59 protein-coding genes and 1 pseudogene (2 of these 60 cut by a window edge) are annotated in these 55,120 nt (G+C 70.1%); 30 read left to right on the top strand and 30 right to left on the bottom strand.

Features of this window, described 5'->3' with window-relative positions:
• Together OG266_RS43880 and OG266_RS43875 are read right to left on the bottom strand one after the other, a co-directional pair.
• A protein-coding gene (locus OG266_RS43880; protein ID WP_371552446.1) for an FHA domain-containing protein crosses the window boundary here: on the bottom strand, window positions 1-134 show its beginning. It extends 2,200 nt beyond the left edge of the window; only the first 134 of its 2,334 coding nucleotides appear in the window; it begins with the start codon at window positions 132-134; its stop codon lies beyond the left edge, outside the window.
• Window positions 135-232: 98 nt separating this feature from the next.
• A complete protein-coding gene (locus tag OG266_RS43875) occupies window positions 233-643 on the bottom strand; it encodes a hypothetical protein (protein ID WP_266470538.1) in 411 nt (136 codons plus the stop codon).
• Window positions 644-1,002: 359 nt separating this feature from the next.
• Here OG266_RS43875 and OG266_RS43870 point away from each other — a divergent pair, with 359 nt between their 5' ends.
• Complete coding sequence (locus tag OG266_RS43870; protein ID WP_266470536.1) at window positions 1,003-1,380, top strand: nuclear transport factor 2 family protein; 378 nt, start codon at window positions 1,003-1,005, stop codon at window positions 1,378-1,380.
• Window positions 1,381-1,463: 83 nt separating this feature from the next.
• The gene (locus OG266_RS43865) at window positions 1,464-1,751 is read left to right on the top strand and encodes a DUF1905 domain-containing protein (RefSeq protein ID WP_266470533.1); all 288 of its coding nucleotides are present in this window, start codon (window positions 1,464-1,466) and stop codon (window positions 1,749-1,751) included.
• Between the two features lie 81 nt (window positions 1,752-1,832).
• Here OG266_RS43865 and mgrA read toward each other — a convergent pair whose 3' ends face one another.
• Window positions 1,833-2,822 (bottom strand): L-glyceraldehyde 3-phosphate reductase, encoded by a 990-nt coding sequence (gene mgrA, locus OG266_RS43860; RefSeq protein WP_266470529.1) that lies wholly within the window; start codon window positions 2,820-2,822, stop codon window positions 1,833-1,835.
• A 148-nt stretch (window positions 2,823-2,970) separates the two neighbouring features.
• Here mgrA and OG266_RS43855 point away from each other — a divergent pair, with 148 nt between their 5' ends.
• Together OG266_RS43855 and OG266_RS43850 are read left to right on the top strand one after the other, a co-directional pair.
• A complete protein-coding gene (locus tag OG266_RS43855; protein ID WP_266470527.1) occupies window positions 2,971-3,864 on the top strand; it encodes a LysR family transcriptional regulator in 894 nt (297 codons plus the stop codon).
• A 52-nt stretch (window positions 3,865-3,916) separates the two neighbouring features.
• Window positions 3,917-4,417, top strand: a complete 501-nt coding sequence (locus OG266_RS43850; RefSeq protein WP_329549568.1) for a DinB family protein — start codon at window positions 3,917-3,919, stop codon at window positions 4,415-4,417.
• On the opposite strand, the gene OG266_RS43845 is transcribed toward OG266_RS43850, so the two are convergent.
• Window positions 4,414-5,484 carry an adenosine deaminase gene (locus tag OG266_RS43845; RefSeq protein ID WP_371552444.1) on the bottom strand — a complete coding sequence of 357 codons (1,071 nt, stop codon included), beginning with the start codon at window positions 5,482-5,484 and terminating at the stop codon, window positions 4,414-4,416. The two genes, OG266_RS43850 and OG266_RS43845, sit on opposite strands and share 4 nt — an antisense overlap.
• A gap of 33 nt (window positions 5,485-5,517) precedes the next feature.
• The gene (locus OG266_RS43840) at window positions 5,518-5,931 is read right to left on the bottom strand and encodes a VOC family protein (RefSeq protein WP_371552442.1); all 414 of its coding nucleotides are present in this window, start codon (window positions 5,929-5,931) and stop codon (window positions 5,518-5,520) included.
• Between the two features lie 197 nt (window positions 5,932-6,128).
• On the opposite strand from OG266_RS43840, the gene OG266_RS43835 reads away from it, so the two are divergent.
• The gene (locus tag OG266_RS43835) at window positions 6,129-6,839 is read left to right on the top strand and encodes a dienelactone hydrolase family protein (RefSeq protein WP_371552440.1); all 711 of its coding nucleotides are present in this window, start codon (window positions 6,129-6,131) and stop codon (window positions 6,837-6,839) included.
• A gap of 13 nt (window positions 6,840-6,852) precedes the next feature.
• On the opposite strand, the gene OG266_RS43830 is transcribed toward OG266_RS43835, so the two are convergent.
• Window positions 6,853-6,984 carry a hypothetical protein gene (locus OG266_RS43830; protein WP_371552438.1) on the bottom strand — a complete coding sequence of 44 codons (132 nt, stop codon included), beginning with the start codon at window positions 6,982-6,984 and terminating at the stop codon, window positions 6,853-6,855.
• Window positions 6,985-7,148: 164 nt separating this feature from the next.
• Here OG266_RS43830 and OG266_RS43825 point away from each other — a divergent pair, with 164 nt between their 5' ends.
• The gene (locus OG266_RS43825) at window positions 7,149-7,436 is read left to right on the top strand and encodes a hypothetical protein (RefSeq protein WP_371552437.1); all 288 of its coding nucleotides are present in this window, start codon (window positions 7,149-7,151) and stop codon (window positions 7,434-7,436) included.
• A gap of 12 nt (window positions 7,437-7,448) precedes the next feature.
• Here the strand turns inward: OG266_RS43825 and OG266_RS43820 are convergent, their stop codons facing one another.
• The 4 genes from OG266_RS43820 to OG266_RS43805 form a co-directional block, all read right to left on the bottom strand.
• Window positions 7,449-8,354, bottom strand: a complete 906-nt coding sequence (locus OG266_RS43820) for an aldo/keto reductase (RefSeq protein ID WP_371552435.1) — start codon at window positions 8,352-8,354, stop codon at window positions 7,449-7,451.
• An 85-nt stretch (window positions 8,355-8,439) separates the two neighbouring features.
• The gene (locus tag OG266_RS43815; protein ID WP_329549562.1) at window positions 8,440-9,327 is read right to left on the bottom strand and encodes a glycoside hydrolase family 19 protein; all 888 of its coding nucleotides are present in this window, start codon (window positions 9,325-9,327) and stop codon (window positions 8,440-8,442) included.
• A 345-nt stretch (window positions 9,328-9,672) separates the two neighbouring features.
• Window positions 9,673-11,124 carry an aldehyde dehydrogenase family protein gene (locus tag OG266_RS43810; RefSeq protein ID WP_371552432.1) on the bottom strand — a complete coding sequence of 484 codons (1,452 nt, stop codon included), beginning with the start codon at window positions 11,122-11,124 and terminating at the stop codon, window positions 9,673-9,675.
• A 60-nt stretch (window positions 11,125-11,184) separates the two neighbouring features.
• Entirely contained in the window at window positions 11,185-11,631 is a 447-nt protein-coding gene (locus tag OG266_RS43805; protein ID WP_371552430.1) for a MarR family winged helix-turn-helix transcriptional regulator, read from the bottom strand.
• A 78-nt stretch (window positions 11,632-11,709) separates the two neighbouring features.
• On the opposite strand from OG266_RS43805, the gene OG266_RS43800 reads away from it, so the two are divergent.
• The 6 genes from OG266_RS43800 to urtE all read left to right on the top strand — a co-directional run bounded on the left by OG266_RS43800 (window position 11,710) and on the right by urtE (window position 17,957).
• Window positions 11,710-12,822, top strand: a complete 1,113-nt coding sequence (locus tag OG266_RS43800; protein ID WP_266470492.1) for a substrate-binding domain-containing protein — start codon at window positions 11,710-11,712, stop codon at window positions 12,820-12,822.
• A 307-nt stretch (window positions 12,823-13,129) separates the two neighbouring features.
• Entirely contained in the window at window positions 13,130-14,353 is a 1,224-nt protein-coding gene (gene urtA, locus OG266_RS43795; RefSeq protein WP_266470490.1) for an urea ABC transporter substrate-binding protein, read from the top strand.
• A 63-nt stretch (window positions 14,354-14,416) separates the two neighbouring features.
• Window positions 14,417-15,313 (top strand): urea ABC transporter permease subunit UrtB, encoded by an 897-nt coding sequence (urtB, locus tag OG266_RS43790; protein ID WP_326725335.1) that lies wholly within the window; start codon window positions 14,417-14,419, stop codon window positions 15,311-15,313.
• A complete protein-coding gene (gene urtC / locus OG266_RS43785) occupies window positions 15,310-16,443 on the top strand; it encodes an urea ABC transporter permease subunit UrtC (protein ID WP_371552427.1) in 1,134 nt (377 codons plus the stop codon). Before urtB ends, urtC begins: the two co-directional genes overlap by 4 nt.
• The gene (gene urtD / locus OG266_RS43780; protein ID WP_371552425.1) at window positions 16,440-17,255 is read left to right on the top strand and encodes an urea ABC transporter ATP-binding protein UrtD; all 816 of its coding nucleotides are present in this window, start codon (window positions 16,440-16,442) and stop codon (window positions 17,253-17,255) included. Before urtC ends, urtD begins: the two co-directional genes overlap by 4 nt.
• A 9-nt stretch (window positions 17,256-17,264) precedes the next feature.
• Window positions 17,265-17,957, top strand: a complete 693-nt coding sequence (gene urtE / locus OG266_RS43775) for an urea ABC transporter ATP-binding subunit UrtE (protein ID WP_266471030.1) — start codon at window positions 17,265-17,267, stop codon at window positions 17,955-17,957.
• Between the two features lie 40 nt (window positions 17,958-17,997).
• On the opposite strand, the gene OG266_RS43770 is transcribed toward urtE, so the two are convergent.
• Both OG266_RS43770 and OG266_RS43765 read right to left on the bottom strand, forming a co-directional pair.
• Entirely contained in the window at window positions 17,998-19,194 is a 1,197-nt protein-coding gene (locus tag OG266_RS43770; protein WP_371552424.1) for an RNA polymerase sigma factor, read from the bottom strand.
• Window positions 19,194-19,547, bottom strand: a complete 354-nt coding sequence (locus OG266_RS43765; protein WP_266470476.1) for a YciI family protein — start codon at window positions 19,545-19,547, stop codon at window positions 19,194-19,196. The genes OG266_RS43770 and OG266_RS43765 overlap by 1 nt, the downstream gene beginning before the upstream one ends.
• A gap of 98 nt (window positions 19,548-19,645) precedes the next feature.
• Between OG266_RS43765 and OG266_RS43760 the strand changes: the two genes are divergently transcribed.
• Window positions 19,646-20,707, top strand: a complete 1,062-nt coding sequence (locus OG266_RS43760; RefSeq protein WP_371552421.1) for an acyl-CoA dehydrogenase family protein — start codon at window positions 19,646-19,648, stop codon at window positions 20,705-20,707.
• Here OG266_RS43760 and OG266_RS43755 read toward each other — a convergent pair.
• The 5 genes and pseudogenes from OG266_RS43755 to OG266_RS43735 all read right to left on the bottom strand — a co-directional run bounded on the left by OG266_RS43755 (window position 20,700) and on the right by OG266_RS43735 (window position 24,138).
• Complete coding sequence (locus OG266_RS43755) at window positions 20,700-21,842, bottom strand: LLM class flavin-dependent oxidoreductase (RefSeq protein ID WP_371552419.1); 1,143 nt, start codon at window positions 21,840-21,842, stop codon at window positions 20,700-20,702. The two genes, OG266_RS43760 and OG266_RS43755, sit on opposite strands and share 8 nt — an antisense overlap.
• Before the next feature lie 13 nt (window positions 21,843-21,855).
• Entirely contained in the window at window positions 21,856-23,040 is a 1,185-nt protein-coding gene (locus tag OG266_RS43750) for an SfnB family sulfur acquisition oxidoreductase (RefSeq protein WP_371552417.1), read from the bottom strand.
• A gap of 4 nt (window positions 23,041-23,044) precedes the next feature.
• Window positions 23,045-23,599 (bottom strand): NADPH-dependent FMN reductase, encoded by a 555-nt coding sequence (gene ssuE / locus OG266_RS43745; protein ID WP_266470464.1) that lies wholly within the window; start codon window positions 23,597-23,599, stop codon window positions 23,045-23,047.
• 134 nt (window positions 23,600-23,733) lie between these two features.
• Window positions 23,734-23,883 (bottom strand): annotated as a pseudogene (locus OG266_RS43740) (dimethyl sulfone monooxygenase SfnG); the annotation flags it as partial.
• 177 nt (window positions 23,884-24,060) lie between these two features.
• The gene (locus OG266_RS43735) at window positions 24,061-24,138 is read right to left on the bottom strand and encodes a putative leader peptide (RefSeq protein ID WP_356242872.1); all 78 of its coding nucleotides are present in this window, start codon (window positions 24,136-24,138) and stop codon (window positions 24,061-24,063) included.
• A gap of 143 nt (window positions 24,139-24,281) precedes the next feature.
• Between OG266_RS43735 and OG266_RS43730 the strand changes: the two genes are divergently transcribed.
• Window positions 24,282-25,217, top strand: a complete 936-nt coding sequence (locus tag OG266_RS43730; protein ID WP_371552414.1) for a LysR family transcriptional regulator — start codon at window positions 24,282-24,284, stop codon at window positions 25,215-25,217.
• On the opposite strand, the gene OG266_RS43725 is transcribed toward OG266_RS43730, so the two are convergent.
• On the bottom strand, window positions 25,192-25,653 hold the full coding sequence (locus tag OG266_RS43725; RefSeq protein ID WP_371552412.1) for a hydrolase: 462 nt from the start codon (window positions 25,651-25,653) through the stop codon (window positions 25,192-25,194). The two genes, OG266_RS43730 and OG266_RS43725, sit on opposite strands and share 26 nt — an antisense overlap.
• A 263-nt stretch (window positions 25,654-25,916) precedes the next feature.
• Here OG266_RS43725 and OG266_RS43720 point away from each other — a divergent pair, with 263 nt between their 5' ends.
• A complete protein-coding gene (locus tag OG266_RS43720; protein ID WP_371552410.1) occupies window positions 25,917-28,172 on the top strand; it encodes a carbohydrate-binding protein in 2,256 nt (751 codons plus the stop codon).
• 122 nt (window positions 28,173-28,294) lie between these two features.
• Window positions 28,295-28,735, top strand: coding sequence for an SPW repeat protein (locus tag OG266_RS43715; protein WP_266470457.1), 441 nt, complete (start codon window positions 28,295-28,297; stop codon window positions 28,733-28,735).
• Window positions 28,736-28,839: 104 nt separating this feature from the next.
• On the opposite strand, the gene OG266_RS43710 is transcribed toward OG266_RS43715, so the two are convergent.
• Window positions 28,840-29,607 (bottom strand): ArsR/SmtB family transcription factor, encoded by a 768-nt coding sequence (locus OG266_RS43710; RefSeq protein ID WP_371552408.1) that lies wholly within the window; start codon window positions 29,605-29,607, stop codon window positions 28,840-28,842.
• A gap of 137 nt (window positions 29,608-29,744) precedes the next feature.
• On the opposite strand from OG266_RS43710, the gene OG266_RS43705 reads away from it, so the two are divergent.
• Window positions 29,745-30,284: a hypothetical protein gene (locus tag OG266_RS43705; RefSeq protein ID WP_371552407.1), complete on the top strand. Its 540-nt coding sequence runs from the start codon at window positions 29,745-29,747 to the stop codon at window positions 30,282-30,284.
• 43 nt (window positions 30,285-30,327) lie between these two features.
• On the opposite strand, the gene OG266_RS43700 is transcribed toward OG266_RS43705, so the two are convergent.
• On the bottom strand, window positions 30,328-31,767 hold the full coding sequence (locus tag OG266_RS43700; RefSeq protein ID WP_371552405.1) for a hydrolase: 1,440 nt from the start codon (window positions 31,765-31,767) through the stop codon (window positions 30,328-30,330).
• Window positions 31,768-31,999: 232 nt separating this feature from the next.
• On the opposite strand from OG266_RS43700, the gene OG266_RS43695 reads away from it, so the two are divergent.
• Both OG266_RS43695 and OG266_RS43690 read left to right on the top strand, forming a co-directional pair.
• Window positions 32,000-32,287, top strand: coding sequence for a GlsB/YeaQ/YmgE family stress response membrane protein (locus OG266_RS43695; protein WP_266470449.1), 288 nt, complete (start codon window positions 32,000-32,002; stop codon window positions 32,285-32,287).
• 152 nt (window positions 32,288-32,439) lie between these two features.
• Window positions 32,440-33,321: a GNAT family N-acetyltransferase gene (locus tag OG266_RS43690; protein WP_371552403.1), complete on the top strand. Its 882-nt coding sequence runs from the start codon at window positions 32,440-32,442 to the stop codon at window positions 33,319-33,321.
• A 3-nt stretch (window positions 33,322-33,324) separates the two neighbouring features.
• Here OG266_RS43690 and OG266_RS43685 read toward each other — a convergent pair whose 3' ends face one another.
• The 7 genes from OG266_RS43685 to OG266_RS43655 form a co-directional block, all read right to left on the bottom strand.
• Window positions 33,325-34,119, bottom strand: a complete 795-nt coding sequence (locus OG266_RS43685; protein ID WP_266470442.1) for a GNAT family N-acetyltransferase — start codon at window positions 34,117-34,119, stop codon at window positions 33,325-33,327.
• Between the two features lie 214 nt (window positions 34,120-34,333).
• Window positions 34,334-35,659, bottom strand: a complete 1,326-nt coding sequence (locus tag OG266_RS43680) for an MFS transporter (RefSeq protein ID WP_371552400.1) — start codon at window positions 35,657-35,659, stop codon at window positions 34,334-34,336.
• A gap of 281 nt (window positions 35,660-35,940) precedes the next feature.
• Entirely contained in the window at window positions 35,941-36,891 is a 951-nt protein-coding gene (locus OG266_RS43675; protein WP_329549545.1) for a catechol 2,3-dioxygenase, read from the bottom strand.
• A 10-nt stretch (window positions 36,892-36,901) separates the two neighbouring features.
• On the bottom strand, window positions 36,902-37,987 hold the full coding sequence (locus OG266_RS43670) for a 4-oxalomesaconate tautomerase (RefSeq protein ID WP_371552398.1): 1,086 nt from the start codon (window positions 37,985-37,987) through the stop codon (window positions 36,902-36,904).
• A complete protein-coding gene (locus OG266_RS43665) occupies window positions 37,984-38,694 on the bottom strand; it encodes a 4-carboxy-4-hydroxy-2-oxoadipate aldolase/oxaloacetate decarboxylase (RefSeq protein ID WP_371552397.1) in 711 nt (236 codons plus the stop codon). The genes OG266_RS43670 and OG266_RS43665 overlap by 4 nt, the downstream gene beginning before the upstream one ends.
• Window positions 38,691-39,443 carry a PIG-L deacetylase family protein gene (locus OG266_RS43660; RefSeq protein ID WP_266470430.1) on the bottom strand — a complete coding sequence of 251 codons (753 nt, stop codon included), beginning with the start codon at window positions 39,441-39,443 and terminating at the stop codon, window positions 38,691-38,693. The genes OG266_RS43665 and OG266_RS43660 overlap by 4 nt, the downstream gene beginning before the upstream one ends.
• Before the next feature lie 45 nt (window positions 39,444-39,488).
• A complete protein-coding gene (locus OG266_RS43655) occupies window positions 39,489-40,139 on the bottom strand; it encodes a GntR family transcriptional regulator (RefSeq protein WP_266470427.1) in 651 nt (216 codons plus the stop codon).
• Between the two features lie 240 nt (window positions 40,140-40,379).
• On the opposite strand from OG266_RS43655, the gene OG266_RS43650 reads away from it, so the two are divergent.
• From OG266_RS43650 to OG266_RS43635, 4 genes are read left to right on the top strand one after another with little or no spacing between them, the layout of a single operon-like run.
• Window positions 40,380-40,604, top strand: a complete 225-nt coding sequence (locus OG266_RS43650) for a hypothetical protein (RefSeq protein ID WP_371552395.1) — start codon at window positions 40,380-40,382, stop codon at window positions 40,602-40,604.
• Window positions 40,604-42,091, top strand: coding sequence for a glycosyltransferase (locus OG266_RS43645; RefSeq protein ID WP_371552393.1), 1,488 nt, complete (start codon window positions 40,604-40,606; stop codon window positions 42,089-42,091). The genes OG266_RS43650 and OG266_RS43645 overlap by 1 nt, the downstream gene beginning before the upstream one ends.
• The gene (locus OG266_RS43640; protein ID WP_266470418.1) at window positions 42,060-42,803 is read left to right on the top strand and encodes a response regulator transcription factor; all 744 of its coding nucleotides are present in this window, start codon (window positions 42,060-42,062) and stop codon (window positions 42,801-42,803) included. The genes OG266_RS43645 and OG266_RS43640 overlap by 32 nt, the downstream gene beginning before the upstream one ends.
• Window positions 42,803-43,900, top strand: coding sequence for a sensor histidine kinase (locus OG266_RS43635; RefSeq protein WP_371552391.1), 1,098 nt, complete (start codon window positions 42,803-42,805; stop codon window positions 43,898-43,900). Before OG266_RS43640 ends, OG266_RS43635 begins: the two co-directional genes overlap by 1 nt.
• Here the strand turns inward: OG266_RS43635 and OG266_RS43630 are convergent.
• The 3 genes from OG266_RS43630 to OG266_RS43620 are packed head-to-tail and all read right to left on the bottom strand — an operon-like array spanning window position 43,869 to window position 46,910.
• A complete protein-coding gene (locus OG266_RS43630; protein ID WP_371552388.1) occupies window positions 43,869-44,762 on the bottom strand; it encodes an ABC transporter ATP-binding protein in 894 nt (297 codons plus the stop codon). The genes OG266_RS43635 and OG266_RS43630 overlap by 32 nt on opposite strands.
• 22 nt (window positions 44,763-44,784) lie before the next feature.
• Window positions 44,785-45,849: a FecCD family ABC transporter permease gene (locus OG266_RS43625; RefSeq protein ID WP_371552387.1), complete on the bottom strand. Its 1,065-nt coding sequence runs from the start codon at window positions 45,847-45,849 to the stop codon at window positions 44,785-44,787.
• Entirely contained in the window at window positions 45,846-46,910 is a 1,065-nt protein-coding gene (locus OG266_RS43620) for a FecCD family ABC transporter permease (protein ID WP_371552385.1), read from the bottom strand. Before OG266_RS43620 ends, OG266_RS43625 begins: the two co-directional genes overlap by 4 nt.
• A gap of 202 nt (window positions 46,911-47,112) precedes the next feature.
• On the opposite strand from OG266_RS43620, the gene OG266_RS43615 reads away from it, so the two are divergent.
• The 7 genes in view from OG266_RS43615 to OG266_RS43585 are tightly spaced (at most 58 nt apart) and all read left to right on the top strand, a layout consistent with a single transcriptional unit that may run on beyond the window.
• Window positions 47,113-48,099: an ABC transporter substrate-binding protein gene (locus OG266_RS43615; protein WP_371552383.1), complete on the top strand. Its 987-nt coding sequence runs from the start codon at window positions 47,113-47,115 to the stop codon at window positions 48,097-48,099.
• The gene (locus OG266_RS43610) at window positions 48,096-48,887 is read left to right on the top strand and encodes a 2,3-dihydro-2,3-dihydroxybenzoate dehydrogenase (protein WP_371552381.1); all 792 of its coding nucleotides are present in this window, start codon (window positions 48,096-48,098) and stop codon (window positions 48,885-48,887) included. The genes OG266_RS43615 and OG266_RS43610 overlap by 4 nt, the downstream gene beginning before the upstream one ends.
• A 58-nt stretch (window positions 48,888-48,945) precedes the next feature.
• Window positions 48,946-50,142, top strand: coding sequence for an isochorismate synthase (locus OG266_RS43605; protein ID WP_371552379.1), 1,197 nt, complete (start codon window positions 48,946-48,948; stop codon window positions 50,140-50,142).
• A complete protein-coding gene (locus OG266_RS43600; protein ID WP_371552377.1) occupies window positions 50,139-51,812 on the top strand; it encodes a (2,3-dihydroxybenzoyl)adenylate synthase in 1,674 nt (557 codons plus the stop codon). Before OG266_RS43605 ends, OG266_RS43600 begins: the two co-directional genes overlap by 4 nt.
• A gap of 16 nt (window positions 51,813-51,828) precedes the next feature.
• Entirely contained in the window at window positions 51,829-52,461 is a 633-nt protein-coding gene (locus OG266_RS43595; protein ID WP_266470399.1) for an isochorismatase family protein, read from the top strand.
• Window positions 52,462-52,466: 5 nt separating this feature from the next.
• The gene (locus OG266_RS43590) at window positions 52,467-52,697 is read left to right on the top strand and encodes a phosphopantetheine-binding protein (protein WP_329549531.1); all 231 of its coding nucleotides are present in this window, start codon (window positions 52,467-52,469) and stop codon (window positions 52,695-52,697) included.
• 8 nt (window positions 52,698-52,705) lie between these two features.
• On the top strand, window positions 52,706-55,120 hold the 5' portion of the coding sequence (locus OG266_RS43585; protein ID WP_371552376.1) for an amino acid adenylation domain-containing protein. The gene runs 1,479 nt beyond the window's last position; only the first 2,415 of its 3,894 coding nucleotides appear in the window; the start codon lies at window positions 52,706-52,708; the stop codon falls past the right edge of the window.

Raw genomic sequence — 55,120 nt, 5'->3', positions numbered from 1 at the left:
GCGTCGTCGATGACGACATCGCTCAATGGGTCGCGTCCGACGTGATAGTCGCGGCTGGGACTCATCACCGTGAAGCCCGTCTCGGTTTCGAGGACGAGTTCGGGAGCGATGGGTGCGGCCGGCCGCTCTGCCATGTCTGAATTCTAGCTATTCGTGCACTTATTCGCCCGACGGGCCTATTCGTCGGGTGCGGGCGGACGTATTCGCCCCGCACGCGATCCGGTGCGAGCGGTCAGGCCGCCGAGGTGCCGAGTGCGGAGGCGGTCCGCTGCATACGCCGCGCGTCCACGGACTCGGCCATCAACTCGTACTCGGTGGTGTCGTCGTTGGTGGCGACGCGGACGAGCTTCCCGGCGGCCAAGTCATCGGCGACCAGCTCCTGTTGCGTCGAGTCGCCGCACCAGGCACGCAGCACGCTCGGCACGTCGGGGACGGTTGCCCCCACCGGCGCGATGGAGTTCGGCGGGAAGGTCGGATCCTCGGGCTGCGGGTCGAGCCGCTCGGCCATCCACGCGGCACGGTCTCGCATCCACCACAGGGCCAGCGCCAGGGTGGGCGCGCGATAGCTGCCCAGCGGCACGCCGACTCGCTGACCGCCGCATATTCCGTAAGCGGTGACATAGCACAGGAATTCGTCGTGCACGATCGCTCCCCCATCGCGTCGCTCGCTGCCGGTACTGCCTCGCTTTCCCTGCGGCTCGTCTGCTGTGCATGATGGCGCTGCTGCTGTGCATGATGACGCTGTGCGGGCTTGGCTGAATTGCCCTTGACTTTGAGTATCGCCACTCCTGACACTCTGTCACCATGCCATTCCAGCCAGTCTCCTGGCATATTCGCGGCCGGGTTTGGCCGAAACACGCTCGAGCGCCCTTACCTGCGAGGTAATCGACGCCGCCGACGGTCTCCGGGCATGGTTGCGGTACCGGAACCCAGCAGGGCACCACCCGCCGAAATCCGGTCCCTGACCAGTGAGAACCCCGTCTCGATGGAGGCTGATCAACCATGTCCGCAAGCAACGAGCGTTACGAGAATGCCGTCGCCCGCTACTTCGAGGCCTGGAACGCGGGTGAGCCCGACGCGCTCACGAAAGCAGTCGCCGCCGCATGGGCCGCGGACGGAAGCTACACCGACCCGCTGGCCGAGGTCCGCGGCCACGGACAGATAGCCGCCGTGATCGCCGCGGCGCACGAGCAGTTCCCGGGCTTCGCCTTCCGCCTCACGGGCGCGGTCGACGGGCATCACGACATCGCCCGCTTCGGCTGGGAGCTGGTCGACGAGGCGGACGGTTCGGCGCCCGTCGCCGGATTCGACGTGATCACTCTCGACGGCGAGGACCGTATCCGGAGCGTGCACGGCTTTCTGGACCGCGTTCCCGCTTAGGGCCGTCCCTGTGTGACTCCGCGACGAGATTTTCGGCTCACGGTGGTCTCTTGAGTAGGGCGGCTACGAAAAGGGAGGATCCCATGAGCACCGTGAGCAAGGTGAATGCGCACTTCACCGCGGTTCTGAGGAAGAGCCCGGAGGCCGGCGGCTGGACCTATGTGAAATGGCCGGAGTCCGTCGCGTTCTTCGGGACCCGCGGACTGGTCAAGGTCAGCGGCACGATCGACGGCCACTCTTTCCGCAGTTCCTTCATGGCCCTCGGAGACGGCACCCACATGCTGCCGGTGAAGGCCGAGGTACGCAAAGCGATCGGGAAAGCGGAGGGCGACACGGTGACCGTGCGCCTGGAGGAACGGCTCAACGCGTAGCGGCCGGCGCGTGGAGCCTGTGGACGAACCGGTCCGGGGGCGAGGTCGGCCCCGGACCGTCCGACCGCGAGGTCGTGTGCCTCACGCCTTGATGATCGCGTCGATCCGGGCCAGCTCCTCCGGGTCGAAGTCCAGGGCGCGGGTGGCCGTGACGCTGTCCTCCAGCTGCTTGGTGCTGCTCGCGCCGATGAGCGCGGAGGTCACCCGGCCGCCACGCAGCACCCAGGCCAGCGCCAGCTGCGCCAGGGACTGGCCGCGGGACTTGGCGATCTCGTCGAGGGCGCGCAACTGGCGTACGAGATCCTCGGTGAGCGTGTCCGCGGTCAGGAACGGGCTGTCGCCGGCGGCCCGCGAGCCCTCCGGGATGCCGTCGAGGTAACGGCTCGTCAGCAGGCCCTGATCCAGCGGCGAGTAGGCGATGGAGCCGACCTTCAGCTCGTCCAGGGTGTCCAGGAGCCCTTCCTCGGCGCGGCGGTCGAGCATCGAGTAGCGGGGCTGGTGGATGAGGAGCGGGGTGCCCAGTTCACCGAGGATGCGGGCGGCCTCGCGGGTCTGCTCCGGCGAGTAGTTGGAGACGCCGACGTACAGCGCCTTGCCCTGCTGGACCGCGGAGTGCAGGGCGCCCATCGTCTCCTCGAGGGGAGTCTCCGGGTCGGGGCGGTGCGAGTAGAAGATGTCCACGTAGTCGAGACCCATGCGGCCCAGGCTCTGGTCCAGGGAGGACAGCAGGTACTTGCGCGAACCCCATTCGCCGTACGGGCCCGGCCACATCAGGTAGCCCGCCTTGGTGGAGATGACCAGCTCGTCGCGGTACGGCGTGAAGTCCGCCTTGAGTGCCTCGCCGAGGGCGGACTCCGCGGCGCCGGGCGGCGGGCCGTAGTTGTTCGCCAGGTCGAAGTGGGTGACGCCGAGGTCGAAGGCGCGGCGCAGGATCGCGCGCTGGGTCTCCGCCGGCCGGTCGGGGCCGAAGTTGTGCCACAGGCCGAGCGACAGCGCGGGGAGTTTCAGGCCGCTGCGTCCGGTGCGCCGGTAGGGCATGTCCGCGTAACGGTCGGTGTGTGCGGTGTACAACGTGTACTCCTGAGATGCCGGGAAAATCAGGTCTCCACTCTCGCGCGCGGCCGGGGCAGCGGTCCAACGGGAGAATCGGATGGGATTCAGCGTCGGGGCTTCTCAATCGGCGATGACGATTACCGGGCGGCGGCTACCCTTGCCCTTCATGGAACTGCGCCATCTCCAGCATTTCGTCGCCGTCGCCGAGGACCAGCACTTCACCCGTGCGGCCGAGCGGCTCATGGTGTCGCAGTCCGGCCTGTCGTCCTCGATCCGCGCCCTGGAACGGGAGCTGCAGGCTCCGCTGTTCGTCCGTACCACCCGCCGGGTCACACTCACGGCGGCCGGGCGGGCCCTGCTGGGCGAGGCGGAACGGATCCTGGCTCAGGTCCGCTCGGCCCACGACGCCGTGGCCGCGGTGCAGGGTCTGCTGCGCGGCACGCTCACCCTCGGTGCCGAACAGTGCATCGCCGGGGTGCACGTGGCCACGCTCCTCGCCGCGTTCCGCCGCCGCCATCCCGACGTCGAGATCTGTCTGAGGCAGGCGGGATCCGGAGCGCTGGCCGAGGAGGTCGCCGCCGGGCGGCTCGATCTGGCCTTCGCCGTGCGGACCCAGGCGGACACCGACCAGCTGCGTTCGGTCCCGCTGACCAGCGAGCCGATGACCGTGCTGTGCCATCCGGAGCACCGCTTAGCGACCGCCGCGGTGCTCACGCCCGAGGAGCTGGGCGGCGAGGCCTTCGTCGACTTCCACCCCGACTGGGGACCGCGCCGCACCACGGACGCGGCCTTCGCCGCCGCGGGCGTCCACCGGAACGTGACGCTCGAGGTCAACGACGTACACAGCCTGCTGGAACTCGTCCACGAGGGCCTCGGGATCGCTGTCGTACCGCGCCATTTCGGCCTCAAGCGGGAGGCCGGCGATCTCACCGCCCTCCCCTTCAAGGGCGTCTCCGAGGCGTCGTACGAGACGGTCGCCATGCTGCCGCCGCCGGACGCCACCAGTCCGGCGGCCCGGGCTCTGATGGTCCTGCTCGACGCCCGGGAAGAGCGGGCCTGACGGTCCCCGGAATCGGCGCGCGTCAGGGACCGCCGTGCGCGAAGGTGGACGCATGCATGCCAAGGACATCCTCATCGACGCTTTCAGCCGCATCCAGGAAGAGGTCCACGCCGCGGTCGACGGACTGCCCCCGGACGGCCTCAACACGCCTCCCGCCGACGGCGCCAACTCCATCTCCTGGCTGATCTGGCATCTCACCCGCATCCAGGACGACCATCTCGCCGACGCCGCCGAGCTGGAACAGGTCTGGCTCTCCCAGGGCTGGGCCGACCGCTTCGCGCTGGGGCTCCCGCACCGGGACACCGGGTACGGCCACACGCCCAAGCAGGTCGCCCAGGTCCGGGTGGACTCGGGCGACCTGCTGCTCGGCTACTACGACGCGGTGCACGCACAGACGCTGGCCTTCGTCCGCGGACTGGGCGCCAAGGACCTGGAGCGCGTCGTGGACGAGCGCTGGGACCCGCCGGTCACCCTCGGTGTACGCCTGGTCAGCGTCCTGTCCGACGATCTTCAGCATGTCGGCCAGGCCGCCTACGTACGCGGATTGCTCTAGAGCGCGGCCTCGTAGCCGGGCAGGACCACGTCGCGGATGAGGGCGTTGCGCTCGTCGAACGGGATGAACGCGCTCTTGAGGGCGTTCACGGTGACCGTGCGCAGGTCCTCGACGGTCCAGCCCGCCTCCTCGACCAGCAACGACATCTCGCGGGTCATCGTCGTGCCCGACACCAGACGGTTGTCGGTGTTGAGGGTGACGCGGAAGCCGAGGTCGCGCAGGGCGGTGATGGGGTGCTCGGCGATGGAAGTCGCCGCACCCGTCTGGAGGTTGGACGTCGGGCACATCTCCAGGGCGATACGGCGGTCGCGGACCCAGCCCGCGAGGCGGCCGAGCTTGCCGTCGACGATGTCCTCGGTGATACGGACGCCGTGGCCGATGCGCTCGGCGCCGCAGACCTGGAGGGCCTGGTGGATGCTGGGCAGGCCGTGGGCCTCACCGGCGTGGATGGTGAACGGGACGCTCTCGCGGCGCAGGTGCTCGAAGGCGGCCAGGTGGTCGGCGGGCGGGAAGCCGTCCTCGGCTCCGGCGATGTCGAAGCCGACGACACCGGCGTCCCGGAAGGCGACGGCCAGGTCAGCGGCCTCACGGACACGGTCGAACATCCGCATCCCGCACAGCAGCGTCCCGACCTGGACCGGGGTGCCCGCGGCAGCGGCCTTCGCCATGCCGACCGCGAGGCCCTCCTGGACGGTCTCGACGACCTCGGCGAGCGTCAGCCCGCCGTTCACGTTCAGTTCGGGGGCGTACCGCACCTCTCCGTAGACGACGCCGTCCTCGGCGAGGTCGAGGACGTACTCCTCGGCGGTGCGCAGCAGGCCCTCGCGGCTCTGCATCACGGCAAGGGTGTGCTCGAAGGTGGCTATGTAGCGCACCAGGTCACCGGAGTTGGCGGCCTCGTAGTACCAGGCGGCGAGGGCATCCGGGTCGGTGGTGGGCAGGGTGTGGCCGACCGACTCCGCGAGTTCCACGAGGGTGGCGGGACGCAGGCCGCCGTCGAGGTGGTCGTGCAGGACGGCCTTGGGGAGCCGGCGGATGATGTCGATGTCGATGCGGGGCGCGGTCATGCGTGTGTTTCCTCGGCAGGTCGGTTCGATGGCTCAGGCGGTGGTGGCGGGCTGGAGCAAGTCCCAGCGGTTTCCGTACAGGTCCTGGAAGACGACGACCGAGCCGTACGGTTCGTGGCGCGGCTCCTCCAGGAAGGTCACGCCCGCGGCGCGCATCCGCGCGTGGTCGCGGGCGAAGTCGTCGGTGTGCAGGAAGAAGCCCACGCGCCCACCGGTCTGGTCGCCGACCCGCACGCGCTGCGCCTCGTCCTTGGCGCGGCCCAGCACCAGCCCGGTGCCCTGGCCGTCCGCGGCCTGGCCCTCCGTGCCCGGTTCGACGACGACCCAGCGGGAGCCGTCGGGCCGCGGGGTGTCCTCGACGAGCCGGAAGCCGAGGGCTTCGGTGTAGAAGCGGATCGCCTCGTCGTAGTCGTCGACGACGAGGGTGACCAGGGCGATACGTCTCATCAGGGGCTCTCCGCGGACTCCGTGGGTTATACGTAACACGTAGGGTACGGCATCCTGCGGGCACCCCTGATTGAGGGCGGGCGATGCCGCAAGGGCCGGGAGTGGGCGGCACAAGCACACATGGCATGGTGGAGATCGACTCGGGGCCGGCCCCGCCGTGACCCCACCTGACGCTGCGCCCACAGGAGTTGAGTGCCATGTCCGAGCTGCCGAAGTCGACCGGAGCCCCCGCCCATCAGAACGTGACGTTCCCCAGTACGGGGACCACCGCGCATGGGTATCTGGCGCTGCCGCCCTCCGGGCAGGGGCCCGGCGTCATCGTCATCCAGGAGTGGTGGGGCCTCACCGATCACATCGCGAATGTCGCGGACCGGCTGGCGGCGGAGGGCTTCGTCGCTCTGGCACCCGACCTGTACGGCGGCAATGTCGCCCACGAAAGCGACGAAGCGCTGCGGATGATGAAGGAGCTGCCGGTGTCGCGCGGCGTCGAGCTGCTCTCCGGCGCGGTCGACCACCTCCTCGGGCTTCCGGAGGTCACCTCCGCCACGGTGGGCTCGGTCGGCTTCTGCATGGGTGGCGGCTTCGTCCTATACCAGGCCGCGGCGGACCCCCGTGTCAGTGCGGCGGTGCCGTTCTACGGCGTGATCCGGGGCGAGCTGCCCGACTTCTCCGGCCTCAAGGCCCAGATCCAGGGGCACTACGGCGAACTCGACACCAGCATCCCCAAGGAGAACCTGGACCAGCTGGGCGAGGCGATCCAGCAGCAGTCCGGCATCACCGCGGACCTGCGTCTGTACCCCGCCCAGCACGCCTTCTTCAATGACGGACGTCCGGGCGTGTACCACCCGGAGTCGGCCGCGCAGGCCTGGCAGAGCACGGTGGCGTTCCTGCACGAGCAGCTGGGCTGAGCCCGCGGAGGACCTAGACCACCTGGTGGGCGGCGAGGCTCCTCGCGCAGTCGGTGACGGCCTCGGCGGCGGGGCGCGGCTGCCACGCCGGCATCCGTCGCGCCTTGTCGGCGGGGTGCAGATGCCTGCGTCCGAGGTACGGCACGACCGCGCGAACACCGGGGCCCGTTCCGCGACGGCCTTCGACTTCCGGTGGGCGGTCAGGGTCGGGTCGTCGGTGTCGGTCCAGCAGGTTTCGTCGCTGATGCTGTCCGGGCCGGCCAGGGGTGGCGTCGCGGCGGCGCACGCGGACGTCATGACCAGCACGGCGTGTCGGAAGTACCGCACTCCCCCGCCGACGACGGCCTCGCGGGTGAGATCTACGAGGCGGTCATCGGCGCCGTCACCATGTTGCTGCGTGCCGGCGAGCAGGACGGGAGCATCCGCCCGGGCGTCGACCCCGACGACGTACTGCTGATGCTGGGATTCCTGTGGCGGACCGGCCCCGGCGAGGAGGGGGAGGCGCGCGTGGCCCGGCTCCTCGACCTGGTCATCGACGGCTTGCGCCTCGGGGCGCCGGGCACACCCGTGGTGGATCCCGAAGGGGCCGAGTCCTGAACAACGGGGCAGTTACTCGCCCGACGTGTGCCGCGCGTCGAGGCGGGCCGTTTCCTCGTCGGTGAGCCGGAGCGCGCCCGCGGCCACGTTCTCGGCGAGGTGGTCCGGGTTGCCGGTGCCGGGGATGGCGAGCACGTGCGGGCCCTGTCGCAGTGTCCACGCGAGCCGGATCTGCGCGGGGGTCGCGCCGTGCGCACTCGCGACGGCGAGCACCTCGTGGTCATCGGTGCCGCTCGCGCCGTGTGCGCCGCCCTTGCCCGCGATCGCGAAGAAGGGGACGAAGGCGATGCCCTGTTCGCCGCAGGTCCGCAGGACGGCGTCGGTCTCGGGGTCCGGGAAGTCGAGGCCGTACTTGTTCTGCACACTCACCACCGGCGCGATGGCCTGCGCTTCGGCGAGGTGCTCGGATGCGACGTCGGAGATGGCGAGGTGCCGGATCAGGCCGGCGTCACGCAGTTCGGCCAGTGCGCCGAAGTGCTCGGCGATGGAGTCCTGCCGCATCCGGCGCAGGTACACGACGTCGAGATGGTCGCGGCCGAGCTGCCGCAGGTTCTCCTCGACCTGGCCGCGCAGTTGGTCCGGCCTGGCGGCGGTGGCCCACTCCCCCGAGTAGTCGCGGTGCGGCCCGACCTTGGTGGCGATGACCAGGTCGTCCGCGTACGGAGCGAGCGCGCTGTTGATCAGTTCGTTCGCGGAGCGCAGCGACGAGAAGTAGAAGGCGGCGGTGTCGATGTGATTGACGCCGAGCTCGATCGCGCGCCGCAGCACGGCGATCGAGCGTTCACGGTCGCTCGGTACGCCGAGGTGGAAGGCCGCACTGCCCGTCAGCCGCATCGCGCCGTATCCGATGCGGCTGACGGGCAGATCTCCGAGTTTCCAGGTGCCCGCGGCTGCCGCGGTGATCTTCTCTGAGGTCATCGCGGCAGCTTCGCACAGGATTTGCCCCTACGTGTACGTGTTCAGGGCGCTGCTCGTGCGGACGCGTTCACCGAGCCGACCGATCTCAGCAGTAGAGGTTGGCTCCGGGTGAGACGCCGAGGATCGAGGTGAAGCGGTTGTAGGCGTCGACGCGGCTCTGGACCTGCGCGGGGTTCTTGCCGTCGCATTCCAGGGAGCCGTTGATGCTGCGGATGGTCTGGCCGAAGCCGGCGCCGTTGACCATGGCGTTGTGCGGGGTCATGGTGCCGGGACCGTTCTGGGTGTTCCAGTACCAGAGGCCGGTCTTCCAGGCCACCGCGGCGTCGTTCTGCACGAGCCAGGGGTTGTTGAGCAGGTCGATGCCGAGCGCGTCGCCCGCGGCCTTGTAGTTGAAGTTCCAGCTGAGCTGGATCGGGCCACGGCCGTAGTACGCCGCCTGGCCGGCCGGGCAGCCGTAGGACTGGCTCCAGTCGCAGTAGTGCGGGTAGTTGGCGGTGTTCTGCTCGACGATGTAGACCAGACCGCCGGTCTCGTGGTTGACGTTGGCGAGGAAGGCGGCGGCCTCCTGCTTCTTCACCGTGTCACTGCCGGTGTTGGCGAAGCCCGGGTAGGCGCTCAGGGCGGCGGTCAGTCCGCTGTACGAGTAGAAGGAGTTCCTGCTCGGGAACATCTGGTTGAACTGCGCCTCGGTGACGGGGAAGTTCCCGACGGGGGTCGACGAGCCGTCGCAGGCGTAGGGCTCCCAGAACCAGGTGCTGATGGTGGGGTCGTAGCCCGGGTTGTCGTGCTCGGCTATGTAGGCCTTGCCGTCGGTGTAGCGGACGATGTTTCCGGTGACGTACGCCTTGCCGGCGACCCAGCTCGGGTAGCTCGAACAAGCCGCGGCGGAAGCACTCGCGGCCGGCAGGAGCACCGGTGCGGCGGTTCCGATGACGACTGCTGCCATGAGTGCGGAGATGCGGCGCCTCGACACAGGATCAACTCCTTTGCGGAGCACGGCCGCACCCGACCAAGAGCAAAGCGAAGCGATGCCTTGCGCGCACGCGCCGGTCGAGCCTGGCACGGCGTCGGGGGCGGCCGTGGTGGGGGGTGTGGAGGCACACTTAATCGCATTGGTCTGTACCAGTCAAGGTCTAGACCAAGCCGAACTGACAACGTTGGCGGCTGAACTGCCTGACATCCGGCGACAATTGAGCGGCACGCCCGATAGCGGCGCATTCCATGACACCCGTGACACTTGAGCAGCACGGTGGCCCGGGCCGGTTCAGCTTCCGACCCGGGCCACGGCCCGACTTCCTCGTCACTCCCGCCTCCCGCCTCAGGCGAGCGGCTTCTCCAGCACCGCCTTGCGGTGGCTGAACGTCTCGATCGAGTAGCGGCCGTGGTAGCTGCCCATGCCGCTCTCGCCGACCCCGCCGAACGGGAGGTCGGAGACGGTCAGATGGGCGAGCGGCAGGCCGAAACCAAGGCCGCCGGACGAGGTCTCGGCGGCGAGCCGCTGCCGGGTGACGTCCGAGTCGGTGAAGACGTACAGGGCCAGCGGCTTGTCACGGTCGTTGATGAAGCCGATGGCCTCGTCGAGGTCCGCCGCCGTGACGATCGGAAGGATCGGGCCGAAGATCTCCTCCGCCATGACGGGCGACTTGGGGTCGACGTCGGCCAGGACGGTCGGCGCGATGTACTTGACGGCACGGTCGCTGTCGCCGCCGGTGACCGTACGGCCGGAGTCGAGCAGCGAGCTGAGCCGGTCGAAGTGCCGCTCGTTGACGATCCGTCCGAACTCGGTGGACGTCTTCGGCTCGGCACCGAAGACCTCTTCGACGGCCCGGGTGAGCTCGGGCTCAAGGGCGCGGGCTGTCACGGGGTCGGTCAGGACGTAGTCGGGTGCGACGCAGGTCTGACCGGCGTTGAGGAACTTGCCGCGGACCAGGCGGTCGGCGACGACGGCCAGGTCGGTGCCGCGGTCGACGAACGCCGGGGACTTGCCGCCGAGTTCGAGGGCGACGGGGGTGAGGTGCTCAGCCGCGGCGCGCATCACGATGCGGCCGACCGTGCCGTTGCCGGTGTAGAAGATGTGGTCGAAGCGCTCGGCCAGCAGAGCCGTGGTCTCCGGGATGGCGCCCTCGACGACGGCGACCGCGTCGGTGTCGAGGTACTGCGGCAGCAACCTGGCGAGGACGGCGGACGTGGCGGGAGCCAGCTCGCTGGGCTTGGCGACCACCGCGTTGCCCGCGGCGAGCGCGCCGAGCAGCGGGGTGAGCAGGAGCTGCACCGGATAGTTCCAGGGGGCGATGACCAGGACGACACCCAGGGGGTCGTACTGCGTCCAGGCCGTCGCGTCGCCGCCGAGGTGCGCCGGGACCGGGGCGGACTCGGGGCGCAGCCAGGTGTCGAGGTGGTCCAGGGTGTGGTCGATCTCGCGCACGGTGAAGTTGATCTCCGTGCGGAAGGCCTCCGTGGAACTCTTGCCGAGGTCCGCGTGGAGGGCGGCGGCGATGTCCTCGCCGTGCGTGGTGAGCAGCTCGCGCAGTCGGCGCAGCTGGGTCGTACGCCATTCGACGGGCTTGGTACGACCCGAGCGGAAGGTCGCGCGCAGCCGGGAGACGACGTCGGCGGGCTGTTCGGTGGTGGGCTGGTTCACGGTGCCTCGCTGGTCGGGCGCGGACGGATGGGCGGCCGCGCGACGTACTCGATAGCCGGCGGTAAAGCCGAACTTGCAGCTGGATGTATATACCAACCTTTCAGGTGCCCAAATAAATTCCGGGCACACGAAAGCACTCTCCGCGAGATTAGCGTCACAGAGAGTTCCCTTCGGCTGCCGCGGAAGGTGTCAGCGCGTGGTGTCGGCGCTTGCCCCGTCGAGCGCGTCCGTAAGGCGCCCCAGCAGGGCCCGCAGCAGTTCGTCGTCGCCGTCGCTCAGCACCGGCCACTGGGCTCGGACCTCACGGTCGAGGCGCCGCCAGTACGCCTGGCCGCGCGGGGTGAGATACGCGAGGATGCGGCGCCGGTCGAGCGGGTCGACGCGGCGGTGGACGAGGTTCTGGTCGACGAGGTGGTCGACGAGTTTGGTCAGCGTCGGGGGCGGCAGGAAGGCGGCCTCGGCTATCGCCGTCATGTGATGCCCTTCGCCGTCGGCGAGCAGGGCGAGCACCCGCCACGCGTCGAGCGAGCAACCGTCCGCGTCGAGCACGCTCTGCAGCCGACGCGCGGCCAGCCGCTCGGCCCGCGTCAGGAGGTGCGCCAGATCCTGGGGCTGACGCGGAGTTGGGGTGGGCATCCTGCTCCTCGGTCCCGGGGTTTGTACATGGTATGAGACAGACTGGAGTTCACCGGGCGGACCCGAAATCATGACTCCATGTTCCGGCACGATCCGCCTCCGCCCGACTGGTTCACGGCAGACGACTCCGTGTTCCGGGTGGCCCTCGTCTTCCCCATGCAGGGATCGGCGGGGATCTTCGGACCGACCTGCGAACTGTGCGCACAGCTGGCCGCGGAGGAGGTCAACCGCGCGGGCGGGGTCCTCGGCAGGGAGCTGCGGCTGCTGCCCGTCGACGGCGGCAGCGGGCCGCGCGAAGTCGCCGACCACGTCGAGGCGTTGGTGGACCTGGGGGTCGTGCAGGGCGTCACGGGCTGGCACATCTCCTCGGTGCGGCAGGCGCTGGCGCCGAGGATCGCTCATCGGGTGCCGTACGTCTACACCGCGCTGTACGAGGGCGGTGAGAACACCGCGGGCGTGTTCCTCACCAGCGAGACACCACGCGATCAACTGCGGCCCGCGATGGGATTGTTGGCCCATGAGCGCGGGGTGCGGCGCTGGTTCGTCGTGGGCAACGACTATGTGTGGCCCCGTCGTACGGCGCGGGCCGCGCACGCCTTCGCTCGGGAGGCGGGCGGCAGGATCCAGGGGGAGGTCTATCTCCCCCTGGGCACACACGACTTCGACGCGGTCCTGCGCCGGATCGAGCGGTCGGACGCGGACGGCGTGCTCATGCTGCTCGTCGGCAGCGACGCGGTGCGCTTCAACCGGGCGTTCGCCGTGGCAGGCCTCGACGCGCGCTGTCTGCGGCTGAGCACGCTGATGGACGAGAACATGCTGATGGCGAGCGGGCCGACGGCCACCGTGGACCTCTACAGCACCGCCGGGTTCTTCGCCTCACTGGCGAACCAGGACACCCTCGACTTCCACGGCCAGTACGCCGGACGGTTCGGCATCGAGGCACCGGCCCTGGGGAGCCTCGGCGAATCCTGTTACGAGGGCGTGCTGTTGCTGGCCGCGCTGGTCGGCCGGGCCAGGACGCTCGACGTGTCGGCGATCGGAGCGGCGGCCGAGACGGTGTCGTACGAGGGCCCGCGCGGCCTGCTCCATCTGCGGGGCGCCCATGTCCGCCAACGCATCTATCTGGCACGGGCGGACGGTGTCGGCTTCGACGTGGTCGCCCAGCTCGACCTTCACGGTTCCCACCCTTGACATGACCGCGCTCCCGCCAAGATACTTCCCACAGGAAGTAACTAGAATGCCTCGGGCGAATTGTGAATTCGGATCACGAATTCAGCCCCGGGCATTTTTTGTTGCCCCGGGATTTCCCCGCGACCGCCTCATGAGAGCGGGAAGATACCGCCGGGAAAGTATCGCGAAACACCTTGGAAACAGGGTCACTTGAGGCTGTGGACCGCACTTCAGGAGGTCGTCTCCTCCACAGCCCGAGGGGGTTCTTTTGTCCAGCGGTTCCAGCGGTTCCGGCAGTTTCAGCGGTTCCAATATTCTCCGACGCCGGGTGGTGGCCGGCGCCGCCGCACTCGCGGCCGTCGTCGCGCTCTCCGCGTGCGGCGCGAAGACCGACGCGGGCGGTACGTCCGACAAGGCCGCCCAGGCCGACGTGAGCGGTGACACCGTCAAGGTCGGACTGCTCAACTCGCTGTCCGGCACGATGGCGATCAGCGAGGTGACCGTACGCGACTCGCTGAAGCTGGCGATCGACGAGATCAACGCCTCGGGCGGAGTCCTCGGCAAGCAGATCAAGCCGATCAGCGAGGACGGCGCCTCCGACTGGCCGACGTTCGCCGAGAAGGCGCAGAAGCTGATCTCGGAGGACCGGGTCGCGGCCACCTTCGGCTGCTGGACCTCCGCGAGCCGCAAGGCCGTCAAGCCGGTCTTCGAGAAGAACAAGTCGCTGCTGTTCTACCCCGTGCAGTACGAGGGACTTGAGGAGTCCCCGTACATCTTCTACACGGGCGCGACCACCAACCAGCAGATCATCCCGGCGCTCGACTACCTCAAGAGCCAGGGCAAGAAGAAGATCTACCTGGTCGGCAGCGACTACGTCTTCCCGCGCACCGCCAACAAGGAGATCAAGGCGTACGCGAAGGCCAACGGCATGACGGTGCTCGGCGAGGACTACGCGCCGCTGGGCTCCACGGAGTTCAGCACGATCGCCAACAAGGTGAAGGCGTCGAAGGCGGACGCGGTCTTCAACACCCTCAACGGCGACTCGAACGTGGCCTTCTTCAAGGAGTACAAGTCCGCGGGCCTGACCGCCAAGGGCATGCCGGTGGTCTCGGTGTCGATCGCCGAGGAAGAGGTCAAGTCGATCGGAGCGCAGTACCTGGCGGGCCAGTTGACGGCCTGGAACTACTACCAGACCACTCCGGGCGCCGCGAACACCAAGTTCGTGAAGGCGTACAAGGACAAGTACGGCCAGGACAAGCCGACCAGTGACCCGATGGAGGCCGCGTACACCTCGGTCTATCTGTGGAAGGCCATGGTCGAGAAGGCCAAGTCGTTCGACCCCGAGAAGGTCAAGGCGGCCTCGGACGGCATCACCTTCGACGCACCCGAGGGCAAGGTCACGGTCGACGGCGCAAGCCAGCACATCTACAAGACCGCCCGTATCGGCAAGATCGGTGACGACGGGCTGATCGAGCAGGTCTGGGACTCCGGCAAGCCGATCAAGCCGGACCCCTACCTCAAGGGTTACGACTGGGCCGCCGGCCTCTCCTGATCACCCGCGCGCGGGGGCCCTTCGCGAAGAGGCCCCCGCGTCCCGCCTCCCCGGAGTCGCCGCATGACCGTGATCCTCGGGCAGATGTTCACCGGCATCAGCATCGGTGCCGTTCTGCTGCTCATCGCGCTCGGCCTCTCGCTCACCTTCGGCCAGATGAATGTCATCAACATGGCCCACGGCGAGTTCATCATGGCCGGCGCCTACACCACCTACGTCCTCCAGAAGTCCATTTCCAGCGCAGGAATTTCGCTCCTCGTCGCGCTGCCCGTCGCCTTTCTCGTGTCGGGGGCACTCGGCGCCCTCCTTGAATGGCTGCTGATTCGCCGCCTTTACCTCCGGCCACTCGACACACTTCTCGTCACATGGGGCGTCTCACTGATGCTCCAGCAACTCGCCCGCGATATCTTCGGCGCACCCAATGTGCAGACCCGCGCGCCCGATGTCCTTACCGGGAACATCACCGTCATCGGTGGCGACGACCCGCTCACCTTCGCCAACAGCCGCCTGTTCATTCTGGGGCTGGCGCTGGCGGCGGTCGTCGCGCTGGCGCTGACGCTGCGGCTCACCCCGCTCGGCCGCCGGATCCGTGCCGTCGTGCAGAACCGGGACCTGGCCGAGGTGTCCGGCATCTCCACCGGCCGCGTCGACCGCACCGCGTTCTTCATCGGATCCGGGCTCGCCGGAGTGGCCGGTGTGGCGCTGACACTGGTCGGTCCGATCGGTCCCACGATGGGCACCAACGTGATCATCGACGCCTTCCTGGTGATCGTGGTCGGCGGCATCGGACAGCTCAAGGGCACCGTGATCGTCGCCTTCGTGCTGGGCGTGCTGCAGTCCGTCCTGGAGTACTCCACCACCGTCAGCGTCGCGAAGGTGCTGGTCCTCGTGGCCATCGTCGCGTTCCTCCAGTGGCGGCCCCAGGGGCTGTACACGCTGCGTACGAGGAGTCTCGTATGACCACCACCCCACCCGCCGGCATCAAGGGGCGGTTCGCGGCCCTGCGCCCCGCGGCCGGCTTCGCCGTGGGCGCCGTCGTGCTCTTCGCCGTGGCCCCGCTCGCGCTGTCCGACTTCCGGCTCGGGCTGCTCGCCAAGTACCTGTGCACCGCGATCGTCGCCGTCGGCATCTGCCTGGCATGGGGTCGCGGCGGACTGCTGACGCTCGGGCAGGGCGTCTTCTTCGGGCTCGGCGGCTATGCCATGGCGATGCACCTGAAGATCGCGGACGCGGGGCCCGGCAACCTCCCCGACTTCATGCAGTTGTACGGAACGGCCACCGAACTCCCCTGGTGGTGGCAGCCGTTCGCCAATCCGCTCTTCGCGCTCGCGGCGACCGTGCTGCTGCCGATGGCCGTCGCGACGATCCTCGGTTCGTTCATCTTCCGGCGCCGGGTGAAGGGCGCGTACTTCGCGATCCTCAGCCAGGCCCTCGCCGCCGCCTTCGCCATCTGGCTGATCGGCCAGCAGGCCACCACCGGCGGCACCAACGGACTCACCGACATCCAGGGCTTCTTCGGCTACGACCTCGACGACCCGGTCAACCAGCGGATGGTGTACTTCATCATCGCCGCGGTCCTGCTCCTCCTGATCGCGCTGGCCCGCCAGCTCATCCACAGCCGGTACGGCGAACTCCTCGTCGCCGTACGGGACTCCGAGGAGCGGGTCCGCTTCCTCGGGTACAACCCGGCGAACGTGAAGCTCGTCGCGTACGTCGTGGCGGCGGGCATGGCCGGACTCGCGGGCGCCCTGTTCGTGCCCGCGGTCGGCATCATCTCCCCGGCGCTGATCGGGATCGTGCCGTCCATCGAGCTGGTCATCGGCGCCGCGGTGGGCGGCAGGGCGAGTCTGGTGGGCGCGGTACTCGGCGCGGTCGGTGTCGCCTGGGCCAAGACGGCGCTTTCGGAGGAGTTCCCCGCGGCCTGGACCTACTTCCAGGGGCTGCTGTTCATCGTGGCCCTGGCGTTCCTGCCGGGCGGACTCGCGTCGCTGGTGGGGATCGTACGGCGGCGGCGCAGGTCTTCCCGGCCGGCCGATGAGCAGGGGATCGACGAGAAGGCGCCCGTCCTTCCTGTGGGAGAAGCGGTATGAGTGAGCTCTCAGGTCTTGAGATACGGCAACTGCGCGTGTCCTTCGACGGTTTCACCGCTGTCGACGGAGTGGACCTCGACGTGCGCCCGGGCGATCTGCGCTTCCTCATCGGGCCGAACGGCGCGGGCAAGACGACGCTGGTCGACGCCGTCACCGGGCTGGTGAAGGCGGAGGGATCGGTGCGCTTCGGCGGCGAGGACATCCTCGGACGCAGCGTGCACAGGATCGCCCGCTCGGGGATCGGCCGGACCTTCCAAACTGCCACTGTCTTCGATGAGTTGACGGTGCTTCAGAACCTGGACATCGCGGCGGGCGCGGGCCGGGGCGTGCTGACGATGCTGCGCCGCCGAAAGGGCGTACCTGAGCCCGTCGCCCGCGCACTGGAGACGGTGGGCCTCACCGAACTCGCCGACAGCCCGGCGGGAACCCTGGCCCACGGTCAGAAGCAGTGGCTGGAGATAGGGATGCTGCTCGTCCAGGACGTACGGCTGCTGCTGCTCGACGAACCGGTGGCGGGCATGAGCCACGACGAACGGCAGGCCACCGGCGAGCTGTTGGAGCTGATCAGCCAGGAGCGGACCGTCGTCGTCATCGAGCACGACATGGACTTCATGCGCTCCTTCGCCCGCAGCGTCAGCGTGCTGCACGCGGGCAAGGTACTGAGCGAGGGGACGGTGGCCGAGGTGCAGGCGGATCCGAAGGTGCAGGAGGTGTATCTCGGGCACGCGGCCGAGGCGCCGGCCACCGAGTCCCCGGCCGGTGAGGCCCCGATGGGCGAGGCTGCCGCGGGCGTCGCCGTACAGGAGGCGTGAGCGGACATGATGCTGGAGATCGACAACGTACGCGTCGGCTACCACCGCAGTTCCGTCCTGCACGGGGTCTCCGTCGAAGTCCCGCACAACGGCGTGGCTGCCGTCCTTGGACACAACGGCGCCGGAAAGAGCACCCTCCTGCGAACCGCCGTGGGACTGCTCACCCCGCAGAGCGGCACCGTCCGTCTCGACGGCGAGGACATCACCCGTCGCAAGCCCCATGAGCGGGTGGCCCGAGGCATGGCCTACGTTCCGCAGGGGCAGCAGGCCTTCCCGCACCTCACGACCGCGGAGAACCTCCAGTTGGTCGCCGACGGACGTTCGCGCGGCAAGGAGGCGATCGCCGAGGCACTGGACCTCTTCCCGGCGCTCCGGGCCCTCTCGGGCCGGCGAGCCGGGCTGCTCTCGGGCGGCCAGCGGCAGCAACTCGCCATCGCCCGCGCCCTGGTGACGGACCCTCGGCTCCTCCTCCTGGACGAGCCCACCGAGGGCATCCAGCCCTCCGTGGTGACCGAGATCGAGGAGACGATCCTCGCGCTCGCGGCACGCGGCGGGCTGTCCGTCCTCCTGGTCGAGCAGCACGTCGGCTTCGCGATGCGGGCGGCGCAGCGGTACTACGTCCTGGAGGCCGGGCGGGTCACGTCCTCGGGCGAGGGGGGACAGGAGGCGGAGCGGTCGGTGCGGGAGGCACTCAGCGTGTGAGTTTCGCGGGCTCGGGCCCGTGCGGGCGGCGCTTACGGCATCAGGTTCGTACGAGCGCCGCCCGGCTGCGTTCGAGGTACGTGCGCTCCGCCGCGTTCTCGGTGAGCGCGATGGCCGCGTCGTACGCCCGCACGGCCTCGGTGTGACGGCCGAGTCGGCGCAGCAGGTCCGCTCGTACGGCGTGGAAGGCGTGGTAACCGTCCAGGTCGAGTGCGTCGACGAGGGCCAGCGCCGGCTTCGGCCCGTCGACCTCGGCCACGGCCACGGCCCGGTTGAGGGCGACCACCGGACTCGGGGTGAGCGCGGCCAGCTGGTCGTACAGCTGGAGGATCTGGCCCCAGTCGGTGGCGGCCGGGGTCGGGGCATCGCTGTGCACGGCGTTGATCGCGGCCTGGATCTGGTACGGGCCCGGCCGGTTGCGCCGCAGGCAGGCGCGTACGAGGGACTGTCCCTCGGCGATCAGGGCCCGGTCCCACTGGGAGCGGTCCTGGTCGGAGAGGAGGACCAGCTCGCCGTCGGGTGTCGTACGAGCGGGCCGCCGGGCCTCGATGAGGAGCATCAGCGCGAGCAGGCCGAGGGCCTCGGGCTCGTCCGGCATCAGTTCGGCCAGGAGACGGCCGAGGCGGAGGGCCTCGGCGCAGAGGTCCGCCCGGCCGCCGTACCCCTCGTTGAAGATGAGGTAGACGACCGCCAGCACTCCCCGCACCCGGTCCGGGAGGTCGGCGTCGCGCGGGATGCGGTACGGGATGCGGGCGTCGCGGATCTTGGCCTTGGCCCTGACGAGGCGCTGGGCCATGGTGGGCTCGGGTACGAGGAAGGCGCGCGCGATCTGTGGGGTCGTGAGACCGCCGAGCAGTCGCAGGGTGAGGGCCACCTGCGCCTGGGTGGCGAGCGCCGGGTGGCAGCAGGTGAAGATCAGGCGGAGCCGGTCGTCGCGCACGGGGCCCTCCTCGGCCGGTTCGTCCTGCGCGTACAGGTGGGCCGCCTCGGCGTGCCGGGCCTCGCGCGAGGACTCGCGGCGCAGCCGGTCGATGGCCCGGTTGCGGGCGGTGGTGATGATCCACCCGGCCGGGCTCGGGGGCACGCCCGACTCCGGCCATGTCCGCAGGGCCGTGGCGAACGCGTCCTGAACCGCTTCCTCGGCGAGGTCGATGCCGCCGAGGAAGCGGACGAGGACGGCGACCGCGCGGCCGTACTCCGCGCGGAAGACCGCCTCGATGTCGGCGTTCGGGGTCATCAGTCCTCGGCTTCGCCCATGAAGGGCCGCACCTCGATGGGGAGCGTGGTCGCGATCGTCGCCTTGCGGCCCCATTCGAGCGCCGCGTCCAGGTCGGGTGCCTTGATCAGGCAGATCCCGCCCAGGTGCTCCTTGCTCTCGGTGTACGGGCCGTCGGTGATCAGCACGTCGCCGTCCTGGGCCCGCAGCACGGTGGCCGTCTCCGGGCCGTGCAGTCCCCCGGCGAACACCCAGGCGCCCGCCTCGCGCAGCTCCGCGTGGAGGACGTCGAGGTTGTGCATGATCTCCTTCAGGACCTCGGGCGCGGGAGGCTCGCCCACCGGCTGCATCACGCTCAACAGATAGTGCTTCATGAGATGTCCTCCTCGGTCGTGTACCGCTTCTCACTCCCTACACGAACGGGAGACGGCCGGATCGACACCGGACACCACGACACCGGGAGATTTTTTCGATGACCACCGCACCGCACCCTCTCGTCACCGAGGCGCGCCGGCTCGCGGCCGAGGTGCTGGCACCCCAGGCGGAGCGCGTGGACCAGGAGGGCGTGCCCGCGAGCAGCATCCAGGCGATCAAGGGGTCGGGGCTGCTCGGAGTGAGCGCGCCAGTGGCGTACGGCGGGTCGGCTGCGCCCGCCGCGGTGGCCCGGGAGACCGCGGAGGTCCTGGCCGGGGCGTGCTGCTCGACGTGGTTCGTGCAGACCCAGCACCATACGCCGGTACAGACTCTCACCAAGGCTCAACTCCCCATCAGGGAGCGGCTGTTGGCACCCTTGGCGCAGGGTGAGCTGCTGTCCGGGGTGGCCTACGCGCAGTTGCGTGCCCATCCGCGCGTCCCGGTCCGGGTCACGCGCGAGCGGGCAGGCTGGCGCTTCGACGGGACGGTGCCCTGGTACACGGGCTGGGGACTCAACGACGTGATGCTGCTGGCCGGAGTCACGGAGGCGGACGAGGCGCTGTTCGCGTTCACCGAGGCGCGGGAGCAGCCCGGTCTGCGTCCCTCGCCCCCGATGCGGCTCGCCGCGCTCACCGCGTCCCGGACGGTCTCTCTGGAGCTCGACGGCCTGTGGCTGCCCGAGGACGCGGTGGCCCTGCGTACCCCGTACGAGACCTGGGCAGCCACCGACCGCCCGAAGAACACCAACGCCTCACCGGCCGTCTTCGGCATCACCGCGTCCGCGCTCGACCTGCTGGACGCGGCTGACGGCGACCCCACCGCGAAGGAGACCGCGGATGCGCTACGCACCCGCCTGGACGAGGTCAGGCGGCAGGCGTACGAGCTGGCCGACCACCCGGTGCCGACCGAGCGCATCGACGAGCGACTGGCGGTCAAGACGCGGGCGTACGACGTCATGCGCGCGGCCACGACCGCGGCGGTCGTGGCCGGTGGCGGGCGGTCGATCGGCCTGGACAGCCCGGCACAGCGGCTGGCACGCGAGGGGATGTTCCTGCTGGTGCAGGGGCAAACGGCCGAGGTACGGACGGCGCACCTCGGCTCACTCGGGCGAATCACCTAGTGAAGGGCACCTGCGCCGACGGAGCGGCCGGCTTCGCGAAGGGGTGCTGCCACAGACCCTGTGCGGCTAGACGTGGCAGGACGCCCTCGCCGAACCAGTACGCCTCCTCCAGGTGCGGGTAGCCGGAGAGCACGAACTCGTCGATGCCGAGGGCGTGGTACTCCTTGATCCGCTCGGCGACCTCGTCGTGGCTGCCGACCAGGGCGGTGCCCGCGCCGCCGCGGACCAGCCCGATACCGGCCCAGAGGTTGGGGTGGATCTCCAGGCCGTCGCGGCTGCCGCCGTGCAGGGCGAGCATGCGCTGCTGGCCCTCGGACTCGCTCCGCGCGAGCCCTGCCTGTACGGACTTCACGGTCTCCGGGTCGAAGCCGTCGAGGAGCTTGTGCGCCTCGGCCCAGGCCTGCTCGGAGGTGTCGCGGGTGATGACGTGCAGCCGGATCCCGAACCGGACGCTCCGGCCCTCCTTCTCGGCGAGCCCGCGGACCCAGGCGATCTTCTCGGCGACCTGCGCGGGCGGCTCGCCCCAGGTGAGGTAGACGTCCACGTGGCGGGCGGCGATCTCACCGGCGATGGGTGAGGAACCGCCGAAGTAGATCTCGGGGACCGGGTCGGGCACGCGGGCGAGCTTGGCGTCCTCGACCTGGAGGTGTTCACCGGAGAGGTCGACGGTCTTGCCGTCCCACAACTCCCGGACGATTTGGAGGAATTCGCCGGTACGGCGGTATCGGGCGTCCTTGTCGAGGAAGTCGCCGTAGGCACGCTGCTCGTGGCTCTCGCCGCCGGTGACCACATTGAGAAGCAGCCGTCCGCCGGTCTGGCGCTGGAAGGTGGACGCCATCTGCGCGGCGAGCGTGGGCGAGACGAAGCCGGGCCGGAAGGCGACCAGGAACTTGAGCCGTTCGGTGTTCTGGCTGACCATCGCGGTGGTCAGCCAGGCGTCCTCGCACCAGGCACCGGTGGGCGTGAGCGCGCCGACGAAACCCAGGTCCTCGGCGGCGCGGGCGATCTGGCTCAGATAGGCGACCGTCGGCGGCCGGTCCCGTCCCGAGACGGTCGCCGGGGTGCCGTGGCCACCGCCGACGACGTGGCGGCTGTCGCCGTTGGTGGGCAGGAACCAGTGGAAGGTGAGGGACACGTGGGTCTCCGTTTCAGAGCAGGCCGTGCCGGGGCGGCTTCGTGCCGTTGAGTACGTAGCGGCCGATGTGCTGGATCTTCCAGCGGGCCGGGTCGTGCAGGGTGTGGGTCCGGGCGTCGCGCCAATGCCGGTGCAGATTGAGGGAGTTGAGGGCCGAGCGGGTGCCGGACACCTCGAAGAGCGCGCCTGCCACTTCCACGGCGGTGGCGGCGGTGTGCACCTTCGCTGCGGCCACCGCGATCGACGCCTCGGCGGCCGAATCCTCGGTGAGGTCTTCGCGGGCCGCGTCGACGGCACGGGCCGCCGCGCCGAGCAGCGCCTCCGACGCCCTCACCTGGATGGCGAGTTCACCGAGGCGCTGGATGAGCAGCGGGTCCTCGGCCGCGGTGTCGACGCCACTCTCGAACCAGGGCCGGCTCATGGTGCGGACGAACTCGACGGCCTCGGCGAGTGCGCCCGCGGCGATCCCGGCGTCGATGGCGGCATGCAGCAACTGTGCTACGGCGCCGTGGAGTTGCGGCCCCTGGAAGGTGAGGTGGTGCGGGACGACCCGGTCGGCGGGGACGGACACGGCGTCGAGACGGACGGTGCCGCTGGCCGTCGTACGCTGCCCCATGCCGTCCCAGTCGTCGACGACCGTGACTCCGCTCGCGTCCCGTGGGACGTACGCGACATGCAGGTTGTCGTCCTCGGCCCGGGCGAGGACGGGGATCCAGTCGGCGAAGAGCGCGCCGGTGGAGTAGTGCTTGACGCCGGTGAGCACGTACGAGCCGTCCGGCCGGGGTTCCAGTCGGGTGCGGATGTCCTGGCCGTGCTTGGTGCCGGCCTCTGACTGGGCGTTGCCGAAGCGGCGACCGGCCAGCACCTCGCCGAAGAAGAACTCCCGCTGTCGCCAGGTGCCCTGACGGCGTATCACGTTCACGTAGACGAAGTGGTTCTGCGGGATCTGGGCGATGCTGGCGTCGGCCGAGGCCAGCAGCCGGAAGATCTCCGCGAGGGTCTCCTGGCGTACGTCCGCGCCGCCGTGCTCGGCGGGCACGGTGACGGCGAGCAGTCCGGAGGCCGAGAGCCGCTCCAACTCCGCGCGAGGGAGCCTGCGTTCGGCGTCCCGCGCCGGGGCACCGGAGCGGAACTCGTCGGCAAGCGCGGCGGCGACGGCCAGGGCCTCGACGTCGTCGCCGATCACTTTCGCGGTCACGGTGTCAGACCGCCGCGGCCAGCAGGGGTGAGCGGCCGAGCGCGGCCGAGAACTGGTCGACCACCTGCGCCAGGGCCTCGGCGGTGCCCGGCGCGACGGTGATGCTGCCGTCCTCCCCCGTGGTGATGTCCTTGTCGAGGGTGAACCAGCCCTGGACTATGTGCGCCGCGCCCATGGAGTTGAGTACCGGGCGGAGCGCGTAGTCGAGGGCGAGGACATGCGCGGTGCTGCCTCCGGTGACCAGCGGCAGCACGGTCTTCCCGGTGAGCGCGTACTGCGGGAGCAGGTCGAGCAGCGCTTTGAGGACGCCCGAGTAGGCGGCCTTGTAGACGGGCGTGCCGATGACCACGCCGTCGGCGCGGGCGAAGAGTTCGGTCGCCTCGACGATGGCGGGGTGCTTGAAGTCTGCGCCGAGCAGGGCCTCGGCCGGGATGGTGCGGACGTCGAGCGGGATCACCTCGTGCCCCTGGGCGGCCAGCCGGGTGTCCAGGTGGCGCAGGAGTTTGGCGGTGCGGGAGGAGACGGAGGGGCTGCCGGAGACGGACAGGACGGTGGCCATGGGCCCTCTTTCTGCGCAGCGGGAGAAGGTGGTGGTCAGGCGTGGACAGCCACGGACTCGGCGTCGGACCGGGGCAGTTGGGCCTCCAGTTCGCGCACGAGGGGCAGCACCCGGCGGCCGAAGCACTCGACCTCCTCGTGGTTGTACTCATAACCCCAGTCGGTGCGTTGCTCGATTCTGCTGGTCACCAGGCCACCGCTGACGTCGGGCACCCAGTAGGCGAATCGGACGGGTTCGGTCGCGTTGTCTGTGGGGGTGTCAGGTGCGGATTCTGTTTCGGGCACGGAGAACTCCCGCTGTTCGATACGAAGGCATGACGAATTGCAGGCCCGGCTTTTCCATGGGAATGCGGGCGGTGAAAGGGGTACGGCGGGTGCCGGAAAGCACAGAGCGGCGCCGTGCGGGAGATTTCACCGGTGGGCGGGCTGGTCCGTGCGAAGGGGACCCTACCGTCGGGATCGTCAGGCTTCGCGACAACAGAAGGAGCTGGAGACACGCGCGAGGTCGACATGGCGTCGCCGCGTGAGGTCCAGTCGCATCTTCATGCCGTCGATCGTCGCAGCCCCCCGTCCGGACCGTCAAGGAACAGCCGATCGGTCTCGCATCCCGGACCGGCGAATTTCACGAAGGTGTGACAGGGAAACCCTTGAACACGGCAGTCGGGCGACCGCATTCTGCTGCGGTGCGAATAGAGCAGCTGGAATACATCGCGGCGGTCACCCGGCTCGGCTCGTTGCGCCGGGCCGCCGAGGAACTCCACCTCTCGCAGCCCGCGCTCAGCGAGACCGTACGGAATCTGGAGCGCGAACTCGGCGTCGACCTGCTGGAGCGCAAGCGGACCGGCGCGAAGATGAGCGCCGAGGGGCGGGATCTGCTGCCGCACATCATCAACGTGCTGGACGCGGTGGACCGGCTGCGGGGCGCGGCCGGTGAGCAGCACCGCATCAGCCGCATGGTCCGCGTCGGCACGGTGAACGCGGCGACCGTGCCGTTGCTCATCCCCACGGTCCGCGAGTTCCGCGCGACGCATCCGCTGACGCAGGTGGAGGTGGTCGGCGCCCAGCAGTCGGACATCCACCGGGCGCTGTCGGAGGGCGGCTTCGACCTCGGTCTGGTGAATCATCTCGACGGCGACGACCTGCCCGCCGACTTCGAGACCACCGAACTGCTGCGCGGACGCCCGGTGTTGTGCGTACGCCCGGACAGCCCCCTCGCCTCGCTGGACACGGTCTCGGCGTCCGACCTCCTCGACGAGCGCGAGCCACTGATCGCCATGCGCACCGGATACGTCATGCACCGCTACGTCCACCGGCTCCTGGAGGGCCACGCCCCGTCCTTCTCGTACTCGACCGACGGCGCCGAGATGGGCAAGCTGATGGTCGCCGAAGGCCTTGGCGCTACGGTCCTGCCCGACTTCAGCGTGATCGGCGACCCGTTGGAGCGGCGCGGCGCGATCACCTATCGCCCGCTCGACGACGATTCCACGCAGGTGGTGCTGATGCTGCAGCGCCGCAGGGCGGACTCCGTACCCCGCGCGGCCGACGACCTTCACGAGGCGTTCCTGCGAAGAGCTCGCGAGCTGGGCGGGCGGCTCACACTCGCCGCAGGACCCGCTTGAAGCCGATGAGCGTGCGATACCGGTCGCGGGTGGCGAAATCCGCCATGCCCCACACGACGGGACGGCCGGCCTCTGCACTGAGGTGCAGCACCCGGCCCTCCCCCACGACCACGCCGACGTGCGCGCCCCAGGCGTCGTCGGTGGCGTTGAAGAGCACCAGGTCCAACGGCCGGGCGTGCGCGACCCGTTCGGTGAGTTCGGTGTCGTCCCACAGGTCGCTCGACCGCCAGGCGGGGACGTCGATGGCCCAGTGCCGGAGCACTTCATAGGCGAAGAGCTGACAGTTGGCGCCCTCGGCGAGGCCCGGCTTCTCAGCGACAGCCCGGGAGCCGGGAAAGCGCCTGCCGACGTACGGCGTTCCCCATACCCACTCGGGCAAGCGCGCCAGCAACTCGTCCGCACTCGGCTCCCGCAACTCCGCCTCCGCCTGTCGCAACTCCGTTGCACCGGTGCCCGCTTTACCAAGACGACTTTTTTCAAGCCTTGACTTAACACCAAGGATATTGCTTGGATCTGCCGCATCGGTGGGGCGGGAGGGAGTTGCCGTGGTGGCTGTCGTCACGTCAGGACGCATACGTACACCCCTCTGTCGGCCGGCGTGCCAGGTCATCGGGACGTATCCGACATCGCACCGCTCCCTCTTGAGCCGCCCGTTCAGCGCAGCGCCAACCCCCTCATCCCCCGAGCCCAGGAGCAGCTGTGAGACGTACTCTCACCGCGATCGCGGCCATCGCTGTCACGACACTGTCCACATTGGCCGGCACGGGTCCGGCCGCGCATGCGGAACGGGCCGCCGACGGGACGGCCAAGAACGGCCAGGTCGTGACCGGCACCTACTCGACCGGCGGTGCGCAGGCATGGCAGCCGCTGCCGAGTGTCCGGACGGGCACTGATTCCGGCGGCTCCGTCGATGCCACGGTGGTCGTCGACCCCAGTGCGGCCCGGCAGGAATACACGGGTATCGGCTTCTCCCTGGACGAGACCAGCGTGTCCAACCTGTGGAAGCTCACCCCCGCCAAGCGCGAGGAGGCCATCCGGCTCCTTGTCGACCCCAGGACCGGCGCGGGCCTGGACCGGTTCCGGTTGACCATCGGCAGCCCCGATCTCATCGAGCACCTCCCGTTCTGGTCGGAGGACGACCTGCCCGCCGGTGTCACCGAGGACTTCGGTCTGAAGTACTTCTCCATCCAGCGGGACATCGACCTGCACATCATCGACACGATCAAGCTCATCCAGCGCTACAACCCCAAGGCCACCTTCTTCGCATCGGCGTGGAGCGCACCGGCGTGGATGAAGACGAACAACCAGTTCACCGGCGAGGTCGCGCTCAAGCCCGGGAGCACCACGGACTACTACCAGGCCGGCAAGTTGCGCGACGACTGCATCGACGTGTTCGCGCGGTACTACGTCAAGTTCGTCCAGGCGTACGCCAAGAAGGGCATCCGCGTCGACGCGCTGACCCTGCTGAACGAGCCGGGCATGGACGTCGTCTACCCGGCCATGGACATCAGTGTCGAGCAGCAGCAGAAGCTGACCCTGGCGATCAAGCGGGAGTTCAAGAAGGCGCGGCTGAGCACCGAGTTGTACGTGCACGACTTCAACTTCTGGGACTGGCGTGATCCGGGCAGCACGGCGACCAAGAACTACTACCGCATCTTCGAGGACGCCCCGGACGGCTCAGTGACGGGCGAGCAGGTCCGCAACGCGACGGACGCCATCGCCTTCCACCCCTATTGGGGCGACCCGAGCGTCATGCGCGACGCCTATGAGGAGACGGGAAAGCCGGTCCACCTCACGGAGACGAGCGATCTGTCGCCCTCGACCGTCCTCAACGACTTCCGCCTCGACGCCGGTTCCTACATCCTGTGGGCCCAGGCCACGGACCAGGACGGCGGGACACTGCACTGGACGCCCTCCCGCGACAACGACATCGACTGGGACGAGGTCGCGGCCACCACCAAGTGGCCGGACCGGCTGGTGAAGGTGAACACGCTCACGAAGGACTTCACCGTTCGCGACGAGCTGTACACGATCGGGCAGTTCTCCAAATATCTCTCCCCCGGTGACGTGCGCCTCGAGTCCAGCGCCGCGGAACACGGTGTCAGCAACGTGGTCTACCGCTCTGGGAACGGGACCTTCACCGCGGTCCTCGGCAACAGCGCCGGCACCGACAGCGAGGTCCGGGTCGTCGTCGCCGGCCAGACGTTCGTGGTGACCGTTCCGGCGGGCTCCTTCGCCACCTACCGGTGGAAGGGCAAGGTGGCGACGGGTTCCCGCAACCACGCCCCGGTCTTCGAGCAGGCCGCCGATGTCGTCGCCGACCAATACAGCACCGTGAGCCTGCAGTTGAAGGCCACCGACCGGGACCGGGACCGGCTGGCCTACTACGCCACCGAACTGCCGGGCGGCGTCACCCTCGACCCTGCGACCGGCCTGGTCACGATCCGTCCGACCGCCGCCGGCGAGCAGGACCTGACCTTCTACGCCACCGACGGCAGGGCGCACGACCAGGTGACCGTCCATCTCACCGTGCAGCCGCACGCGACTCCTGTGGGCGAGAGGATCGAGGCCGAGGGCTACACCACCCAGCAGGGTTGGCCCGCGGACGGCAGCAACTTCATCGAGAGCAACGCCGCCGCCAGTGGCGGCAAGAACGTGGGCTGGACAGCCGCCGGCAACTGGCTCACGTACCGCGTCGATGTGCCGCAGGCAGGCTCCTACGATCTTGAGCTGCGTGTTGCCAACGGCACGGACACCACCGCGACGAACGCCGTGTCGCTCCGCGACGACAACGGCACCACGCTGGCAACGGCCTCGGTGCCGGCCACGGGTGGCTGGGGGACCTACCAGTCGGTGCACGTACCGGTCGACCTCCGGGCCGGAGAACAGACGGTCACCGTCTACTGCGAAACCGGTGGCTTCAACCTCGACTACCTACTCGTCTCCGGCACCTGACGCACCTCCCGCTACACATAAAGAAGAAATAAGCGCACAATGAGACGTACGTGGCACCTGCCGCATACCGCACCAGAGGCGGCGGGGCCGCAGAGATCGAAAGAGCTCGAAGGAGACGAGTCATGGCCAACGTCTCGCACCCCAGAGGTGACATAAGCAGCCACCCCGACGTAAACGAAATGCGGGACCGGTATGCCCGCATGGTCGGCGGCCGCGACGTGGCGCTCGTGGACGGGCCGGTGTTCCTGCTCGGTCTGTACTGCGCCGTGTCCCCGTGGATACTCCACTACACGACAAGCCAGCCCGCGCTCGTGACGCACAACCTGATCATGGGTATCGCGATAGCCCTGCTGGCCCTCGGATTCACCATCACGCCGGAGAGGATGTACGGCCTGAGCTGGGCCATCTGCGCGATGGGTACGTGGATGATCATCTCGCCGTGGATTGTCGGCACCAGCCCGGACACCGGAGTCGTACTCAACAGCATCATCATCGGCGCACTGGCCGTGGTGCTGGGGGCGATGTGCGCGGTCACGGCGACGAAGAGCACACCTCGGGCGTAGCCGGAGGCAAGCGGCAGTAAGTAGGTAACGGAAGGAAGCCGACGTGAGGCCGGCCCGCGCTGAGCGGGCCGGCCTTCTCATGCCGCACGGCTCCCCCTCCCCCGTCAGCCGTTCGGCACGAGCCACGGCTCCTGCGGCAGCGGGCTGCCGGTCTCGAGCAGGGACTTCAGGTTGGACAGCACCGCGGGCCAACCGGAGCTCACGTCGTTCAGGGCGCCCTCGTCGGTCAGGTCCTCGTGGGTCACGGTCAACCGGACGATGTCGGCGTGCGGCTGGATGTCGTAGGTGACCCGGGAGTACTTGTCCTCCTGGCCCTCGTCCTCGGGCGCGGCCCAGGTGGCCACGAGGCGGGTCGGACGGTCGCTCTCCACGACGGTGCCCACCACGTCGGCGATGCCGGAGCCGTCGGTGCGCCGGTGTTCCCAGCGGGAGCCGGGCTGCCAGTCGGAGACGTTGCTGTGCCCCCAGTACGTGGCGGTCAGCTCCGCGTCGGTGAGCGCGTCCCAGACCTTCTCAGGCGTGCTCCGGATGTAGGTGACGTACACGAAGGTCGGCTTGTCGGTCATGGCTTCCTCGGCTCGTCGCTTGATCGCGCTGAGCGCGCGCAGCCGCGGGCGCTCGAACTTGTCGATCCACCGCTCCTGGATCTCGTGGAGCGGCACCGGATTGAGGTAGTGCAGCTTCTCCCGCCCCCGCCGCACCGTGCTCACCAGGTTGGCGGCCTCCAGGACCGCCAGATGCTGCGTCACCGACTGCCGTCTCATGTCGATGTGCTCGCAGAGGTCGCCCAGCGTCTGGCCGTTGTGCTCATGCAGCCGGTCAAGGAGCTGCCTGCGCGTCTCGTCGGCCAGCGCCTTGAAGACCTGGTCCATCCCTGGGTCGCTTTCTGATCGCACACTCAAAGTTATGCAGGCAATTACCTGCATGTCAAGCGGCGCCCACGGGAGAGGCGTACGCGACCGGACGCATATCGATCGCCCGGCCCGCCCCGGGCTGGCACGCTTCTTGCATGGACCAACCGGAGGTACTGCTCATCGGCGGGCGCGCGGGCGTCGGCAAGTCCACGGTGGGCTGGGAGGTCTCAGCACGGCTGAGGGACGCGGAGGTCGCCCACGCCGTGATCGAGGGCGACTTCATGGGGTACGTGCATCCGGCGCCGGACGGCGACCCGCACCGCGCCGGGATCACCGAGCGGAATCTCCGGGCGGTGTGGGGGAACTTCGCCGAACTCGGTTACCGGCGTCTCGTCTACACCAACACCGTGAGCGTGCTGGAAGAGTCGGCGAGCCTGTTCGAGCGGGCGATGGGAAGCGACGTACGGATCTTCCGCGTGCTGCTGACCGCCACCGACGACACCACGGCCCGGCGGCTCAAGGGGCGGGAGCTCGGTTCCGAGCTGGAGCGCGAGATGGCGAACAGTGCCTACAAGGCGCGGCTGCTGGACGAGCGGGTGCCCGCGGACACCGTGCGGGTGGCGACCGACGACCGCACGGTGATGGACATCGCGCATCAGGTCGTGGCCGCCACCGGGTGGCTTCGCACCGGGTGAAGCGGGCGGGCCCTGATTCGGGGCCCGCCCATCACGCCTTCGGTCAGCTCACGTTCAGGGCTGTGTCGTCGATGACGAACGACGTCTGGAGCGTGGAGCCTTCGATACCGGTGAACTTGACGGTGACCGTCTGCCCGGCGTAACCGGCGAGATCGAAAGTGCGCTGGGTGTACCCCGTCGCGGCGTTCAGGTTCGAGTACGTGGCCAGGGTCGCCAGGACCGTGCCGCTGCTGTTGAGAACCTGGGCCTTGAGGGTGTCGTACGCCGTGCTGGTGGTCGTCTCGGCCGTGTCCACATGGAGATAGAAGCTCAGGGTGGCCGCGCAGCCGGAGGGGATGGTCACCGACTGGGAGAGCGTGTCGGTGTGGGCCGCGCCGTAGCCGTTCAGCCAGGCCTTGTAGGAGCCGGTGCGGGCGGCCTGGCCGGTGTCGGTGGTGATCACTCCGCTGGTGGCCGTCCAGGACGAACTGCCGGACTCGAAACCGGGGTTGGCGAGCAGCTGCGCGGCGGTGCAGGTGCCGCCACCGCCTCCGCCGCTGTCGCTGGTTCCCGCCAGCCACTCGGTGGCGTTCAGGGCGAGGGCGGCGTTCGTGCCGGCGGTGTCGTTCCAGCCGTCGTACAGGGTGTTGCCCGACTGGCCGGTGCCGTCGTCGATGGGCGAGCTGTCGCCCCAGAACGCGACCCGGCCGCTGCCGAAGGTGCTGGTGGCGAAGAAGGCTCCGGTGTTGCCGGAGTAACCGCTGCGGTAGAGCAGGCCCTTGACCGCGGAGTTGGCGGTGGGGCTCAGCGTGGCCGTCGTGCCGCTGCGGATGATGCTGCCGGTGACCTTGCCGAAGGAGCCGTTCAGGACCGGGTCGGTCGTGCTGGAGATGGCCCTCGGGTTCTCGGTGCCGACGTTGAGCGTGTCGACGGTGAAGCCGAACGGGTTGGTGCTGTCGACGCTGTTGTTGGACATCAGGTCGTTGATGACCTCGACCGCGTCCTCGCCGTCGTTGTTGCGGTCGGCTCCGGTGTGGTCGGAGACGAGGAAGAGGCCGCCGCCGTTCTGCACGAACTTCATGACCGCGGTCTTCTCGGCGGTGCTCAGCAGGACGTTCGGCTCGGGCAGGACGAACGTGTCGAAGTTCTGCAGGTCCGTCGCGGCCGTGGTGCCGTACGTGATGGTGCCGCCCGAAGGGAGCGTCTTCAGCGAGTAGTTGCCGGTCTTCTGCAGGGCGACGCCCCACGCGGAGATCGCTCCCGTCCAGTCGGTCTCGGCCGACGGCGTGGAGTCCTGGCCCAGCGGGTCCGGCTGGCTGGTGCCGATGATCCAGTCGGCGTTGCCTGCGGTCTCGGCCTTGGAGTTGTCGAACAGGATGCGGTGCGGGGTCGCCGCGGCGGCCGGGGTGGCGGTGGCCGCCTGGACGGCGGCGCCGGTGAGGAGCAGCCCGAACGCGGCCAGCGCCGTGGTGAGTCTGTGGCGGGATCTTCTGAATCCGAGCATCCGGCAAACCTCCGTGAGGGGTGGAAGAGGCGGTGCGGGCGCCAAGTCTGCGCGCGTAGAACGGGAGTTGGCCGTCTTCCGGGCGACAGATTCTTGAACGGTACATGACGAACGCGGCACCGGACAGGAGGTCTCCGGATCGCGGTCCGCAGTCGCACGCAGCGGAGCGGACTGCCTCCGCCTTCTGGGGGCACACGGATAACTACTAGGGAACCGACAAAGAGGGGCGGAGATGGAGATCTCAGGCATCATCAGTGCCATCATCATCGGCATCATCATTGGCGTACTGGGCAGGCTCGTCGTCCCGGGACGCCAGCGCATCGGCATCCTGCTGACGATCGTCGTCGGCATCGTGGCCGCGCTGGTCGGCGCAGCGATCGCCGGCGCGCTCGACGTGTCCGACACCAACGGCATCGACTGGATCGAGTGGCTCATCCAGATCGGCCTGGCGGCGGTAGGCGTGGCGGCGCTCGACCGGTCGCGCAGTGGACGGTCGGGGCGGACGCGGTCTCGCCGCTGACGGGCGGGGCGGCGCGGGTCCTCGCGCCGCCGCCCAGGGTCTGTCCACCGGCCTGATCCGCCGGTCAGGCCCTAAATCTCTTGCAGGTCACACGCCGTGGCGGCTAGGTTCTGCGGGCTTCACCACACCCGCCCTGTCGCCACGGAGAGACCTTGCCAATACGCGTCACACCGCTGACCGATCCCGAGACCACCCCGTCGAGCCGCCGCCTGGCGTGGCTGGCCTCCGACGCCGACGGAGTCCCGCTGGGCTCCGCCTTCCTGCGGCTGTTCACCAAGGAAGGGCAGGAGCATCTCGCCGAGCTCGAGATCGCCGTCCATCCGGGCGAGCGGCGGCAAGGACTGGGCGGTCTCCTCCTCGAAGCCGCCGTCGACGCGGCGCGGAACGAGGACCGGCGGTCGCTCCTCGCGCAGGCCGAGGACGCCTCCCCCGGCGACCTGTTCCTGACCGCGGGCGGCTTCCGCCGGGTGCTGGCGCTGACGTACGCGAGGCTGCCGCTCGCCGACGTGGATCGCGCCCGGATCACCGAGGTCACCCAACGCCCGCACCCGGGCTACGAGTTGACGCACTGGGACGGCGCCGTACCGGCCGAGCTGGCGCAGACCTTCGCCGACTCCCGGCGGGCCATGGACGACATGCCGATGGAGGGAACCGACTACGGGACGGTCGTCTGGGACGTGGACCGGGTCCTGTCAGTGGCCGAAGTCATCGCGAAGCGCGGGGAGTTGCTCCACACGGTCGCCGCCGTGGACCGCTCGGACGGCTCGATCGCCGGGTTCTCCGAGCTGGTCGTGCCGGGCGACGGCCACGGTGACGGCCAGCACTACGGCACCGGCGTGCTGCCCGAGCACCGCGGCCACGGCCTGGGGCTCTGGATGAAGGCGGAGTCGATCCGTCTCGCCCGCCTCCGTCATCCCGAACTCGGCGGCCTGCTCACCGACACCGCGGACAGCAACGCGCCCATGCTCCGCATCAATGACGAGCTCGGCTATCTGCCCACGCACAAGGCGGTGGAGTACCAGCTCGACCTGTGAGGGCTACGCGGGCCCGGTCCCGGCCGGTGTGTACACGTACGGTGTCGTCGTGGTCAGCGGCTGGAAGCCCAGGCGGGTGAGGACGGGGCGGCTCTGGCTGGAGGCGTCGACCTGGACGTAGCGGTAGCCGCGGTCGGCGGCGACGCGGGCGCGGTGGGCGACGAGGGCTCGGTAGATGCCACGGCCGCGCCAGGCCTCGACGGTGCCGCCGCCCCAGAGGCCGGCGAACCGGGCGCCGGGCAGGAGTTCCATACGGGCCGCGCTGACCGGGACGTCACCGGCGAGGGCCACCACCGCGACGACCGTGTCCTCGTCGCCGGTCAACTGGGCGAGCAGTTGGTGGCGCAGCCGGGTGCCGTCCGTACCGAAAGCCTGCTCGTGCACGTCGGCCACGAGGTCGACGCCTGCCCGGTCGGTGACGGGCAGCAGGTGTACGCCCTCGGGCGGCTCGGCGTCGAGCACGAGATCGCCCAGCTCGGCGATCATGAGTGTCTCCTCGGGCTGGGCGGTGAACCCGGCGTCCCGCAGCCGCTGCCCGAGATCCTCGGGCTGGTCGTGCCCGTAGAGCTTCCATTCGAACTCTCGGCCAAGGCCGGTGAAGTACCGGATCTGTTCGGCGATCGCCTCGTCCGCGCTCGCCTCGTCCAGGTCCGACCAGGTCACCCCGCTCCAGCCGCGCTCGGTGCCGACCTGACGCACCACCTTGCCGACGTGCTCGATCCGGGCACCCGGGGCGTCGGGGCGTGCCCCCTCTCGCATATCCCGGTCGAACAGGGCAAGTACCGCAACGTGATCCATGGGATCACTCCAGCATCCTGCGGCGGCCAGGGCAATGGGGAAACGTTCTTGGTACCCAACACCACATGGACATCGCCTCCTCGGCGGCGTACAGAGCGTTACTTCTGGACACTTCTCCGCATGCGCGGCCCTCGTCGGCACCCTCGTGACGCGAACGCGCCTGGGCCGGACCCTCTTCGGGTCCGGCCCAGGCGCGTGTCTCCCGTCCCCTCGGTCAGCCGGTGGTGGCCAGCTGCTTCGGCACCTCGGCGTTCGGCGTCGACCGGACGCTGCGCAGGCCGGTCAGGCTGACGAACACCAGCGAGAAGACGCCCGCGATGGCGAAGGCGACGAAGCCCGCGGAGTTCGAGCCGGTGGCGAGCAGCTGACCGCCCAGCCACGGGCCGAAGACGGCACCGAAGCGACCCATGCCCGAGACCCAGCCGACCGCGGTGGCCCGGTTCTCGGCGTCGGCGCGGGCGGCCACCGTCGCGTAGATCATCGCCTGGGCGCTGAAGAGGAACAGGCCGGTCAGGAAGACGACTATGTAGGTGAGGGCCAGCGGCATGTGGACGCTGAGCAGGTAGACGCCGATCGCGGTGGCGCCGAACCAGATGGCGGCGATGCGCGAGCCGCCGAACTTGTCGGTGAGCCTGCCGCCGATCAGCATGCCGACGATGCCGCCGAGGTTGATGACGATGACGAAGTTGAGCGAGGAGCCGAGGTCGTAGCCGGCGGCGCGCATCATCGTCGGCAGCCACTGGGAGACGCCGTAGACCAGCAGGAGTCCGCCGAAGGAGGCGAGCCAGAAGAACAGGGTCTGGACCCACAGGCGACCGCGGAACAGGGCGGCGAGGGCGCTCCAGCGCTCACCGGCGGCCTGGCGGGCCTTGTCCTTGGCGGCCAGGTCCACGCCGTAGCGGTCGGCGAGTGCCAGGGCGTCCTGGTCGCGTCCCTTGGCCTGGAGGAAGGCCATCGACTCGGGCAGGTACTTGGCCGCCAGCGGGACGCCGATGAAGAGCGGGATCACGCAGATCCAGAAGGAGGTGCGCCAGTCGCCGGTCCACTTCGCCACGAAGGCGGCGACGATTCCGCCGGTCTGGTGGGCGGTCATCAGGGAGCCGACGACCAGGGCGCCGCGACCGCGCGGGGCGTACTCGGTGACCAGGGTGATCGCGCTCGGCAGCAGGCCGCCGAGGCCGAGGCCGGCCAGGAAGCGGCCGAGGCTGAAGGTGTCGAGGCTGTTGGCGGAGGCGCAGAGCGCGGAGGCCAGGGAGAAGACGGCGGTGGAGACGATGATCGTCTTCTTGCGGCCCACCCAGTCGCTGACGGTGCCGGAGGACAGGGCACCGATCAGCATGCCGAACGTGGCGTAGGAGCCGACGTCGCCGGCCTTGGAGGGGTCGATGCCAAGCGCCTTCGTCTCCAGCATGTGCGGCAGCACGGAGCCGTAGATGAACATGTCGAGGCCGTCGAACAGAACGACCAGCCAGCACAGGCCGACAACCAGCAAGGCCAGTCTGGCCCCGCCGCGGGCAGGCAGAGCGGTGGAGGGAGACATCGTTGTTTCCTCTCGTCCGGGAGGCGTGTCCCTGGAGGGAGTACGGGAGGGTCGTCGCGGCTCATGCGGCTGACCCGAGTTGGTGGGAGAGACGCTAAGGATTCATCAACCCGAGTGTCAACGGTTTTGTTAACAATCTCAGCAACAATCAAGACACGGCCACCAGGGACCAGGATGCAGAGGAATGCGCAGGTAAAAGGGTACGGGCGGCACACAGCAGTGTGCCGCCCCGCCCATTTTCAGTGGCTTGTTCTCGCCCTGTGAGACCGTCCCGGCCGTCGTCAGCCGACGGGCGGTGTGCCGTGCGTGTGGAACGACTCGATGGTCTTCAGACCCCAGGCCTGCCCCTTGGCCCGCTCTTCCTTGGTCCAGGTGATCAGCGGCCAGTCGGGGGCCAGCACCAGCCGCGTGAGCGGGTTGCAGAGCTCGATGCGGTTGCCGCCCGGCTCGTAGACGTACAGGAAGAACGTCTGCTGGATGGCGTGCTTGTGCGGCCCGGTCTCGATGAACACGCCGGTGTCGATGGCGAGGTCCGCGGCGCGCAGGATGTCCTCGCGGGTGTCGGTCGCGAACGCGATGTGGTGCAGTCGGCCGCGCGAGCCCGTCCAGTCCTCGGTGTAGACGACGTCGTACGACTTGTTCGTGAACGTCAGCCACTTCGCGGCGATCCTGCCGTCGTCGAGCCGGATCTGCTCGGTCGGGCGGGCGCCGAGGACCTGCTGGTGGAAGTCGGCGTTGGCGGCGACATCGGCGGCGAGGTAATTGACGTGGTCCAGGCGACGCACGCCCACGCCGTGGCCCGGCTTGGCCTGGGGCTGGTTCTTCAGGCCCGGCTTGAGCTCGTCCGGGGCCTGGTACCACTCGGACTCCCAGTACAGGGCGATCTCGTGGCCGTCGGGGTCGGTGGTGACGTACATCGGGCCGATGCCCGGCTCGTCCTCGGTCCAGCGGCCCTCGTGGCCCGCGCTCTCCAGCTCCTTGACCCGCCGTTGCAGGGCCTCCTCGCTGGAGGCGCGCAGCGCGGTGCGGCGCATGCCCGCGGTCTCGTGCGCGGTGAGGATCAGACTGTGGTGCTCGTAGTCGTCCCAGGTGCGCAGGTAGTACGAGTCACCGTTCTGTCCGTTGACCGTCAGGCCGAGGTAGTCGGTGAAGAACCTCAGACTGGCGTCCAGGTCCGGGGTGAGCAGTTCGACGTGCCCGAGGTGGGCGATGTCGCCGAGCGGCGGGGCCATGTGGGCCTCCTTACAGGTGAGGTGCGGCTCCGGCCGGCCGGGCGAAGACCGTGCCGTCGAAGATTTTTCGTGCGGTGCGGACGACGGCGGTGCGTCGGGCCACGGGGACGCCCTCGGCGTCGTATGCGATACCGGATTCGATGTCGAGGAACCCGCTGGGGTGCTCGATGCGCAGCCGGTCCCCCTGTGCGGGCAGGCGCGCCACGCCCTCACCCACGCCACCCTCGACACGGAGTCCCGCGGCGACGCTTGCCGCGCCCAGGACCCCGATGGAGGTGTGGCAGCGGACCGGGATGAAGGTGCGGGTCATGACCGCGCCACCGTCCAGCGGCGCCGCCAGCAGGCTGAGCTTGGGCACCGTGGTGCCTTCCACGTCGCCGAGCCCCATCAGCTTGCCGGCCTCGAGCCGGATCTCCCGGAGCCGGTCGGCCAGGGTGAGATCCTCCTCCAGGTCCTTGGGGCTCTCGTAGCCGGTGACCTTGAGGGAGGCGGCGGCGATCAGGACGGTCGGCATTCCGTTGTCCACGCAGGTCACCGGGGTGTCGGCGACGATGTCGCGGGCATGTCCGGTGGGCAGCAGCGGGCCGGAGCCCTGCGGGAACTCGATCACCACCGGCGCGGCCGTCCCCGGCACCCCGGAGATCTCGGCTGTGCCGGAGTAGTCGACGCGCCCGCCCGGGGTGGGGAAGCTCGCGACGGCGAAGTCCCCGGAGTTGACCATGCGGATCCGCACGGACGTCCGTCCGTCTCCGGCGGCGACCAGTCCGCGTTCGACGGCGAACGGGCCGACCCCGGCGAGCAGGTTGCCACAGTTCTGCCGGTCGGACACCTCGGGCCTGTCGACCCCGACCTGGAGGAACAGGTAGTCGACGTCCGCCTCGGGGTCCGCCGAGGCGGAGACCACGGCCACCTTGCTGGTCAGCGGGTGCGCCCCGCCCAGGCCGTCGATCTGGCGCGGGTCGGGGCTGCCCATGACGCGCAGCAACAGGTCATCGCGGGCGCCGGCGTCGGCGGGGAGGTCCTCGGCCAGGAAGTAGGCGCCCTTGGAGGTGCCGCCGCGCATGAGCATGCAGCGCGCCTCGGCAGGCACTGTCACGACTCGGCTCCGTCCCGCACGTGGTCGTCGTACGACTGGTAGGTCACGCCGAGACGTACGAGGGTCTCGCGCAGGCCGTACCTGTCGAGTCCGAGCTGGCCCTCGATGAAGGCGGCGCGGGTGGCGGCCTCCTTGTTCTCGCGGGCCTCGGACGCCTCGGCCGCCTGGCGGGCCTGCTCACGGGGCACGCAGACCACGCCGTCGTCGTCGGCGAGGATCACGTCTCCGGGACGGATGAACTGGCCGCCGATCACCACGGGCACGTTGACCGACCCGCCGGTCGCCTTGACGGTGCCCTGCGGGCTGACCGCGGCGGCCCAGGCCGGGAAGCCCATCTCGCGCAGCTCGGCGGTGTCGCGGATGCCCGCGTTGGTCACCACTCCGCGCACCCCGCGCTGCTTGAGCGCGGTGGCGAACAGCTCGCCGAACATGCCGTCGGTGGAGGGCGAGGTGGTGGTGACGACCAGGATGTCGCCTTCACCGCACTGCTCGACCGCCGCGTGGATCATGAGGTTGTCGCCGGGCCAGCTGAGCACCGTGACCGCGGTACCGGCGACCCGGGTGTCCTGCTGGACCGGGCGCAGGTGCGTGCCGAGCAGGCCGGTGCGGCCCATCGCCTCGTGGACGGTGGCGACGCCGTATCCGGCGAGCGCCTCGACATCCTTGAGGTCCGCCTTCGGCGGGTTGGTGATGATCACGCCGCTCATGCCAGTTCCTTCGCGATCTGCGGGTAGGGGCGCATGTAGGCCTCGGCCATGGTCTTGTGGGCCAGGCCCAGGTTGGGACCCGCGTTGCGCTTGAGCTGGACGCCGCGGCGGACGGCGAGGTCGGTGTAGTAGTCCCACAGGTGCTGCTGGGCGCCGAGGCACTCCATCGCCTTGCGCTTGGTCTCCCAGACCTCGGTGATGTCGAGGAGCACCTCGGGCTTGAAGCCGCTCATCTCGGGCTGGTGCGGCTCGAAGTAGAAGACCGGCGGGGCGCCGATGATCTCGCCCGGGCCGGGGTAGCCGATGGCCTGCGCGAGGACGCGGGCCTCGAGCGCCATCCGGTTGGCGGCCGGGTGGTCGCCGTTGTACGGGTCCTCGACGGGGTGGGTGAGCACGACGTCGGGCTGGGTCTCGCGGTACACGGCCACCAGCTGGTCGGTCAGCTCGGCGGTGGCGACCAGCGGGTAGTCGCCGGCGTCGAAGAAGCGGACCTCGGCGCCGAGGGTGGCGGCGGCCTTCTCGGCCTCCTCGCGGCGTATCGCCTTGATCTCCTCGAGGTTCCTGCCCTCGCGCCAGGCCTTGGCGGACTCGCCGCGCTCGCCGAAGGTCAGGCACGCGATGGTGACCTTCTCTCCGCGGGAGGCGGCCAGGGCGATCGCGCCACCGGCCCGCCACACGAAATCTCCGGCATGCGCGGTGACGACAAGCGTTGATCGTGGTGGGGTGGCGGGCGCGTAGCCGTGCGTCATGCTCAACTCTCCTTGGTGGACAGGTGTGCGCCCGCCTCGGCCGCGTCAGTCGCGCAACGCGTCGATCACGCTGCTGAGGTGGGCGCGGACGGCCGCTTCGGCCGCCTGCGGGTCCCTGGCCGTGATCGCCTCGATCATGGCCAGATGCTCGCTCAGGGACTGCTGTGGCCGACCTGGCCTGAGCGCGAGCTGGAAACGGTGACGCACCAGCTGCGCGTTGAGCCGATCCAGCAGCTCCACGGCCACCTGCTGGCCGCTGAACTGCCTTACCCGGGCGTGCACTTCGCTATTGAGCTCGGAGTAGGTGATCGGCTCGCCGTCGGCCACGGCCTTGGTCATCGCCTTGCCCAAGTCCGCCAGCTCGGCCAGCTGTTCGTCGCTGGCCGCGACGGCCGCCTTGGCCGCGCACAGCCCTTCGAGGGCCATACGGCACTCGGTGATGGCCACCGCTTCCTCGACCGTCACCACCCGCACCCGTGATCCCCGGTTGCGGATCCGCTCTACCAGTCCCTCCGACTCCAGCTCGATCAGCGCTGCCCGGACGCTGGCCCGTGTCACACCGAACTGCTCAGCGAGCTCGTTCTCCACCAGCCGCTGGGCCGGTGCCATGTCGCCGCGCAGAATCGCCTGCCGCAGCTGCGTGAGCGCGTGCTGCTTGGCCTGCTCTCCGGTGCTCGGACGGGCTTCTTTCGGCATGTGCCCTCCCTGAGTGAGTGCCTGTCGAACCTAAATCTAGTCCAACAAGATTGTCAACAATTTTGTTCTCCATATTGCCGCTGTACTTCGACGACGCTACGGTCCCGCCACAGCGGTATTGAACCGCCTCTCCCGCAACGGTCGCTGCGTAGCCCCGGTCAGGAGCACCGGGCTCCGCTTCACGGAAGCTTCATACGGCGAGTGGTACGTGCCTTATCGGCCGCCCGTTGTCTGGCGGTCATGCACGTTCTCCTCTCACCGCACGCCGCTGCCGACCACGGTGGTCACGGCCGGCCGGCGTCGGCGGCGCACTCCGCCCTCACCGGCTCGGCCCTGCTCGCCCTCAGCGGACTGGTGCACCGACATGCGGCGGGCGCCTCACTGGCCGAGCGGGTGACGCTGGGCCTGGAGATCGCCCTGCTGTTCGCGATGGCCGACATGCTGCGCGTCGGCCGGAACCGCTGATGACCGAACTGGCCATCATCCTGAGCCTGTTGAACGCGTGCTGCTACGCGGCGGGCGCGCGACTCCAGTACGACGCGACCCACCAAGTCTCCCCGGAGAAGCCGACCGCGCTGTCGGCCGTCGTGCGGCGACCGCGCTGGCTGGCCGGGCTCGCCCTGCTGGGGGCCGGTACGACACTGCACATCACGTCCTTGCGACTGGCGCCCGTGACGGTCGTGCAACCGCTCGGTGTGAGTGCCGTCGTGGTGAGCGTGCTGTGGGGACTGCGGGTCCGCCGTACCGGGCTCGACCGGGCCACGGGGCTGGCGCTGGCCGCGATCGTCGTCGGGACGGGGACCTTCGCGGTGATCGCTTCGGGTGCCACCGTCGCCACTTCCGTCACGACGACGGCCCAGTTCCAGGCCGGGGCCCTGGTCCTGCTGATCGTGACCTGCTGCGCAGGGCTTTCCAACGTGCTGCCGGGCCAAGGCCGTTGTGTGGCGCGAGCCGTCGGCGCCGGGAGCGCCTACGGCTGTATGTCGGTGCTACTGCGGGCGGCCGGTGAGGAGTTCACGTCATCCGGTGTGAGCGGGGCGCTGTACGGCACGCTCGCCGGACTGGGCCTCGCAGCCCTCGCCGGTTTCTGGCTCACGCAGGGCGCCCAGGCCGCGGGGCCGCCCGAGGTCACGGTCGCCTGCCTCACCCTCGTCGATCCGTTCGTCGCCGTGGTGATCGGGGTCGGTCTGCTCGGCGAGGCCCCCGGGCTCGCCCCGGCCACCGTCGGCACAGCCCTGGCCTGCTGGGCGCTTGCGCTCACGGGGGTGCTCCACATCACCCGTTCAACTCCCTTTCCCCACCTCACCGCGAGTAGCGGACCCTCAGAGCCGCCGAAGTGCGTCCTGCAAGGCCCCCGCTCCCAGCGAATCGTCATCGGCGCCGACACCTTCCCGCCGGACGTGAACGGCGCCGCGAACTTCACCCAGCGGCTCGCCGAGGGGCTCCTGGGCCGGGGGCACGAGGTCCACATCGTCTGCCCCGCGACGGAGGCGGGCCCCGGTAGCGCCGTGGAGAAGGGGATCACCGTGCACCGGATCGCCTCCCACCGGACCCCTTTTCATCCCACCTTCCGCGTCTGTCTGCCCTGGCAGACCGCCCGGCCCGTGGCCCGTCTGCTGGACCGGCTCTCTCCCGACGTGGTGCACATCCAGTCCCACTTCTCCGTTTGCCGGGCGCTGGCGGCCGCCGCACAGCGGCGTGGGACACCCGTGGTGGCCACCAACCACTTCATGCCGGAGAACCTCCTTCTTCGCGATCCCGTGGCCCGCCTGCGGATGGGCGAAGCCGGCAGGGAAATCGTCGCCGAGCACGACATCCGCCGTACGCTGGCGGCATTCGAGGACCTGTATCTCCGGGCCGCCGGAGAATCCGCAGCAGTGGCCGGGACCCTTGCCACGCCTGTGCCGGAAAGTGAGCACGATGAGTACACAGCGCGTTCTGGTCGTCGATGACGAACCCAAGATCCGGATGACCGTACGCGGTTATCTGGAGGCGGACGGGTTCCAGGTGGTGGAGGCCGCCGACGGGCCCTCCGGGTTGCGGGCCGTCGCCCAGAACCGGCCCGACCTGGTGGTCCTCGACGTGATGCTGCCGGGCCTCGACGGCTTCCAGGTACTGCGCCGGATCCGGCAGTCCAGCCAGGTCCCCGTCATCATGCTCACCGCGCGGACCGAGGAGGTGGACCGGCTCATCGGCTTCACCAACGGCAGCGACGACTACGTCACCAAACCGTTCAGTCCGCGCGAACTCGCCCTGCGGGTACGGGCCATCCTGCGGCGTACCGACAACGGCCCCGGAGGGGCTCCGGACGATGACGGCACGCTCCGTTTCGACGGCCTCATCGCCGATCCGGCCACGCGGACGGTCGTGATCGACGGCGACCATACGGCGGAACTGTCCGCCCTCGACTTCGACCTGCTGGTCGCCATGGCCCGTGCTCCCGGCCGCGTGTTCACCCGGCGCGGTCTGCTCACCCAGGTGTGGGGCGAGGACTTCTTCGGTGACGAACGACTCGTGGACGTACACATTCGTACGCTGCGGCGGGCGCTGCGCGACGACGCGAACGCGCCCCGATTCGTGGGCACCGTACGGGCCGTGGGATACCGGTTCATCGGCCGTCCCGCCCAGGGCGTACCGGCCCCGAACCCACAGGACACGCCATAGTGGCCAAGGGAAAAGACACCGCCGCACGCCCCTCGGGCACCTGGCGTGCCCGGCTGCGGCGGGTCCACTCCCGCCTCTCGCTCCGCAACCGTCTGGTGCTCTCCCATGTCACGGTCCTGGTGGTGACACTGGGGGCGACAGCAGTGGCCAAGATCCTGGTCAGGGGCCCCTGGAACCACCGCGTCGACCCCGACAACATCGGCTTCTGGACCGGGGTCGCGGCCGCCGTCCTCGCGGCCGTCGTGCTGTCCCGGTTCCTGGTACGCCCACTGGACACCATCCGCGCGGCCACCCGCCGGCTCGCCGAAGGGCGTTACGACACCGTCCTCGAACTGCCCAGCGAGCCGGGCTTCGCCGCGCTGGTCGAGGACGTGAACACACTGGCGGCCGCGCTCGCCGACACCGAGCGGCGGCGCGCCCGCCTTGTCTCCGAGATCGCCCATGAGATGCGGACCCCCATCACCATCCTGCACGGCCAGATCGAGGGCATGGCCGACGGGATCTTCACACCGGACGACGCGATGTTCGCCTCGCTCTCCGACGACCTCGACCGGCTGCGGCGGCTGGCGTCCGACCTCTCGAGTCTGTCGCGGGTCGAGGAGGGAGCCTTCGCCCTGCACTACGAGGACGCGGACGTCGCCGCGCTGGCCCGGGCCACGGCGGAGCGGCTGCGCCCCCAGTACGACGGCCAGGGGGTGGACCTCACCGTCGTGGCGGACGCACCGGTCATCGCCTTCTGCGATCCCGACCGGGTCACCCAGGTCCTGGTGAACCTGCTCGGCAACGCGCTGATCGCGTGTGACGCGCACGGCAGCGTGTCGGTCTCCGTGCACGGCGAAGCCGGTCCGCAGCCCCGCGTCGTCGTCCGCGTCACGGACGACGGTGTCGGCATCCCCGGGCACGACCTGAACCGGATCTTCAGCCGCTTCGAACGCCTCGAGCACCCGGGGCGGCCCGCCCCGGCCGGCGGCAGCGGCATCGGCCTGACCATCGCCCGGGGCATCGCCCGGGCCCACGAGGGAGACGTCACCGCGGCGTCGCCGGGACCGGGCAAGGGGGCGACCTTCACTCTGTGGCTGCCGACGGCGCCGGAGTGAGCGAAGGAGGCGCGGAGGCTGCCGGTGACGGCGAAGGGGGCTCGGACGCCGGTCGTCCGTCCGTCCGGCGGGCGCGCGGTACGACGACCGGCGAGGCGTCGCCGGGGGCTTGGAGTATGTCGGCGTCCAGGGCGTAGAGCTCCTTCACCAGGGCCTCGTCGACCGTGTCGCGGGGGACGCCCTGGGCGATGACGCGGCCGTTCTTCATGGCGATGACGGTGTCGGCGTAGCGCGCGGCGGCTGCGAGGTCGTGCTGGACCATGACGACGGTGCGGCCGGTGGCGGCGACCTCGCGGACGAGTTCGAGGACGTCGACCGCGTGTCCGAGGTCGAGGGCGCTGGTGGGTTCGTCGAGCAGGACGACGGGCGTGTGCTGGGCCAGGACCATCGCAAGCCAGCAGCGCTGGCGTTGTCCGCCGGAGAGCCGGTCGAGGCGTTCGGCGGCCAGTTCGGTGGTACCGGTGGCCTCCAGTGCGTCGCGTACGGCCTGCTCGTCCTCGCGCGACCACTGGCGCAGCAGGCCTTGGCGGGGATGGCGGCCGTAGCGCACGAGCCCGGCCACGGTGACGGCTTCGGGGGCGCGCGGCGATTGCGGGAGCAGGGCGACCCGGTGGGCGGCCTGGCGTCGGCCCAGGCTCCAAATGTCGGCTCCGTCGGCGTGGACCGTGCCGGACTCGGGCCGGTGCAGCCGGGCGATGGCGCGCAACAGGGTTGATTTTCCACAGCCGTTGGGGCCGACTATGGCGGCGACCTGCCCGGCGGGGAGGGTGAGGTCGACGTCCTGGACGACGGGGCGGCCGGGGTAACCGGCGTGCAGTGCGCGGACTTCGAGGCCGAGCACTGCACCTCTCGCGTCGGCCATGGGGTGATCGTGCATGGGGAGGTCAGGCCTTTCCGGTGGTCCGGTCCGGGCGGAAGAGGACCCAGAGGAGGAAGGGGCCGCCGAGGACGCTGGTGACGACACCGACGGGGAGTTCGACGGGGGCGACGACCCGGCCCAGCGCGTCGGCCGCGGCGATGAGTGCGACGCCGGTCAGGGCGGAGCCGAGGACCGGGACTCGGGTGGGTCCGGCCAGTCGCTGGGCGAGGATCGGGGCGGCGAGGGCGACGAAGGCGATGGGGCCGCCGACGCCCACCGCTGTGCCGGCGAGAGCGACGGCCAGGGCGAGCGCGGCCGAGCGTATCCGTCGCAGGTCGACGCCGAGCGAGGCCGCCATGTCGTCGTCGAAACGCAGGAGTTGGAGGCGGTGCCCGGCCGCCAGCGAGAGGGGGACCAGGAACAGCAGGGCGATCAGCAGCGGCGTACCGACGTTCCAGTCGCGCCCGTTGAGGCTGCCGACTGCCCAAAGGAACACGCCGCCCGCGGTGTTGTCGTTCTCGCGGGACATGATGAGGTCGCTCACTGCGCCGATGAACGTGGAGACGCCGATGCCGACCACCAGGACGCGGTAGCCGGCGGCGCCCGCTCCGCCCGCGCACAGGACGACGAGGACCGCAGCGGCGACGGCGCCGAGCGGACCGAGCCACCAGTCGCCCACCATGCCGGTCGCGGAGCCGGCCGCCGAGGCGACGACGGCCGCGGTGGCGCCCTCGTTGACGCCGACGAGGTCGGGGGTGGCGAGCCGGTTGCCCGCGAGGGTCTGGGTGAGGCAGCCGGCGATACCAAGGGCGGCGCCCACCATGAGGCCGACGAAGATGCGTGGCAGCCGGAAGTCCCGCACGATCATGACGGTCCCGGCGTCGCCGGTGCCGAGCAGTCCGGAGAGGGTCTGGGACAGGCTCATCCCGGTCGAACTCGCCAGCACCGCAAGGGCGATGAGGACGAGGAGCAGGGGGACGAGGACGGCGACGGCGAGCGCGCCGCGGCGCGGGAAGAGCCAGGAGAGGCCGCCGGTGCGCAGCACCGTGCTGTCGGGCGGAGTCACATCCCGTGATGTCACTTCTGTCATGCCGCCGCTCCCGCCGTGGAGAGGCGCGACGAGCGGGCGATCCACACGAGCAGCGGCCCGCCCACGAAGGCGAGCAGCACACTGACCGGTGTCTCCCAGGGCCGGATGACGATCCGGGCGAGGATGTCGGCGAGGATCATGACATCGGCCGCGATCAGTGCGGACAGGACGAGTTGGGGGGCCATCCGTGCCCCGGTGAGGGCTCGGGCGGCGTAGGGCGCGAGCAGTCCGAGGAAGGCGATGGGGCCCGCCACCGCGACCGCGCAGCCGACGAGGAGCGACACGGCCCCTGCCACGATCAGTCGGATCCGGCCGGGATGGTGGCCGAGTGAGCGGGCGATGTCGTCGCCGAGGCCGAGGGCCGACAGGGGGCGGGCGCTGCCGAGCGCGACGAGCAGGCCGAGGGCGGCGAGCGGCAGCAGGGGCAGGAGGCCGGCGGTCTCGACTCCGGCGAGCGAACCGATCGTCCAGTAGCGGTAGGTGTCGTACGTCGACCGGGTGCCGAGCAGGACGTACGACGTGAGGCCGTGGAAGGTGGCGCCGAGCGCGGAGCCCACGAGGACGAGCCGCAGCGGGGAGCCGGCGGCGCGCCCGGATGCGGCGAGCAGCAGGACGACGGCGCTCGCGGTCATGCCGCCGAGCAGGGCCCACACCATCAGCGCGGCGGACGAGGACGCGCCGAAGTATGTCAGTCCGAGGACGACGGCGAAGGCGGCGCCGGAGTTGACGCCGAGCAGCCCGGTCTCCGCGAGGGGGTTGCGGGTCGCGGCCTGGAGGAGGCAGCCGGCCGTGCCGAGGCAGGCGCCGACGAGTACGGCGGCGAGGGTGCGCGGGAGGCGTACGTCCATGACGGCAAGCCGGAGTTGGGCGTCCGCGCGGGCCGCCGGGTCGCCGACCAGGTAGTCCCAGGCGCCGCCGACGGAGCTGGATCCGGTGCCGATGAGGAGCGACAGCAGGGCGAGGGCCGGCAGCAGGAGGACGAGCCCCGCGGTGGCCAGGAGGACGGGGCGCGTCTCCGACGGGAGTGGCCGGCCGGATCCGGCCCGGTCGATGGCTCGCACCCCCCGGATTGTTGACACATTTGTTGACGTCCAATTTTTCATAAGGTTAGGCTAGCCTAAGTTTCGACGTTCCGAACCCATCGGAACCGACAGCTTCAGCATGCCTGAACGCACATCAACTGCCTTGCTGTGCACGGATGTTGGCGTCGGAAGCCCGCTTCCGCGACCACCTGCTCTCGAACACCTATGGAGATCCAAGGCCATGGCGCCGAACCTGCTCTTCCCCTCCCGTGGCATCGCCCGCCCCGCCGTTTCGGCCGCTCTTCTCGCCGCCTGCGCGCTGGTCGTGACCGCCTGTGGATCCTCGGAGAAAAGCGCCGGCTCCGGTGGCACGAGCGCGGCGAGTACGACCAAGGTCACCGACGCCACCGGCACCGAGGTGAAGGTTCCCGCCGCGCCCGAACGGGTCGTCGCGCTCAGCGAGATGGACCTCGACTCGGCGCTCACCCTCGGCGTCGAGCCGGTGGGCCTGACGGCCGGCCGCGGCCAGACGGGCGCCCCCGCCTACCTCGCGGACAAGGCCGAGGACATACCCGTGGTGGGCGCCGTGACCGGCCCCGACATCGAGAAGGTCGTCCAGGCCAAGCCGGATGTCATCCTCGCCGGGCAGCTCGCCGACGAACAAGTACTCGCGCAGCTGCGGAAGATCGCCCCCACCGTCGTCACGATCGACAACACCAAGAGCTGGAAGAAGTCGCTCGAACTCACCGGCAAGGTGCTCGGCAGGACCAACGAGGCCGAGAAATTCCTCACCGAGTACGACGCGAAGGTCGCGGCTCTGAAGACGGACCTCGGCGACCGGGCCGGAGCGAGCGTCTCCGTGACGCGCTACTCGGCCAAGGGCTCGGCCGTCATGCAGCAGGGCGTGTTCATCAGCGACGTCCTCAAGGACCTCGGCTTCGAGCGGCCCGGAATCCAGGCCGATCAGGGCGAGGGCCACTCGACGCCGATCAGCGAGGAGAACCTCAAGGAGATCGACGGCGACTGGCTGTTCATCGGCACCCTCGACCCGGGCACTTCGGACGCCGCACTGCTCGCCGCGCTGGCCAAGAAGGCGGCGTACAAGCAGCTCAGCGCCGTACAGGACAAGCACGCGACCGTGATCGACGGTTCCAAGTGGACGAGCCTGGGCGGCGCCGAGGCGGCCGTCTCGGTGCTCGACGACATCCGGAAGGCCATGGTCAAGTGAGCACCGGAACCGAGCTCGCCGGAAGGCTCGCCCTGGTGACCGGCGCGGGCCGGGGTATCGGCGAGGCGGTGGTCGCGGCGCTCCTCGAGCAGGGCGCCCGCGTCCTCGCCACCGACCTGGCCTTCGAGAACGTGACAGCCCTCGCCGACAAGTACGGCGAGCAGGTCACCGCCCGCCCGCTCGACGTCACGGACGCCGCCGCCGTCGAGGCCCTGGTCGCCGACGCCGAGCGCACCCTCGGACCGCTGGACATCGCGGTCAACGTCGCCGGAATCCTCAGGAGTTCGGACGTCGTGGACCTGACGGACGCGGACTGGGCGGCCACCTTCGCCGTCAACACCAACGGCGTGTTCCACGTCTCGCGTTCCGTCGCCCGCCGGATGGCAGTGCGCGGCCGCGGCAGCATCGTCACCGTCGCCTCGAACGCGGCCGGTATCCCCCGCGCCGGCTTGGCCGCCTACGCCGCCTCGAAGGCCGCGGCCGTGATGTTCACGAAATGCCTGGGCCTGGAGGTGGCCTCACGGGGCGTCCGGTGCAACACCGTCTCCCCCGGCTCGACCCTCACCGACATGCAGCGCGCGCTGTGGACCGCCTCCACCGACCAGGCGGAAGCGACCCGGCGCGTCATCGAAGGTGACCTCGCGACACACCGCACGGGCATCCCGCTCGGCCGGATCGCCGACCCCGCCGACATCGCCGACGCTGTCGCCTTCCTCGTCTCCGACCGCGCCCGTCACATCACCATGCACGACCTGTACGTCGACGGCGGCGCCACCCTCCGGGCCTGAACCGGCCCCCGCCGCACCGACCACGGTCGTGCCACCTCTCCCCCACTGGAGACACCCCATGTCTGCATCCCTGCACGAAGCCGTCACCCCCACACTGGTGTCCCCCGGCACGGCGACCGCCCTGCTCGACGCCTACCGCCCCGGCACGGACCGGCTCCTCGCCTCTCCCCGGCACACCCTCCTCGGCCGTGGCACCGCTGCCGAAATACCCCACGACACACGGCCGTTGGCGCGCCGGGTGCGGGAGGTCCTCGACGCGCGAAGGCGCGCGGGCGCCCCGGCGCCGATCGTCGTGGGCTCACTGCCCTTCGCCCCGGACGCTCCGCCCTCGCTCGCCGTCCCGGAGTCCGTGCGGTGGGCGCCGCCGCTGCGCGAGGACCCGCTCATCGCGCTGCCCGTACCCGACACCGACGAGCGAACCGACTGGCAGGTGACGGAAGTTCCGGCCGCCGCACGCTACGGCGACGCGGTCGCCGCCGCCGTCGCGCGGATGCGTGCCGGGGAGTTCGACAAGGTCGTCCTCGCCCGCACCCTGGAGCTCACCTCCCCGCGCGAGCGGGACCTGCCCGCCATGCTGCGCCGACTGGCGCGCCGGGACCCGGCCGGATACACCTTCGCCGTCCCCAGCGGCCCCGGCCGCACGCTCATCGGCGCCAGCCCCGAACTCCTCGTCGCCCGCCGGGGCGGACTCCTGACCGCCAACCCGCTGGCCGGCTCCGCGCAGCGCAGCCCCGACCTCGCCGAGGACGTCCGACGCGCTGCGGCCCTGCTGGAGTCCCCGAAGGACCTGCACGAACACGCCGTCGTCGTCGCCGCCGTACGAGAGGCACTCGCACCGTTCTGCACCCGCCTCGAGGTGCCGGAACGGCCCACCCTGGTGCGTACGGCAGCCATGTGGCACCTGTCGACGACCGTCACCGGCGAACTCGCCGACCCCGCCGTCTCCGCCCTCGACCTGGCGTCCGCCCTGCACCCCACTCCGGCGGTGTGCGGCACGCCGACCGAGGTGGCCCGTGCCGTCATCGCCGAGCTGGAGCCCTTCGACCGCGGTCCCTACACCGGCATGGTCGGCTGGCAGGACGCGGACGGTGACGGCGAGTGGGTCGTGACGATCCGCTGCGCCGAGGCCGAGGGGCGCTCGCTGCGGCTGTTCGCGGGGGCGGGTGTGGTGGCCGCCTCGTCGCCGGAGGCCGAGACGGCTGAGACGGGCGCCAAGTTCCGTACGTTCCTCAGTGCCGTGGGGGCCTCACTGTGACTCCTCTCGCCACCACCCCAGGCGTCGACGCACCGACCTGGCCGGCCGAGTTCGCCGAGCGCTATCGCAAGGCGGGCTACTGGCGCGGGGAGACCTTCGGAAGCGTGCTGCGCGAGCGTGCCGCCGCCCATCCCGACCGGATCGCCCTCGTCGACCCGGCACCCGAGCGGCGCACCTGGACCTACCGGGAACTGGACGAGCGCGCCGACCGGCTGGCCGCCGGGTTCGCGGCGCGCGGGATATCCAAGGGCGACCGGGTCGTCCTGCACCTCCCGAACGTCGGCGAGTTCTTCGAGGTCGTCTTCGCACTGTTCCGCGTCGGCGCGCTCCCGGTGTACGCGCTGCCCGCGCACCGCGAGACGGAGATCGGCTACTTCTGCTCCTTCAGCGAGGCCGTCGCCTATGTGATCCCCGACAAGCACGCGGGTTTCGACCACCGTGTACTGGCCGCACGGGTCAAGGAACGCACGCCGAGCCTGCGGCATGTCTTCGTCGTCGGTGATCCCGGTGAGCACACGGCGCTGGCCGAGGTGGCGTGCGACCCGTCCGAGGTGCCCTCTGGCGAGGGCGACCCGTCCGGGGCGCCCTCCGGTCCGGAGCCGCACGAGCTGGCGTTCCTTCAGCTGTCCGGCGGCACGACGGGCGTACCGAAGCTCATTCCGCGCACGCACGACGACTACCTGTACTCGCTGTGGGGTTCGAACGAGATCTGCGGTGTCGACGCGGACACCCGCTTCCTGGTCGTGCTGCCGGCCGCGCACAACTTCCCGATGAGTTCGCCCGGTTGGCTGGGTGTGCTGTACGCCGGGGGCACCGCCGTGCTGTGTCCCGTGCCCGATCCAGCGACCGCCTTCCCCCTCGTCGAGCGGGAGCGGATCACCATGACGGGGCTGGTTCCGCCGCTCGCGCTGGTGTGGACGGAGGCCGCCCCGGGGTCCGAACAGGACCTGTCGAGCCTGGAGTTGGTACTCGTCGGCGGCGCCAAGTACAGCGAGGAGGCGGCGCGCCGGCTGTCACCCGCGCTGGGCTGCCGGCTGATGCAGGTCTTCGGGATGGCCGAGGGGCTCGTCAACTACAACCGGCTCGACGACGACGAGGAGACGGTCGTCACCACGCAGGGTCTGCCGATCTCCCCGGACGACGAGATCCGGATCGTCGACGACGCCGGACTCGACGTCCCCGACGGGGAGTTCGGGCATCTGCTGACGCGCGGCCCGTACACCATCCGCGGCTACTGGCGGGCTCCCGAGCACAACGCGACGGCCTTCACCGAGGAGGGCTTCTACCGCACCGGCGACATCGTGCGCCGTACGGCCAGTGGCCACCTCGTCGTGGAAGGCCGGGCCAAGGACCAGATCAACCGGGGCGGCGAGAAGGTCGCGCCGGAGGAGGTCGAGAACATCATCCTCGCCCATCCGTCCGTGCACGACGTGTCCGTCGTCGCGGTGGCCGACGCGTACCTCGGCGAACGCTCCCTCGCCTACGTGATCCTGCGCGAGGGCGCCGATCCACTGAAACCCGTCGCCATCAAGCGGTTCGTCCGCGAGCGCGGCGTCGCCGCCTACAAGGTCCCCGATCTCGTCGAGTTCGTCGACGCCTTCCCGCAGACCGGGATCGGCAAGGTCAGCAAGAAGCAGCTGCGGTCCACCGCCGTCGCCGAGCAGCACTGAAAGGCCCAGATCTCCCATGGCACTTCCGGCCATAGCCCCCTATCCCCTGCCCACCGAGGACGAGCTGCCCGCGAACCGCGTCGCCTGGACCGTCGACCCCGCGCGCGCCGTGCTGCTCGTCCACGACCTGCAGAACCACTTCCTCGACGCGTTCCCTGCCGGTGAACCGCCCCTCACCGGGATGCTCGACAACACCGCCCGGCTGCTCGACCGCGCCCGGAGCCTCGGCATACCGGTCGTGTACTCGACGCAGCGGGGCGGGCAGACGCCCCGGCAGCGCGGTCTCCAGCTCGACTTCTGGGGCCCCGGTGTCGCCAACGACCCGCATGCGCTCAGCGTGCCGGACGTGGTCGCGCCGCAGCCCGGCGACCGGATGCTCACCAAGTGGAAGTACAGCGCGTTCGTGCGCACCCGGCTGGAGGAGCAGCTCAGCGACGAGGACCGCGACCAGCTGATCGTCGTCGGCGTGTACGCGCACATCGGGGTGCTCATGAGCGCCTGCGACGCGTGGATGCGGGACATCCAGGCGTTCGTCGTCGCCGACGCCGTCGCCGACTTCTCGCGCGAGGACCACGACATGGCGCTGCGCTGGGCCGCGGGGCGCTGCGCGGTCGTGACCACCACCGACGCGATCTTCAAGGAGGTGTGAGCCCCATGACCCTCACTCTGGAGCAGATCCGCACAGACGTCGCCGACTCCCTCGGCGAGGCCCCCGCGGACATACCCGTCGACGAGAACCTCGTGGACTACGGCCTCGACTCCGTTCGGGTCATGGCCCTGCTGGAGCGCTGGCGCCGCGAGCACGGCGTCGAAGCGGCCTTCGCGGACCTCGCCGAGCAGCCCGCGATCGAGGCCTGGGCGCCACTGCTGGGGGTCGTCTCATGACGGTCCTCATGACGAGCGACACCGGCACCTCGGTCACCGAACTGCCGCTGACGGCCGCCCAGTCGGGCATGTGGTACGCGCAGGCCCTCGATCCGCTCAGCCCCGCGCAGAACACCGCGGAGTGCCTGGAGATCGACGGGAAGGTCGACCCGGAACTCTTCGCCGCCGCCCTGCGGCAGGTCGTCGCCGAGGCCGACTCGCTGCGCGTGCGTGTCGAGGACACCCCGGACGGCCCGCGCCAGCACATCGCCGCCACGGTCGAACTGCCGCTGACCGTGCGCGACCTGCGGGGAGCGAAGGACGCCGAGGAGCAGGCCGAGGCGTGGATGCGCGCCGACCTCACCGAACCCTTCGACCTCGCGGCGGGCCCGCTGTTCCGGCACGCCCTGTTCCGCGTCGGCGAACGGCGGTGGCTGTGGTACCAGCGCATCCATCACCTCGTCATGGACGGCTTCGGCTACTCGCTCCTCGTCCGGCGCACCGCGGAGGTGTACTCGGCGCTCGCACGGGGCGAGAGGCCGGGGCCGCGCAACTTCAGGGCGCTCGCCGACCTCGTCGCCGACGACGCCGAGTACCGCTCCTCGGAGGCCTTCGCGGCCGACCGCGCGCACTGGGCCCAGGCGTTCGCCGACCGTCCTGAGGCACCCCGGCTCGCCGGGCGCGGTGCGCTGCCCTCGCGGACGTTCCGCCGCCGTACGACGTACCTGCCGCCGCGCACCACGGAGGGCCTGCGCGAGCTCGCCGCCCGGTGCCGTGCGACCTGGCCGGACGTCCTGATCGCCGCGCAGGCCCTCTACACCTCCCGCGCGACCGCCCAGTCGGACGTCGTGCTCGGCCTGCCGATGATGGGCCGCATGGGCTCGGTCGCGCTGCGCGTGCCGGGCATGGTGATGAACGTGCTGCCGCTGCGGCTCACGGTCTCCCCCGACGCGACCTTCGCCGAACTGGTACGGCAGGTCGTGCTCGGCATCCGCGAGGTCCGCCGCCACCAGCGCTACCGCTACGAGGACATCCGCCGCGACCTGGGAATGCTCGGCGAGATGCGGGGCCTGGTCGGCCCGCTCGTCAACGTCATGCCCTTCGACTACGGCGTGGACTTCGCGGGGGCGCCGACACGGGCGCGGAACCTGTCGGCCGGCCCGGTCGACGACCTGACGGTCAACATCTACGACCGCACCGACGGCCACGGCCTGCGTATCGACCACGACGGCAATCCGGCCCTGTACGAGGACGCCGAACTCGCCGCGCACCAGGAGCGGTTCCTGCATCTCCTGAACGGGCTCGCCGCCACCGACGCGCAACTGCCGCTCGCCGCCCATGGCATCGCGACTCCGGCCGAACACGCCCTGGTCGTCGAGGAGTTCAACCGCACCGACCGCGCGCTGCCGCCGACCACGCTCATCGGTCCCATCGAGTCGCGCGCGGCACGGACCCCGGACGCGACGGCTCTGGTGTACGGGGACACCTCCCTGACCTACGCGGAACTCAACGCCCGCGCCAACCGGCTGGCCCGGCACCTGCAGACCCTCGGTGCCCGGCCGGGTGCGGCGGTAGCGGTCTCGGTGCCGCGCTCGGTGGAGCTGATCGTCTCCCTGCTCGCCGTGCTGAAGGCGGGCGCCGCGTATCTGCCGCTCGACCCGGACTATCCGGAGCAGCGGCTCACCTACATGCTTCAGGACGCGGCGCCGGTATGTGCCGTCACCGACCGCGCGGGACGCCTCCCCGAGGACACCGGGACCCCGCTCGTCGTCCTGGACCGGCTCGACGTGTCCACACACTCGTGGGTGAACCCGCCGCGAGCGCTCACTCCGGCCGATCCCGCGTACGTCATCTACACCTCCGGTTCCACCGGCCGCCCCAAGGGCGTGGTCGTCCCGCACGCGGCGATCGACAACCGGCTGCGCTGGATGCAGCACGCGTACGGACTCGGCGCCGAGGACCGGGTGCTGCAGAAGACGCCGTCCTCGTTCGACGTGTCCGTGTGGGAGTTCTTCTGGCCGCTGCGCCAGGGTGCCACGCTCGTCGTCGCCAAGCCCGGCGGTCACAAGGACCCCGTCTATCTGACCCGGCTGATCCGCGAACAGGCCGTCACCACCTGCCACTTCGTGCCGTCGATGCTCCAGGTGTTCCTGGCAGAGGCGGACGCGACGGCGTGCGAGAGCCTGCACCGGGTCTTCTGCAGCGGCGAGGCCCTGCCCCGCGAGACCGCGAACGCCTTCGGGCGCACACTGCCGGGCGCCCGGCTGCACAACCTGTACGGGCCGACGGAGGCCGCAGTCGACGTCACCTACCACGCCTGCGCCCCACAGGGTTCGGGACCGGTGCCGATCGGGCGGCCGGTGTGGAACACCCGCCTGTACGTGCTCGACGCCGCGCTGCAGCCCTGCCCGCCGGGGATTCCGGGCGAACTGTACTTGGCAGGG

The sequence above is a fragment of the Streptomyces sp. NBC_00554 genome (genome assembly GCF_041431135.1).
Taxonomy (GTDB): Bacteria; Actinomycetota; Actinomycetes; order Streptomycetales; family Streptomycetaceae; genus Streptomyces.
This window is presented reverse-complemented; position numbering and strand designations above follow the sequence as displayed.

Coding starts and splice junctions, on each gene's coding strand:
- OG266_RS43870 (WP_266470536.1), top strand. CDS start 1,003: ATGTCCGCAAGCAACGAGCGTTACGAGAATGCCGTCGCCCGCTACTTC.
- OG266_RS43865 (WP_266470533.1), top strand. CDS start 1,464: ATGAGCACCGTGAGCAAGGTGAATGCGCACTTCACCGCGGTTCTGAGG.
- OG266_RS43855 (WP_266470527.1), top strand. CDS start 2,971: ATGGAACTGCGCCATCTCCAGCATTTCGTCGCCGTCGCCGAGGACCAG.
- OG266_RS43850 (WP_329549568.1), top strand. CDS start 3,917: ATGCATGCCAAGGACATCCTCATCGACGCTTTCAGCCGCATCCAGGAA.
- OG266_RS43845 (WP_371552444.1), bottom strand. CDS start 5,484: ATGACCGCGCCCCGCATCGACATCGACATCATCCGCCGGCTCCCCAAG.
- OG266_RS43840 (WP_371552442.1), bottom strand. CDS start 5,931: ATGAGACGTATCGCCCTGGTCACCCTCGTCGTCGACGACTACGACGAG.
- OG266_RS43835 (WP_371552440.1), top strand. CDS start 6,129: ATGTCCGAGCTGCCGAAGTCGACCGGAGCCCCCGCCCATCAGAACGTG.
- OG266_RS43820 (WP_371552435.1), bottom strand. CDS start 8,354: ATGACCTCAGAGAAGATCACCGCGGCAGCCGCGGGCACCTGGAAACTC.
- OG266_RS43805 (WP_371552430.1), bottom strand. CDS start 11,631: ATGCCCACCCCAACTCCGCGTCAGCCCCAGGATCTGGCGCACCTCCTG.
- OG266_RS43800 (WP_266470492.1), top strand. CDS start 11,710: ATGTTCCGGCACGATCCGCCTCCGCCCGACTGGTTCACGGCAGACGAC.
- urtB (WP_326725335.1), top strand. CDS start 14,417: ATGACCGTGATCCTCGGGCAGATGTTCACCGGCATCAGCATCGGTGCC.
- urtC (WP_371552427.1), top strand. CDS start 15,310: ATGACCACCACCCCACCCGCCGGCATCAAGGGGCGGTTCGCGGCCCTG.
- urtD (WP_371552425.1), top strand. CDS start 16,440: ATGAGTGAGCTCTCAGGTCTTGAGATACGGCAACTGCGCGTGTCCTTC.
- urtE (WP_266471030.1), top strand. CDS start 17,265: ATGCTGGAGATCGACAACGTACGCGTCGGCTACCACCGCAGTTCCGTC.
- OG266_RS43770 (WP_371552424.1), bottom strand. CDS start 19,194: ATGACCCCGAACGCCGACATCGAGGCGGTCTTCCGCGCGGAGTACGGC.
- OG266_RS43765 (WP_266470476.1), bottom strand. CDS start 19,547: ATGAAGCACTATCTGTTGAGCGTGATGCAGCCGGTGGGCGAGCCTCCC.
- OG266_RS43760 (WP_371552421.1), top strand. CDS start 19,646: ATGACCACCGCACCGCACCCTCTCGTCACCGAGGCGCGCCGGCTCGCG.
- ssuE (WP_266470464.1), bottom strand. CDS start 23,599: ATGGCCACCGTCCTGTCCGTCTCCGGCAGCCCCTCCGTCTCCTCCCGC.
- OG266_RS43735 (WP_356242872.1), bottom strand. CDS start 24,138: ATGCGACTGGACCTCACGCGGCGACGCCATGTCGACCTCGCGCGTGTC.
- OG266_RS43715 (WP_266470457.1), top strand. CDS start 28,295: ATGGCCAACGTCTCGCACCCCAGAGGTGACATAAGCAGCCACCCCGAC.
- OG266_RS43710 (WP_371552408.1), bottom strand. CDS start 29,607: ATGGACCAGGTCTTCAAGGCGCTGGCCGACGAGACGCGCAGGCAGCTC.
- OG266_RS43705 (WP_371552407.1), top strand. CDS start 29,745: ATGGACCAACCGGAGGTACTGCTCATCGGCGGGCGCGCGGGCGTCGGC.
- OG266_RS43700 (WP_371552405.1), bottom strand. CDS start 31,767: ATGCTCGGATTCAGAAGATCCCGCCACAGACTCACCACGGCGCTGGCC.
- OG266_RS43695 (WP_266470449.1), top strand. CDS start 32,000: ATGGAGATCTCAGGCATCATCAGTGCCATCATCATCGGCATCATCATT.
- OG266_RS43685 (WP_266470442.1), bottom strand. CDS start 34,119: ATGGATCACGTTGCGGTACTTGCCCTGTTCGACCGGGATATGCGAGAG.
- OG266_RS43680 (WP_371552400.1), bottom strand. CDS start 35,659: ATGTCTCCCTCCACCGCTCTGCCTGCCCGCGGCGGGGCCAGACTGGCC.
- OG266_RS43675 (WP_329549545.1), bottom strand. CDS start 36,891: ATGGCCCCGCCGCTCGGCGACATCGCCCACCTCGGGCACGTCGAACTG.
- OG266_RS43665 (WP_371552397.1), bottom strand. CDS start 38,694: ATGAGCGGCGTGATCATCACCAACCCGCCGAAGGCGGACCTCAAGGAT.
- OG266_RS43660 (WP_266470430.1), bottom strand. CDS start 39,443: ATGACGCACGGCTACGCGCCCGCCACCCCACCACGATCAACGCTTGTC.
- OG266_RS43655 (WP_266470427.1), bottom strand. CDS start 40,139: ATGCCGAAAGAAGCCCGTCCGAGCACCGGAGAGCAGGCCAAGCAGCAC.
- OG266_RS43650 (WP_371552395.1), top strand. CDS start 40,380: ATGCACGTTCTCCTCTCACCGCACGCCGCTGCCGACCACGGTGGTCAC.
- OG266_RS43645 (WP_371552393.1), top strand. CDS start 40,604: ATGACCGAACTGGCCATCATCCTGAGCCTGTTGAACGCGTGCTGCTAC.
- OG266_RS43640 (WP_266470418.1), top strand. CDS start 42,060: ATGAGTACACAGCGCGTTCTGGTCGTCGATGACGAACCCAAGATCCGG.
- OG266_RS43630 (WP_371552388.1), bottom strand. CDS start 44,762: ATGGCCGACGCGAGAGGTGCAGTGCTCGGCCTCGAAGTCCGCGCACTG.
- OG266_RS43625 (WP_371552387.1), bottom strand. CDS start 45,849: ATGACAGAAGTGACATCACGGGATGTGACTCCGCCCGACAGCACGGTG.
- OG266_RS43615 (WP_371552383.1), top strand. CDS start 47,113: ATGGCGCCGAACCTGCTCTTCCCCTCCCGTGGCATCGCCCGCCCCGCC.
- OG266_RS43605 (WP_371552379.1), top strand. CDS start 48,946: ATGTCTGCATCCCTGCACGAAGCCGTCACCCCCACACTGGTGTCCCCC.
- OG266_RS43595 (WP_266470399.1), top strand. CDS start 51,829: ATGGCACTTCCGGCCATAGCCCCCTATCCCCTGCCCACCGAGGACGAG.
- OG266_RS43590 (WP_329549531.1), top strand. CDS start 52,467: ATGACCCTCACTCTGGAGCAGATCCGCACAGACGTCGCCGACTCCCTC.